This is a genomic window from Mucilaginibacter sp. P4_E8 (assembly GCF_056401495.1).
The window spans coordinates 57,672-115,342 of record NZ_JBFUJG010000010.1 but is presented as its reverse complement, the minus strand read 5'-3'; the positions used below and the strand labels follow the sequence as shown (position 1 = coordinate 115,342).

Annotated in this window: 55 protein-coding genes (2 of these 55 cut by a window edge); 25 read left to right on the top strand and 30 right to left on the bottom strand. The window is 41.5% G+C overall.

The genetic code is table 11. The features are described from left to right. Positions 1-274, top strand: partial view of an ABC transporter substrate-binding protein gene (locus AC1DRQ_RS06755; protein WP_477423099.1) — the 3' portion only. 971 nt of this gene lie to the left of the window's left edge; 274 of the gene's 1,245 nt are visible here — the last part of the coding sequence; the start codon falls outside the window, past its left edge; it ends in the stop codon at positions 272-274. Then, on the top strand, positions 271-1,440 hold the full coding sequence (locus AC1DRQ_RS06750; RefSeq protein ID WP_477423098.1) for an RsmB/NOP family class I SAM-dependent RNA methyltransferase: 1,170 nt from the start codon (positions 271-273) through the stop codon (positions 1,438-1,440). Before AC1DRQ_RS06755 ends, AC1DRQ_RS06750 begins: the two co-directional genes overlap by 4 nt. A 43-nt stretch (positions 1,441-1,483) precedes the next feature. On the opposite strand, the gene AC1DRQ_RS06745 is transcribed toward AC1DRQ_RS06750, so the two are convergent. The 4 genes from AC1DRQ_RS06745 to AC1DRQ_RS06730 all read right to left on the bottom strand — a co-directional run bounded on the left by AC1DRQ_RS06745 (position 1,484) and on the right by AC1DRQ_RS06730 (position 5,277). Then, on the bottom strand, positions 1,484-1,819 hold the full coding sequence (locus AC1DRQ_RS06745; protein WP_477423096.1) for a hypothetical protein: 336 nt from the start codon (positions 1,817-1,819) through the stop codon (positions 1,484-1,486). Between the two features lie 60 nt (positions 1,820-1,879). Further along, positions 1,880-2,449: a MarC family protein gene (locus tag AC1DRQ_RS06740; protein WP_477423094.1), complete on the bottom strand. Its 570-nt coding sequence runs from the start codon at positions 2,447-2,449 to the stop codon at positions 1,880-1,882. 13 nt (positions 2,450-2,462) lie between these two features. Continuing rightward, positions 2,463-3,626 carry an MFS transporter gene (locus AC1DRQ_RS06735; RefSeq protein ID WP_477423092.1) on the bottom strand — a complete coding sequence of 388 codons (1,164 nt, stop codon included), beginning with the start codon at positions 3,624-3,626 and terminating at the stop codon, positions 2,463-2,465. Positions 3,627-3,720: 94 nt separating this feature from the next. Next, a complete protein-coding gene (locus AC1DRQ_RS06730; protein WP_429398533.1) occupies positions 3,721-5,277 on the bottom strand; it encodes an amino acid permease in 1,557 nt (518 codons plus the stop codon). Positions 5,278-5,872: 595 nt separating this feature from the next. On the opposite strand from AC1DRQ_RS06730, the gene AC1DRQ_RS06725 reads away from it, so the two are divergent. Both AC1DRQ_RS06725 and AC1DRQ_RS06720 read left to right on the top strand, forming a co-directional pair. Next, positions 5,873-6,364 (top strand): CHRD domain-containing protein, encoded by a 492-nt coding sequence (locus AC1DRQ_RS06725; RefSeq protein WP_477423090.1) that lies wholly within the window; start codon positions 5,873-5,875, stop codon positions 6,362-6,364. Between the two features lie 90 nt (positions 6,365-6,454). Continuing rightward, positions 6,455-6,820, top strand: coding sequence for a hypothetical protein (locus AC1DRQ_RS06720; RefSeq protein WP_477423088.1), 366 nt, complete (start codon positions 6,455-6,457; stop codon positions 6,818-6,820). Positions 6,821-6,891: 71 nt separating this feature from the next. Here the strand turns inward: AC1DRQ_RS06720 and AC1DRQ_RS06715 are convergent, their stop codons facing one another. Further along, positions 6,892-9,132, bottom strand: coding sequence for a sodium-translocating pyrophosphatase (locus tag AC1DRQ_RS06715; RefSeq protein WP_477423086.1), 2,241 nt, complete (start codon positions 9,130-9,132; stop codon positions 6,892-6,894). 184 nt (positions 9,133-9,316) lie between these two features. Here AC1DRQ_RS06715 and AC1DRQ_RS06710 point away from each other — a divergent pair, with 184 nt between their 5' ends. From AC1DRQ_RS06710 to AC1DRQ_RS06700, 3 genes are all read left to right on the top strand, one after another. Then, positions 9,317-10,756, top strand: coding sequence for an APC family permease (locus AC1DRQ_RS06710; protein WP_477423085.1), 1,440 nt, complete (start codon positions 9,317-9,319; stop codon positions 10,754-10,756). Beyond that, a complete protein-coding gene (gene dacB / locus AC1DRQ_RS06705; protein ID WP_477423083.1) occupies positions 10,734-12,146 on the top strand; it encodes a D-alanyl-D-alanine carboxypeptidase/D-alanyl-D-alanine endopeptidase in 1,413 nt (470 codons plus the stop codon). The genes AC1DRQ_RS06710 and dacB overlap by 23 nt, the downstream gene beginning before the upstream one ends. 83 nt (positions 12,147-12,229) lie before the next feature. Next, a complete protein-coding gene (locus AC1DRQ_RS06700) occupies positions 12,230-12,637 on the top strand; it encodes a hypothetical protein (RefSeq protein WP_477423082.1) in 408 nt (135 codons plus the stop codon). Between the two features lie 323 nt (positions 12,638-12,960). On the opposite strand, the gene AC1DRQ_RS06695 is transcribed toward AC1DRQ_RS06700, so the two are convergent. The 3 genes from AC1DRQ_RS06695 to AC1DRQ_RS06685 form a co-directional block, all read right to left on the bottom strand. Further along, a complete protein-coding gene (locus tag AC1DRQ_RS06695) occupies positions 12,961-13,380 on the bottom strand; it encodes an OsmC family protein (protein ID WP_429398521.1) in 420 nt (139 codons plus the stop codon). A 123-nt stretch (positions 13,381-13,503) separates the two neighbouring features. After that, entirely contained in the window at positions 13,504-14,571 is a 1,068-nt protein-coding gene (namA, locus tag AC1DRQ_RS06690; RefSeq protein WP_477423081.1) for an NADPH dehydrogenase NamA, read from the bottom strand. A 184-nt stretch (positions 14,572-14,755) separates the two neighbouring features. Continuing rightward, entirely contained in the window at positions 14,756-17,173 is a 2,418-nt protein-coding gene (locus AC1DRQ_RS06685) for a TonB-dependent receptor (RefSeq protein WP_477423079.1), read from the bottom strand. Positions 17,174-17,416: 243 nt separating this feature from the next. Here AC1DRQ_RS06685 and AC1DRQ_RS06680 point away from each other — a divergent pair, with 243 nt between their 5' ends. From AC1DRQ_RS06680 to AC1DRQ_RS06660, 5 genes are all read left to right on the top strand, one after another. After that, entirely contained in the window at positions 17,417-18,619 is a 1,203-nt protein-coding gene (locus AC1DRQ_RS06680) for a cation:proton antiporter domain-containing protein (RefSeq protein ID WP_477423077.1), read from the top strand. 18 nt (positions 18,620-18,637) lie between these two features. Continuing rightward, entirely contained in the window at positions 18,638-19,171 is a 534-nt protein-coding gene (locus AC1DRQ_RS06675; RefSeq protein WP_477423075.1) for a GNAT family N-acetyltransferase, read from the top strand. 114 nt (positions 19,172-19,285) lie between these two features. Beyond that, positions 19,286-20,128 carry a bifunctional helix-turn-helix domain-containing protein/methylated-DNA--[protein]-cysteine S-methyltransferase gene (locus AC1DRQ_RS06670; protein ID WP_477423073.1) on the top strand — a complete coding sequence of 281 codons (843 nt, stop codon included), beginning with the start codon at positions 19,286-19,288 and terminating at the stop codon, positions 20,126-20,128. Between the two features lie 198 nt (positions 20,129-20,326). Continuing rightward, a complete protein-coding gene (locus AC1DRQ_RS06665; RefSeq protein ID WP_477423071.1) occupies positions 20,327-21,034 on the top strand; it encodes a 2OG-Fe(II) oxygenase in 708 nt (235 codons plus the stop codon). Between the two features lie 200 nt (positions 21,035-21,234). Then, complete coding sequence (locus AC1DRQ_RS06660) at positions 21,235-21,801, top strand: hypothetical protein (protein WP_477423070.1); 567 nt, start codon at positions 21,235-21,237, stop codon at positions 21,799-21,801. Positions 21,802-21,820: 19 nt separating this feature from the next. Here the strand turns inward: AC1DRQ_RS06660 and AC1DRQ_RS06655 are convergent, their stop codons facing one another. The 4 genes from AC1DRQ_RS06655 to AC1DRQ_RS06640 all read right to left on the bottom strand — a co-directional run bounded on the left by AC1DRQ_RS06655 (position 21,821) and on the right by AC1DRQ_RS06640 (position 26,207). Continuing rightward, positions 21,821-22,708 carry an alpha/beta hydrolase gene (locus AC1DRQ_RS06655; protein WP_477423068.1) on the bottom strand — a complete coding sequence of 296 codons (888 nt, stop codon included), beginning with the start codon at positions 22,706-22,708 and terminating at the stop codon, positions 21,821-21,823. 131 nt (positions 22,709-22,839) lie between these two features. Further along, positions 22,840-23,727 carry an alpha/beta hydrolase gene (locus AC1DRQ_RS06650; protein WP_477423066.1) on the bottom strand — a complete coding sequence of 296 codons (888 nt, stop codon included), beginning with the start codon at positions 23,725-23,727 and terminating at the stop codon, positions 22,840-22,842. A 65-nt stretch (positions 23,728-23,792) separates the two neighbouring features. Continuing rightward, complete coding sequence (locus tag AC1DRQ_RS06645; protein WP_477423064.1) at positions 23,793-24,752, bottom strand: MBL fold metallo-hydrolase; 960 nt, start codon at positions 24,750-24,752, stop codon at positions 23,793-23,795. Between the two features lie 360 nt (positions 24,753-25,112). Continuing rightward, complete coding sequence (locus tag AC1DRQ_RS06640) at positions 25,113-26,207, bottom strand: AI-2E family transporter (RefSeq protein WP_429398499.1); 1,095 nt, start codon at positions 26,205-26,207, stop codon at positions 25,113-25,115. Positions 26,208-26,434: 227 nt separating this feature from the next. Here AC1DRQ_RS06640 and AC1DRQ_RS06635 point away from each other — a divergent pair, with 227 nt between their 5' ends. After that, complete coding sequence (locus AC1DRQ_RS06635; RefSeq protein WP_429398497.1) at positions 26,435-26,611, top strand: DUF6496 domain-containing protein; 177 nt, start codon at positions 26,435-26,437, stop codon at positions 26,609-26,611. A 286-nt stretch (positions 26,612-26,897) separates the two neighbouring features. Here AC1DRQ_RS06635 and AC1DRQ_RS06630 read toward each other — a convergent pair whose 3' ends face one another. The 3 genes from AC1DRQ_RS06630 to AC1DRQ_RS06620 form a co-directional block, all read right to left on the bottom strand. Further along, on the bottom strand, positions 26,898-27,869 hold the full coding sequence (locus AC1DRQ_RS06630) for a Gfo/Idh/MocA family protein (RefSeq protein WP_477423062.1): 972 nt from the start codon (positions 27,867-27,869) through the stop codon (positions 26,898-26,900). A gap of 160 nt (positions 27,870-28,029) precedes the next feature. After that, the gene (gene mgrA / locus AC1DRQ_RS06625; RefSeq protein ID WP_429398493.1) at positions 28,030-29,022 is read right to left on the bottom strand and encodes an L-glyceraldehyde 3-phosphate reductase; all 993 of its coding nucleotides are present in this window, start codon (positions 29,020-29,022) and stop codon (positions 28,030-28,032) included. A gap of 92 nt (positions 29,023-29,114) precedes the next feature. Further along, positions 29,115-29,450 (bottom strand): winged helix-turn-helix transcriptional regulator, encoded by a 336-nt coding sequence (locus AC1DRQ_RS06620; protein WP_477423060.1) that lies wholly within the window; start codon positions 29,448-29,450, stop codon positions 29,115-29,117. Positions 29,451-29,568: 118 nt separating this feature from the next. On the opposite strand from AC1DRQ_RS06620, the gene AC1DRQ_RS06615 reads away from it, so the two are divergent. Then, the gene (locus tag AC1DRQ_RS06615; RefSeq protein ID WP_477423058.1) at positions 29,569-30,084 is read left to right on the top strand and encodes a lipocalin-like domain-containing protein; all 516 of its coding nucleotides are present in this window, start codon (positions 29,569-29,571) and stop codon (positions 30,082-30,084) included. An 89-nt stretch (positions 30,085-30,173) separates the two neighbouring features. On the opposite strand, the gene AC1DRQ_RS06610 is transcribed toward AC1DRQ_RS06615, so the two are convergent. The 8 genes from AC1DRQ_RS06610 to AC1DRQ_RS06575 all read right to left on the bottom strand — a co-directional run bounded on the left by AC1DRQ_RS06610 (position 30,174) and on the right by AC1DRQ_RS06575 (position 40,239). Then, the gene (locus AC1DRQ_RS06610) at positions 30,174-31,493 is read right to left on the bottom strand and encodes a bifunctional folylpolyglutamate synthase/dihydrofolate synthase (protein WP_477423056.1); all 1,320 of its coding nucleotides are present in this window, start codon (positions 31,491-31,493) and stop codon (positions 30,174-30,176) included. 131 nt (positions 31,494-31,624) lie between these two features. Then, positions 31,625-32,074, bottom strand: coding sequence for a helix-hairpin-helix domain-containing protein (locus tag AC1DRQ_RS06605; protein ID WP_477423054.1), 450 nt, complete (start codon positions 32,072-32,074; stop codon positions 31,625-31,627). Positions 32,075-32,097: 23 nt separating this feature from the next. Continuing rightward, positions 32,098-32,913 (bottom strand): energy transducer TonB, encoded by an 816-nt coding sequence (locus AC1DRQ_RS06600; protein WP_477423052.1) that lies wholly within the window; start codon positions 32,911-32,913, stop codon positions 32,098-32,100. Positions 32,914-33,015: 102 nt separating this feature from the next. Beyond that, on the bottom strand, positions 33,016-33,414 hold the full coding sequence (locus tag AC1DRQ_RS06595) for an ExbD/TolR family protein (protein WP_477423051.1): 399 nt from the start codon (positions 33,412-33,414) through the stop codon (positions 33,016-33,018). Then, the gene (locus AC1DRQ_RS06590; RefSeq protein WP_429398481.1) at positions 33,411-34,124 is read right to left on the bottom strand and encodes a MotA/TolQ/ExbB proton channel family protein; all 714 of its coding nucleotides are present in this window, start codon (positions 34,122-34,124) and stop codon (positions 33,411-33,413) included. Before AC1DRQ_RS06590 ends, AC1DRQ_RS06595 begins: the two co-directional genes overlap by 4 nt. Continuing rightward, the gene (locus tag AC1DRQ_RS06585; protein WP_477423049.1) at positions 34,121-35,173 is read right to left on the bottom strand and encodes an HU domain-containing protein; all 1,053 of its coding nucleotides are present in this window, start codon (positions 35,171-35,173) and stop codon (positions 34,121-34,123) included. The genes AC1DRQ_RS06590 and AC1DRQ_RS06585 overlap by 4 nt, the downstream gene beginning before the upstream one ends. Positions 35,174-35,210: 37 nt before the next feature. Next, the gene (locus AC1DRQ_RS06580) at positions 35,211-37,055 is read right to left on the bottom strand and encodes a porin family protein (RefSeq protein ID WP_477423047.1); all 1,845 of its coding nucleotides are present in this window, start codon (positions 37,053-37,055) and stop codon (positions 35,211-35,213) included. 34 nt (positions 37,056-37,089) lie between these two features. Then, positions 37,090-40,239, bottom strand: a complete 3,150-nt coding sequence (locus AC1DRQ_RS06575) for a tetratricopeptide repeat protein (RefSeq protein WP_477423046.1) — start codon at positions 40,237-40,239, stop codon at positions 37,090-37,092. 232 nt (positions 40,240-40,471) lie between these two features. Here AC1DRQ_RS06575 and AC1DRQ_RS06570 point away from each other — a divergent pair, with 232 nt between their 5' ends. Together AC1DRQ_RS06570 and AC1DRQ_RS06565 are read left to right on the top strand one after the other, a co-directional pair. Then, entirely contained in the window at positions 40,472-41,608 is a 1,137-nt protein-coding gene (locus tag AC1DRQ_RS06570) for a hypothetical protein (protein WP_477423044.1), read from the top strand. 227 nt (positions 41,609-41,835) lie between these two features. Then, positions 41,836-42,345 (top strand): GbsR/MarR family transcriptional regulator, encoded by a 510-nt coding sequence (locus AC1DRQ_RS06565; RefSeq protein ID WP_477423042.1) that lies wholly within the window; start codon positions 41,836-41,838, stop codon positions 42,343-42,345. A gap of 3 nt (positions 42,346-42,348) precedes the next feature. Here AC1DRQ_RS06565 and AC1DRQ_RS06560 read toward each other — a convergent pair whose 3' ends face one another. Both AC1DRQ_RS06560 and AC1DRQ_RS06555 read right to left on the bottom strand, forming a co-directional pair. Then, complete coding sequence (locus tag AC1DRQ_RS06560; RefSeq protein ID WP_477423040.1) at positions 42,349-42,717, bottom strand: response regulator; 369 nt, start codon at positions 42,715-42,717, stop codon at positions 42,349-42,351. Between the two features lie 1,100 nt (positions 42,718-43,817). Continuing rightward, complete coding sequence (locus tag AC1DRQ_RS06555) at positions 43,818-44,174, bottom strand: response regulator transcription factor (RefSeq protein ID WP_429398467.1); 357 nt, start codon at positions 44,172-44,174, stop codon at positions 43,818-43,820. 194 nt (positions 44,175-44,368) lie between these two features. Here AC1DRQ_RS06555 and AC1DRQ_RS06550 point away from each other — a divergent pair, with 194 nt between their 5' ends. From AC1DRQ_RS06550 to AC1DRQ_RS06525, 6 genes are all read left to right on the top strand, one after another. After that, the gene (locus AC1DRQ_RS06550) at positions 44,369-45,835 is read left to right on the top strand and encodes an ATP-binding protein (protein ID WP_477423038.1); all 1,467 of its coding nucleotides are present in this window, start codon (positions 44,369-44,371) and stop codon (positions 45,833-45,835) included. Between the two features lie 237 nt (positions 45,836-46,072). Then, positions 46,073-47,389, top strand: a complete 1,317-nt coding sequence (locus tag AC1DRQ_RS06545; RefSeq protein ID WP_477423036.1) for a gluconate:H+ symporter — start codon at positions 46,073-46,075, stop codon at positions 47,387-47,389. A 12-nt stretch (positions 47,390-47,401) separates the two neighbouring features. Then, positions 47,402-48,211 carry an alpha/beta fold hydrolase gene (locus AC1DRQ_RS06540; RefSeq protein ID WP_477423034.1) on the top strand — a complete coding sequence of 270 codons (810 nt, stop codon included), beginning with the start codon at positions 47,402-47,404 and terminating at the stop codon, positions 48,209-48,211. Positions 48,212-48,323: 112 nt separating this feature from the next. Next, a complete protein-coding gene (locus tag AC1DRQ_RS06535) occupies positions 48,324-48,662 on the top strand; it encodes a YMGG-like glycine zipper-containing protein (protein WP_477423032.1) in 339 nt (112 codons plus the stop codon). A 201-nt stretch (positions 48,663-48,863) separates the two neighbouring features. Continuing rightward, entirely contained in the window at positions 48,864-50,039 is a 1,176-nt protein-coding gene (locus AC1DRQ_RS06530) for a BamA/TamA family outer membrane protein (protein WP_477423030.1), read from the top strand. Between the two features lie 215 nt (positions 50,040-50,254). Then, entirely contained in the window at positions 50,255-51,481 is a 1,227-nt protein-coding gene (locus tag AC1DRQ_RS06525) for a multidrug effflux MFS transporter (protein ID WP_477423028.1), read from the top strand. A 132-nt stretch (positions 51,482-51,613) separates the two neighbouring features. Here the strand turns inward: AC1DRQ_RS06525 and AC1DRQ_RS06520 are convergent, their stop codons facing one another. From AC1DRQ_RS06520 to AC1DRQ_RS06500, 5 genes are all read right to left on the bottom strand, one after another. Next, positions 51,614-52,297: a ClpP family protease gene (locus AC1DRQ_RS06520; RefSeq protein WP_477423027.1), complete on the bottom strand. Its 684-nt coding sequence runs from the start codon at positions 52,295-52,297 to the stop codon at positions 51,614-51,616. A 32-nt stretch (positions 52,298-52,329) separates the two neighbouring features. Continuing rightward, positions 52,330-52,602: a hypothetical protein gene (locus AC1DRQ_RS06515; protein ID WP_477423025.1), complete on the bottom strand. Its 273-nt coding sequence runs from the start codon at positions 52,600-52,602 to the stop codon at positions 52,330-52,332. Then, positions 52,583-53,125, bottom strand: coding sequence for an RNA polymerase sigma factor (locus AC1DRQ_RS06510; protein ID WP_477423024.1), 543 nt, complete (start codon positions 53,123-53,125; stop codon positions 52,583-52,585). Before AC1DRQ_RS06510 ends, AC1DRQ_RS06515 begins: the two co-directional genes overlap by 20 nt. A gap of 182 nt (positions 53,126-53,307) precedes the next feature. Continuing rightward, entirely contained in the window at positions 53,308-53,715 is a 408-nt protein-coding gene (locus tag AC1DRQ_RS06505; RefSeq protein ID WP_477423022.1) for a hypothetical protein, read from the bottom strand. A 63-nt stretch (positions 53,716-53,778) separates the two neighbouring features. Continuing rightward, on the bottom strand, positions 53,779-53,946 hold the full coding sequence (locus tag AC1DRQ_RS06500) for a hypothetical protein (RefSeq protein ID WP_477423020.1): 168 nt from the start codon (positions 53,944-53,946) through the stop codon (positions 53,779-53,781). Between the two features lie 333 nt (positions 53,947-54,279). Between AC1DRQ_RS06500 and AC1DRQ_RS06495 the strand changes: the two genes are divergently transcribed. From AC1DRQ_RS06495 to AC1DRQ_RS06485, 3 genes are all read left to right on the top strand, one after another. Further along, positions 54,280-56,199, top strand: coding sequence for an SPFH domain-containing protein (locus AC1DRQ_RS06495; protein ID WP_477423018.1), 1,920 nt, complete (start codon positions 54,280-54,282; stop codon positions 56,197-56,199). A 160-nt stretch (positions 56,200-56,359) separates the two neighbouring features. Then, on the top strand, positions 56,360-57,055 hold the full coding sequence (locus AC1DRQ_RS06490) for a hypothetical protein (protein ID WP_477423016.1): 696 nt from the start codon (positions 56,360-56,362) through the stop codon (positions 57,053-57,055). Positions 57,056-57,153: 98 nt separating this feature from the next. Continuing rightward, positions 57,154-57,671: the start of an acyltransferase family protein gene (locus AC1DRQ_RS06485; RefSeq protein WP_477423014.1), read on the top strand. 649 nt of this gene lie beyond the right edge of the window; 518 of the gene's 1,167 nt are visible here — the first part of the coding sequence; its start codon is at positions 57,154-57,156; its stop codon lies beyond the right edge, outside the window.

Genomic DNA, 57,671 nt, shown 5'->3' with positions numbered 1-57,671 from the left:
TTACAAACACGGGGCTACAATTGCTTTTTTGCGTAACTATCGTAAAGCATATCACGTTGAACCTACCGATTTTGCCATAAAGGGCTTTGACGAAGGTTTATACTTTGGCAGGCAGCTTTTTGAGGGTGATGCCGGTATGGCGGAGCTTGATAAAACAGATTTTACAGGCATACATAACAGTTTTCACTTTGTAAAAAAGCCGGGACTGGGATGGGTTAACGCTCATGTAAATATATTAATGTACACTAATTTTGAGTTAAAACAGGTAGAATGAAGGCTATAAACCAGCTTAAAACGTTTCAGCGAATATTGGGTGAATACCCGGCCGATACGCCTCTAAGTAAGTTTTTACCCGGTTTTTACAGGCAAAACAAACAAATGGGCTCAACCGACAGGCGCATAGCTAACAGGTTGGTGTACAACTATTTTAGGATAGGCAGGGCTCTGCCTGATTTGCCGGCAGACGAGCGTTTGTTTGTAGCCGAATTTTTATGCAATACACAAACCAACTCCTTTTTACAGCATTTTAAGCCCGAATGGGCTGTATGTGTAGGCTTTAGTATAGAAGATAAGCTCGCCCTTGTAAAAACAGCTTACCCAGCCTTTAATTTAACTGATATATTCCCCTGGGGAGCGCAGCTATCGGCGGAGATTGATCAGGATGCCTTTTTAAAATCATTCTTTTTTCAGCCCGACCTTTTTATCAGGGTGCGCAATGGTTATGATCATTTGGTTAAAGCCGAATTAGGCAAGGCCCAGGTAGCATTTAAAGATGAAGGTAACGGATGCCTGTCATTGCCTAATGGTACCCGGCTCGAAACCATATTCCCTGTGCAGCATTGGTTTGAGGTACAGGACTTGTCATCGCAGCAAACCGGCGATTTCTTTAAACCACAGCGTTGGGATAGCTGGTGGGATGCCTGCGCGGCATCGGGCGGTAAGTCGCTGCTGCTGCATGAAGACGAGCCTAACATAAAACTCGTGGTATCAGATATCCGCGAGTCGGTACTGGCTAATCTGGATGAACGTTTTCACCTGGCCGGTCTCACCAAATATCAGAAAAAAGCGCTCGATCTAACTACCAACGTTGATCAAACGCTGCATGATTATGCTTTCGACGGTATTATTCTTGATGCTCCATGTAGCGGCTCGGGTACCTGGGGCCGAACGCCTGAAATGATAGCCCAATTTAATCCGCAGAAAATAGAATTTTTCCAGAAGCTACAGAAAAGCATCGCTCAAAACGTTGTAAAATATCTTAAATCCGGTAAACCGCTCATCTACATCACCTGCTCGGCCTTCAAAGCCGAGAACGAGGACGTAGTTGATTTTTTAATAAAAGAAGTTGGCCTAAAGCTGGAAGAAAGCAAAGTGCTGAAAGGCTACGAGCACAAAGCAGATACCATGTTTGTAGCGAGATTGAGCCCCCCGGCCCCCTAAAGGGGGAGTAGTTTGTGGTAGCTGCTTAGCATACATCATCGACTTATTCCTGCATTTTTGACTTTGCGATAACCGCATAAACTATGCCTCCACCAATCAAACCAATTGGGAGATAAATTTGCCCCGGAATTAATATAGCCGATATGATCGCCAAAAATACACCTATTCCAATTCGCAGAATAGCTATATTATAAAAAGGCTTTTGTTCTTTGATCGCATCAGCTTTTCCCTGGATATCTAAATTCTTTAATACCTGTCCAATTAATTCTTCAGGAATGCCTTGTTTTTCAAGCCGCGCAAAAATAACTTCGTTATCGTAACCAGCTTTTTTAAGTTTTGTACCCTCCAAATAGACCTTGTTTTTTAGTCCCTCATCCATTATTTAGTAATTATATTTTTCATGCTAATCAAAAACTCCCCCTTCAGGGGGCTGGGGGGCTTATAAATGCGTATTACTCCTGAATAATTTAATCGCGATGGCCAGCAAAATAATCCCAAAGGCTTTGCGCAATATACTAAGGCCTACCGGGCCCAATAACTTTTCGAGCCACTTTACATTTTTGAGTACGAGGTAAACTACAATGGTGTTGAGCACTATGCCAACCAGTATGTTTTGGGTTTGGTATTGTGATTTTAAAGAGAGCAGGGTGGTCATGGTTCCGGCGCCTGCAATCAGCGGGAAAGCGATGGGGACAATAGAGGCCGATTGTGGGATCTCTTCCTTAAAAAAATCTACACCCAATATCATTTCCATAGCTATGATAAAAATAACCAGCGAACCGGCTATGGCAAAGGAGGCTATATCCAGGCCGATGATGTCAAGCAGCTGATCGCCCACGAATAAAAACACGATCATGAGTGCCAGAACCGCAATGCTGGCCTTTTCAGATTCGATATGCCCTACGCGCTGCCTTACCTGGATAATTACGGGTATTGCCCCCAAAATATCAATAATGGCGAAAAGGATCATAGTAACGGATAGTACCTCTCTGAAAATTAGTGGATGCATGGTTGTAGGATTTTTATTCGCGTGATTTTAACCGGAAACTCAGCAAAAGTGCAATTAAAATATAGAAGGAAGATAGGAAAAAAACACCATGTACGGAAATCAAAGCTGCGAACCCAGCGGTTAAAGGGCCCAGGGTTTGCCCTATAGAAGCATAGGATTGGTTGATGCCTAATATTTTACCCTGTTCTTTGTGATCAATACGATCAGCAATGATGGCGTTGATCATGGGGTTGCGCAGGCCATTAAATAATCCATAAACACAAATACCCACTGTAAAGGTAATGAAGGCGTTGGTGAGCCCCGTAATGAACATAGCTGTCATACATAATATGGTTGACAGGAGCAGGATCATGGATTTTGATGAGCACCATTGCGTTAACAGCGGTACGCTCAACTGCATAATAATGCCGCTTACACCAAAACCTGCATACAAAATACCTATTTGGGTTGGGCTTATCTTTAATACATCAACACTAAAGGTTTGAAAGCCGATAAGCATGGTGAACTGCGCCATAGTAAGCAGAAATCCGGTAAATACCGCAGTGCCAATGACTGGGCGTTTTAAGGTGGTGATCAATGCCGAGAGTCTGAAATTAGTTTTGCTGTCATTCTTTTTCCTGGGATCTGGCAGGTTGGTTTCACGAAGAAAAAAGATAGTGCACAGCGTACCGATGAATGAAATGCCCGCTGCGAAAAAGAACGGTACCTGCGGCCCAAACCTGTTGAGCAAACCGCCTATAGCCGGGCCAATTACAAAGCCAAAACCAAATGCCGACCCCAGTATGCCAAATTTTTTCGCCCTGTTTTGAGGCGTTGCCGTATCAGATACCATGGCTTGTGCTACGGATACATTACCGCCTGTTAAGCCGTCTAAAATGCGGGCAGAAAACAGCATGAAAATACTGTTTGCCCAGGCAAACAGCAGGAAGGAGAGGCAGGTACCGGCAATGCTTATGATAAGTAATGGTTTACGGCCAAATTTATCAGACAGGGAGCCTAAAACCGGTGTTGCAAAAAACTGGGCGACTGAAAATGAGGCGGTAAGTATACCAAGTGTTTCGCCGGTTATGCCAAAAGTTTTACCATAGCTGTATAGTACCGGAACAATAATGCCGAAGCCCAGCGAGTTGATGATACAAACAAATACTAATACCCAAAGRTTTTTATCGGCCTGCATGAATTGGTTTTATCTGTAGGTAATAAAAGAGAAGGTAACAAAAAAGGTTCTGAATTTTCAGAACCTTTTTAATTGAAATAGCAATTTTATACTGTTATTCTATAAATTTTGGATTGATAGGGTCAACAGCCGGCTCAACAACACCCTTACGCACATGTGAGCGTTTTATGCTGTAGCTAAAGTAAATTATAAAACCGATCAATAACCAAACGATTAGCCTGGCCCAGTTTTCCCAGCCTTCACTGGCTATCATACATAAGCATATCGCTGCACCTAACGGACATACGATCATATAAAGTGGTGTCTGGAACGGACGTTTAATGGTTGGGTCAGTTCTGCGGAGGATAAATATACCTATACAAACCAGCACGAATGCGAACAATGTACCGATACTCACCATATCACCTACATATTTATCAGGAATAAAACCAGCAAATAAGGACACAAAAACAAAGAATAACCATTGTGACTTATACGGTGTACGATATTTAGGGTGTAATTTTGAAAATACTTTAGGTATCAAACCATCAGTGCTCATGGTATAAAACACGCGGGTTTGTCCCATCAGCATCACCAGGATAACCGAAGAGAAACCAGCCAGGATAGATACCGTAACAAATGATGCTAACCATCCGTAACCCGGCATCGCGGTTTTAATGGCATAGCTTACAGAAGCTTCTTTTCCCTGGATAAGGAAATCTTTGTAGGATACCAAACCTGTTAACACGTGTGAAAATAAGATGTAAAGTGCAGTACAGATAACCAATGATATCAGGATACCTTTTGGCATATCGCGTTGTGGGTTTTTAGCTTCCTGTGCAGCGGTTGATACAGCATCAAATCCAATAAAAGCAAAGAACACCACACTGGCGCCACGTAACACACCCAGCCAGCCGTGATTAAAGGTATCCGCATAATCAACAACACCTGTACTAACCTTAACGGTACCGGCATCAGCAGGGATCATATAAGGCGTATGGAATGCGGGATTAATAAAGTGCCAGCCTAAACCAATGATCATTAATACAATGGCCACTTTAACAATTACAATGACATTATTTACAACAGCTGATTCGGCCGTACCGCGGATAAGTAACAGAGTAAGCAGGAACAGGATCAGTATAGCTGGTAAGTTAACGACACCTCTTGTACCCAGCTCTGCCGCATACATACCGGCAGTGGTGTTAGATGTCTCGAAAAACGAGTGTGTCCATTGATAGGGTATATGATAGTCAAAAAAGGTGTGTAAAAACTCGTTAAAGTATTGCGACCAGCCTATGGATACAGTAGCTGCACCCAGTGCATATTCCAATACTAAGTCCCATCCTATGATCCAGGCTATGAACTCGCCCATGGTAGCATAAGAGTAGGTGTAAGCCGACCCGGCAATAGGTATCATACTGGCAAATTCTGCATAGCACAAACCGGCCAGGGCGCAGCCGGAAGCCGCTATAAGGAATGAAATAGTAACAGCCGGACCTGCATGTTCGCCGGCAGCAGCTGCTGTACGAACAAAAATACCAGCCCCGATAATAGCACCGATGCCAAGTGCTATAAGCGATCCAACGCCTAAAGTTCTTTTCAGCGATTTCTCTGTCTCTACCGAGGCAGCCATTAATTGCTGAATAGGTTTCTTAATAAATAACTTCATTTTAAAATAGTAAGATCAGTTGTAAAAATTTAAAAATTCACATTCCCCCAAACGTACTTAAATTTATTGAAAAGATAAAGAGCCGAATGTAACTAAGGAAGAGTAAGGAAAATCCAAATAATAGTTCGAAAAATCGAGTAAATCTATAGATAATTGGATTTTGATGTTTAACCACGTAAGTGTCTCATTTGTAGTATAAGCCGATAAAAAGCAGTGTTTGGGTAACACTATTGCTTTTAAGGTAATTATATACTGAAAAGGGTGGCAAAAACGGGAAGGTTGTTTTGCTTATAGCATCTGTTACCGCGTTTTTATAGCATCATAATTCTTGTTTGCCACATAAAAGGCAATAACCTTTATCAATTAACGGCCTGTCTGCTACTAATTTCAGTTATTCCCTATCCCCATCTTAGGTGATATCCCTCATGTGGATTGTTGCTTTACTTTGTTGCATGATTTTAAACACAATCAAAAAGCAATGAAAAGCATATTTAAAATTTCAGTTTTTATGTTAATGACCAATCTCAAAATAATGACTGTAATACATCAACTCCTATAACCTCATAATTATATACACTTTATTTATCATCTACCTATGAAAAACATCAATTTAAACAGAGTTTCTGCAGCAGCTGCAGCATTGCTTATGGTTCTTTTTTTATTCCCGGCCTGTAAAAAGGACAAGAATGAAACAGCTGAAACAGCGCCATTAAAAACAACTTCAATCACGTTTTCCGGAGCTAACGAGATCCCCGCAAACAACAGTACGGGTACCGGAACAGGTCAAATCTCATTTGATCCAACTGCAAAAACCATAACTTATAATGTTGCATGGCAGCTTGGATTACCCACCGCAACAACAACAGATATGCACTTTCATGGTGCCGAAGATGGTTCTGATACCAAGAGTTCGCCCATAGTTGTTGAACTGGAAGGTTTTTCAACAGGCAATTCCGGTAAGTTTTCTGGAACCACCCGCGCGCTTACTGATGCCGAAGTAAATCAGCTATTGGCCGGCAAATGGTATATGAACATCCATAGCACAACGGTAACAGGCGGAGAATTAAGAGCGAATATTAAGTTTTAGTTTTGTTAATAGTTAGTTAAGTAGCCTGTGGAAACACGGGCTTTTTTTGTTAACAGATTATAAGATATATTTATTGATAAATATTAGAGAATGGGAAAGTATTTAACTGAAGAGCAGCTTACTGCAAATTTACGATCGGGTAAATATATTGAACAATGGTTACCCTCTTTTAAACATCATGATTATGTGGTTTTAAGATGGATAAGAATTGATCAGGAGAAGGACTTAAGGTATAGTATCAGTTATTTCGAATCCTTTGATGAAGGAAGTGAAGATTTCTTTGATATATATGAGTTCTCTTTAGTAGATCCCGATGAACCTTTTGGAGTTATAAATACATTTGATACTATTGATGAGGTATTAAAATTTGCTGTAATTAAATACTTTGCCTCAATTCAAAGATTTGTTTCAGTTGGAATTATACAGGATGAGTATCTGAATTATCTTAGAAGTTAAAGTTGATGATTTATTCAAACATGAAAAAGCCGCCCTCATCAGGCGGCTTTTTCTTTATAAATTCAAATAAATTACACTTTCTTATCAGCCTTGATCACTACATGGGTGTTCATGGATTGCTTCTGCAATTGTCTTTGTATCCGTGGATTGTTTTGTACCTGATAATTCAGATGCGGTGCAATAACCAATGAAACGATTGACATCAGCTTGATCAAAATATTCATTGACGGGCCTGAGGTATCCTTGAACGGATCTCCCACAGTATCGCCGGTTACAGATGCTTTATGCGGGTCTGATTTTTTGTAATGCATTTCGCCATTTATTTCAACCCCTTTTTCAAATGATTTTTTGGCATTATCCCATGCACCACCAGCATTGCTCTGGAAAATTCCCATCAGCACGCCCGATACCGTAACACCGGCCAGCAAACCACCCAACACTTCGGGACCGAATGCAAAACCGATAATGATTGGGGTGATCAAAGCAATTAAGCCCGGAGCAACCATTTCGCGGATGGATGCTTTGGTTGATATGGCCACGCATTTTTCATACTCTGGTTTGGCTTTATATTCCATAATGCCCGGTATTTCGCGGAACTGGCGCCTTACTTCCTCAACCATGGCCATAGCCGCACGGCCCACTGCCGAGATACACAATGCCGAAAAGATAAAAGGGATCATCCCGCCCACAAATAAACCGGCTAAAACATCAGCCTTGTAAATATCAATATGCTCAATACCTGCCACACCCACAAATGCCGCGAATAAGGCCAATGAGGTCAACGCTGCCGAAGCAATAGCAAAACCCTTGCCTGTAGCAGCAGTAGTGTTACCTACGGCATCTAAATTGTCTGTACGGTGACGTACTTCCTCGGGCAGGCGGCTCATTTCAGCAATCCCACCTGCGTTATCGGCAATTGGTCCGAAAGCGTCAATGGCTAATTGCATAGCCGTAGTGGCCATCATACCAGCTGCCGCGATAGCAACCCCATATAACCCAGCAAAATGGTATGACCCATAAATGCCCGATGCTAAAACCAGGATAGGCAACACGGTTGATTCCATACCTACAGCCAGGCCGCCAATAATATTGGTAGCATGCCCGGTTGACGATTGGCGGATGATGCTCAGCACCGGGCGTTTACCCATTGCGGTATAGTACTCGGTAATGATAGACATTAAAGTACCTACTATCAGTCCTACAACTATCGACATGAAAACACCATTTTTTGTGAATGGAATTATACCAGCCTTTATGACATGGTTTGCATCCTCATCACGCACCATGTGGAAACTGTCATTTGGCAACATCCACTGTACTACAAAATAAGTAGCGATGGCAGTTAATATGATGGATGCCCAGTTACCTATGTTCAGCGCTTTTTGTACGCTGTCTGTCTCGTTTTTAATTTTTACGAATGATGTACCAACAATAGAAAATACCAGGCCTAAACCTGCAATAACCATAGGTAACAATATAGGTGCTATACCACCAAAATTGTCATGTGATACAATTTCGCGGCCCAGCACCATGGTAGCCAGCATAGTAGCCACGTACGATCCGAATAAATCGGCACCCATACCTGCAACATCACCAACATTATCGCCTACGTTATCGGCAATGGTTGCGGGGTTACGCACATCATCCTCTGGGATACCGGCTTCAACCTTGCCCACAAGGTCGGCGCCTACGTCGGCAGCTTTGGTATAAATACCACCGCCTACACGTGCAAATAATGCTATTGATTCGGCACCCAATGAAAATCCTGCTAAAACATCAAGCGCTTTGGCCATAGCCTCGCCATTTACGGTGCCTCCTGTATTTTTAACATAAACGGTGTAAAAAACAATGAATAACGAGCCTAAACCAATAATGGCCAAACCCGCAACGCCCAGTCCCATTACAGTACCACCGGTAAATGATACTTTTAGCGCTTGCGCCAAACTGGTACGTGCCGCCTGCGTGGTACGCACGTTGGCTTTGGTGGCAATACGCATGCCCAGGTAACCGGCAAAAGCCGATAAAAAAGCGCCTATTACAAACGATACCGCAATAATCGGGCTTGATGTGGCTACCGTAGTGCCACTCCAGGCCAGTAATAGTCCAGCTATAAATACAAATCCACCGAGTACCTTCCACTCAGCACGTAAAAAAGCCATTGCCCCATCGGCAATGTAACCGGCCAGCTTGACCATGTCGCCATCGCCGGGATCTTGTTTAGTAACCCAGGCGGCCTTAATAGCCATTACGGCTATTCCAATAAGGCCAAATACCGGGATCAGATAGATTAAGTAATCGTTCAAAAAATCCATGTTCACAAATTTGGTTTATAAAGTAGTTCAGTTCTATGTTATAAGGTAACAGATATAATAATTGGTGCTTGCAAAATAGTAATTTTATTTCTTTACAATAGCCTGCCAATTATAAAGTTTTTTGAATAGTTTAGGGGTTTAAACCCTGAATAACTTTATGGCAAAAAACTCCGGTCAACCAAAAATGAAACACGAGCTGGGCTTGCTCGATGGTACTATGTTGGTAGCAGGCTCTATGATAGGGTCGGGTATATTTATTGTAAGCGCAGATATTATACGTAATGTAGGCTCAGCAGGTTGGCTAATTGCCATTTGGGTAATAACCGGTTTCATGACCTTAACTGCTGCATTAAGCTACGGTGAGCTAAGCGGGATGTATCCCAAAGCAGGCGGACAGTATGTTTACTTAAAGGAAGCCTACAATAAGCTCATTGCTTTTTTATATGGCTGGAGTTTCTTCGCGGTGATCCAAACGGGAACTATCGCCGCTGTAGGGGTGGCATTCTCTAAATTTACAGCATATATAATACACCCTTTTAGTGAAGAAAATATACTGTTTAAGCTTAAAACCGGGCTTGACGCAGCCGGGCACGACAAGTTTTTTACCATCAGCGCGGCGCAGGTGGTATCAATCATTTTGATCATTATACTCACGTTTGTAAATACCCGTGGTGTTAAAGGCGGTAAGCTGATACAAACCACTTTCACCATGACCAAGCTGATTAGTCTTTTTGGATTGATAGGTTTTGGGTTTTTGGCCTTCAAAGGCGATATATGGCATGCCAACTGGACAAATGCCTGGGATTTACATAACCTGAACAAGGATGGTACTATCACTAACTTAACTGTAGGTACCGCTTTGGGAGCTATTGCTGCCGCTATGGTAGGCTCCATCTTCAGCAGCGATGCCTGGAACAGTGTAACCTTTGTTGCCGGCGAAATGAAGAACCCAAAACGCGATGTGGCGCTCAGCATGATGTTCGGTACCATCATTGTTACAATTATTTATGTGCTGGCCAACGTGGTTTATACAGGTGTGCTTTCATTACATGAAATTTCTGTTGCCGATAAGGATAGGGTAGCCGTTGCTGCTTCGCACGTTATTTTTGGTAATATAGGTACTTACGTTATAGCGGTTATGATCATGATATCAACTTTTGGCTGTAACAATGGATTGATACTATCAGGTGCACGTGTTTATTATACTATGGCTAAGGATGGCCTGTTTTTTAAACGTACCAGTACACTGAATAAGTTTGGCGTACCACAGTTTGGCTTGTGGATACAATGTTTGGTAGCTTCATTACTATGTTTAAGTGGTCGTTATGGCGATCTGTTAGATATGATATCATTTGTAGTGGTAGTATTTTATGTATTAACCATATTAGGCATATTCATTTTAAGGGCTAAACACCCTAACGCCGAGCGCCCTTACAGGGCTATTGGCTACCCCGTTTTACCCGCATTGTATATTTTGATGGGCGTAGCCTTTTGCATATTGCTGTTTGCCTATAAACGCGATTTTGCATTATATGGCTTATTAATTGTACTTATCGGTATCCCTATATATTATATATCGCAACGGAACGTAAAGCATGAGGATGAAACGGTTACTGATAGTTAGTTTATTTATAATTAGCGGGCAGGTTTATGCCCAGGATCTTCAGCAAAAATTATCAGCAGCTTTTAACAGGTTACAGGCCGATAGCCAGTGCAATTATGCATCAGTATCATTAACCGTGCTTGATGCTAAAACCGGCGAACAGGTGTTTGCCGCCAATCCTAACATGGGACTGGCTACTGCATCAACCTTAAAAACCATTACCAGCATCACCGCGTTTTATGTTTTAGGTGCCGATTTTAAATACCAGACGCAGCTTGGTTATGTTGGTGATATAGCAGCCGACGGCACCCTGAACGGCGACGTAATTATTAAGGGTGCCGGCGACCCCACCCTGGGCAGCTGGCGGTATGAGCAAACCAAAGAAGCCCATGTACTGGCCTTAATGACCGATGCGTTGCAAAAAGCCGGTATTAAAAAAATTAAAGGCCGTATTATTGGCGACGACAGCATTTTCGGCACACAATCTATCCCCGAAGGGTGGATATGGCAGGATATAGGTAACTACTATGGCGCCGGAACATCGGGCTTGTGCTGGCGCGAGAACCAGTTTGATATTAAGCTGCGTACCGGTGTAGTGGGTAACCCCATCGGCGTATCGCGCACTGTACCTTTAATGCCATACCTCAGTTTTAAAAGCGAGCTGGTGAACGGCCCAAGCAATAGCGGCGATCATGCTTATGCCTTTTTACCTGTTGGCAGTACAATGATGTACCTTCGGGGCAGCTACGCCATTGATCAGGATAAAAAAAGCATATCCGCCGCTGTACCCGATGCCGCTTATGACGCCGCCCTGCGTTTGGCTGATACTTTAAAAAAATTAGGGATTACCACCAGCAACGGTCCGGAATCTGCCGCTACTTTGACAGCTAAGGGATTGCCCTTGCCACAAGCCACAAAAAGTTTAACCAGCATTCAGTCGCCGCCATTGAGCAGGATCATTTACTGGCTTAACCAAAAGAGCGTAAACCTGTATGCCGAGCAATTGCTTAAAACCATAGCCTGGAAACAAGGCCGTAAACCTACCACTGTAAACGGTGTTGAGGAGGTTCAGAAATTTTGGAAGGCCCGCGGCATCGATCCCAATACCATTAATACTTATGACGGCAGCGGCCTTTCGCCAGGCGACAGAGTAACCACCAATACTATGGCCAGAATCCTGCAATCGGCAAAAAAGGAAAGCTGGTTTGCTGATTTTTATGAAAGCCTGCCGGTGTATAATAACATGAAAATGAAAAGCGGTAGCATCAACAATGTGCTTTGTTATGCCGGTTTCCAAACTCGCAACGGCAGGGAACTTTGCTTCTCTATCATGGTGAACAACTTTAGCGGATCAAGCAGGGGCATTAAGGAAAAAATGTTCAGGGTGCTGGATGTGCTGAAGGCCCCCTAACCCCCTGAAGGGGGAACTTTTGACTTCCTCTCACATATTCTGTAAAACTTTGTAAGTTTATATGCCAGTATAAGTAGTTGATCATGAAAAAATTAAGCGTTGTAATAATCCTGCTGATGACGTCGGCCTTGTTTGCCTGCAAAGGGAATAAAGCCGGCAACGGCGCCGAAGCTGTAAAAAGTGTAAAGTTAAAATTCACTGAACTGGGCCGTGAAACCATCATTAGTATTGACTGTGATAAATTTGATTACTATTTCCCCGAAAGTAAAGTTAAAATCTTAACCCAACCCAAAGCTATTGACAGCTTAATGCACATACTGAATAACATGAAGATGGCAGAAGACGGCTATAAACCCGATGTAAGAGGTAAAATATATATCACCCATATCAATAACACTATTGATACACTATGCGTAGGTGTTAAAGTGCTGAATTATAAAAGCATTACTTACCAAACCCCACAGGATCTGCTTAGGTTTATACAGAAATAAAGATAGAAAGAAACCCGCGGTCGCTCGACTCTGGGTCACAATTGTTCGGAAGATTGTAATCGCAGTATATATTCCCTCCCTTGGGAGGGGTGAGGTGGATTGTGTAATGGCAGGGAGGGGTTTATACAAGCGATACAAACTGGCATGCTTACTAAACCCCTTCCTCCCCTTCCCCAGGGAAGGAATCGCACCGAGCCTAAGCGCTTTCCTTTTATTCTTCAAACAGAGCCGTGCGAGAGACTATTTATCTTGTTGCATCACCCCAATAAAAAGGGACAAATCAATCGATCTGCCCCTTTTTACAATATTATAAAAGCTAAAATTTAAGCGTAAGTAACGTTCAAAGTAATAGGTACGCTCAACGCTTTTGATATAATGCAATTGGCTTTGGCGCCCTCGGCAATTTCTTTAAATTGAGCTTCGCTTACACCGTCGATGGTTGCTCCTTTAAGTTCCAGGTGGATGCCTGTAACACTAAGGGCTACCATATCCAGATCTAATATAGCATCAGTGGTTAAGTCATTAGGAGTAAAACCTGCCTGGGTTAAAGCAGCGCCAACGGCCATGGTAAAGCAACCTGCATGTGCTGCGGCAAGCAACTCTTCGGGGTTGGTACCTATGCCATCGGCAAAACGGGTTTTAAATGAATACTGTGTTTTGTTTAATACAGTGCTTTGGGTGGTTATTTCTCCCTGACCTGCTTGTAATGTGCCATTCCAATGGGCATTTGCTGTACGTTTCATAAGTTTGGTTTTTGTGATGTTATTTGTTATTGTTGGTTAATAGTAAAGTTAGTGGTTTATAACAGCTGATAATCTCTTTATCATTTGTCTTTTCTCTAACTGTCCTTTATCTTTTCTCTAAAATTACCACTTCGCCCGTTCATATTGTACAGGCCAATTTATTTCGTGGCCCAGTTCGTGCGCGGCGCGTAGCGGAAAATGCGGGTCGCGTAACATTTCGCGGGCTAAAAATACAACATCGGCTTCACCTTCCTGTATAATTTCATTGGCCTGAAACGCTGTTGTTATTAAGCCCACCGCACCTGTAAGTATACCACTTTCTTTTTTAACTTTCTCTGCAAATTCAACTTGATAACCTGGTTTTAACGGTATCTTAGCATTGGCAACATTTCCGCCGCTTGAGCAATCAAGCAGGTCAACCCCTTTATCTTTCAATATTTTTGCCAGCGCTACAGAATCATCGGCGGTCCATCCACCTTCTGTCCACTCTGTTGCCGAAATACGTACAAACAAGGGATTTTCCACTGGCCAAACTTCCCGTACAGCCGCAACAACCTCCAGCATAAAACGTATGCGGTTCTCAAATGAGCCGCCGTATTCATCGGTACGTTTATTACTTACCGGCGAAAGAAACTCATGCAGCAAATAACCATGGGCGCCATGCAGCTCAATCACTTTAAACCCGGCAGCTATGGCCCTTTTTGCAGCAGCCTTAAAATCGGCCTTTATTTTTTCAATACCAGCTTTATCCAGTTCAAGCGGTGCTTCCTCATTTTCTCCGAACGGAATAGCGCTTGGGGCTAATGCCTTCCACCCGTTCTTTTGATCAGATGGTATTTGTTTACCACCATTCCAGGGTTCGGCATGGCTGGCTTTGCGGCCGGCATGTGCCAGTTGTACACCCGCAATGGTTCCGTGCGAGTGAATAAAATCCGTGATCTGCTTTAATTTGGGGATATGTTCGTCATGATAAATACCCAGGTCAGCAAAGGAAATGCGACCCTCGGCTGATACCGCGGTAGCTTCGGTAATAATTAACCCAGCTCCGCCAACCGCTTTACTACCCAGGTGTACCAGGTGCCAGTCGTTAGCAAAGCCATCTTCACTGGAATACTCGCACATTGGCGATACAGCGATGCGGTTTTTTAATTCAATGTTCTTTATTTTTAAAGGCGAAAATAGATGTGCCATAGTTTATTCTTTTTGTAAATATGGTAACTAACAGCGTTAACTACCTCACTGTTTTGTAAAACTTAAAGAAGCAAAAAGAAGCTGAAAGTCGAAGGCTAAAAGCACTATAAGTTCATAATAAAAGCTGAAAGCTCTGTATGTGCGTAATAAAAAGCTTTAAGCCTAATGCTTTCAGCTTTAAGTTTTAATGTATTCGCCCACGTTCATCTTCGTTACCGGTGTCGCGTTTTTCGGTGCTGGTTTCTTTACCAAAGCGATAGCTTAAGCCCAGTTGTACAAACCTGTTGAGCTGAAAGTTGGTGAACTTGCCGTTGATGCCATTCACCGTGGTACTTACCGCCGATGCACTGCTCCTGAATGCATCATTGAGGTTTAGGGTGATGTTCAGTTTCTTTTTCATGGCCAGGGCGGTAAAACCAACATCTAATTTGTAATAAGCATTTGAGCGGCCAATATGATCAACCTCGGGAAACTGGTACCAGAAATTCACTGCTGCAGCAAATGTTTTATCCGCATTAAAATACATGGTATTGTTGGTGGCCACATATGCACCATAACCACTTATGCTTTTAATATACGGGATATTGGAATGTGCATCGGTATGATAAAAAGTAAACTGGTTATTATTATCCAACCAGGGAAACAGGTGGAGCGATAAATTCTCGGAAATACCCACCCGGTAAGTTTTGATAAAATTTAACGGGATAGTATAAACCAGGTTGGTATCGGCGCTGGCTACGGTCACATTGTAAAAGCCATTATCGGTAATGTTTAAGAACAAGGCCGAGGTAAGCATGTTTTTGTATGTATGCGATAGCTCAAAATTGCTGTTATATTCAGGTTGCAGGAAGGGGTTCCCCTCGCCATAGCTATAAGCCGTGAATAGTGATTTAAAGGGGTTCAGATTCCAGAAGGTAGGGCGGTTGATTCTGCGGCCAAAGCTAAACGCGAAACCGTTAGCCGTATCAGCCTGATAAGATATTTGCGCGGACGGGAACAGCTTTAGATATTTATTGGTATTGGTTTGATTTAAGGTATAGGAAGTACCTTTGGTTTCGGTGTATTCGGCGCGTAAACCGGCCTGGTATTTCCATTTATCCTTTTCTTTATTGAGGTTTATGTACAACGATTGGGTGTTTTCAATATACCTGAACTCATTGCTCAGGTTGGTATTGTAAGTGAGTTTATCGTTGATATTCTTATCATAATAAAAAGCGTTGCTATAATTATTGATAAAACTAAGCTTGCCCCCGAAAGAGAATTTAGCGAATGGAGTAGGGATCTCCGCATCGGCTTTAAAGGTGTATACTTTAATAAGTTGCTTATTGGTATCAAAAAATCGGGTATTATTTTCGGGGATAACCTGTCCGCTGGGTAAATAGCTATTACTTTCAAAATCAGACCGGTCGTTGCGGTTATAATTAAAATAGTCGGCATTCAGGATTAGTTTTTTGCCTGTTGTATCAAAGTTGATGATCGCATGTGCATTGCCCGAATTACTGATGGCCACCGGATGGTAAGTGGCATAAGTTCTTAATGTAGAATCAAGGCCGCCGTTGCTGTTATAGATGGGATTATTCACATGGTCCGATCCATCGTAAACATTATTTCCGCCTAAATAGGAAATGCCTATGGTGGTTTTTGGACTAACTTTATAATCAACCCCGGCTATGATGTTAAAATTATGAAGGCGGTAATTGCCCGTATCGGTTTGCAGCCAACTTTGTTTAGGGTAAAAAACATCGGTTTCAAAGCCTTCCAGTTCGTGATCATGATCAATATTTACGCTGCTGTAGGCCGACCATTTGCCTGCATTATAATTGAGGTTGGCGCTGCCGCTGGCCAGCCAGTAATTGCTGGTACCAAAAACGTTGGCCGGGCTGTGCAGCCACTGCTTGTCGCTCAATTGTACATTGCCCGAAAAACCTTGTTTACTGCTATGTTTGGTAGTGATGTTTATTAAGCCGGCATTCCCATCGGCATCGTAGTTGGCAGATGGGTTTTTGATCAGCTCTATTTTGGAGACCTGATTGGCCGACAGCGACTTTAAATACCTAACCAGATCAGTGCCCGCGAGCTGAACAATGCGGTCGTTAACCATCACCTTCACCGCGCCTTTGCCCACTATACTGATCTCGTCTCCATTTACCTTTATGCCCGGAACCTTGCTAATAGCTGTAAGGGCGTCACTGCCTGTAGCCGTAATGCTGGCAGATACGTTGTAGACCAGTTTTTCCTGGTTGTTTTCGATAGTGGCTTTATTTGCTGTAACCACTACCTCGTTCAATTGGGTGCTTGATGCCTGCAGGCTGATGTTTACGATAGTGTCTTTGGTAATGGAAAGCAGGGATTGGTATTTTTCGTAGCCGGTAAATGCAACTGTGAGTTGGTATTGGCCGCTATGCAGGTAATTAAAAGTAAAGCCACCCGCTTCATCAGTTTGCAGGGATTGATTTTTATTGTTGTTGATGTTGAGCAGACTTACCCCGGCATAAGCTAAAGCGTGTTTTGATGCATCATTTACCGTTCCGGTAAGTTTTATTTGCGCTGACAGGCCACTGTGAATTACAGCGAAAAGTATTAAGGTAGAAACAAATTTCAAATTATAACAGGCTTAAAAATTTGTTAATGATAAGTAAAGATATGGCAAATAGGAAATTGTGAAGAGAGATTATCTGATTTAGATGACCGAAACTATTCAGATGTTTTATTAAGCCATATTAAACCATCCTGTATACGTCAATATAATATCCTTTTACCTTTAAACCACATATAACTGTAAAACAATACTTAGATTCGGGATGTTAAGGCTGATTTGTAAATAACCCTTTAAACTAACCTTAATTTGACTACATACACAACCCTCATTATACTCAGCGGACTGGTGATTTTTTCATACCTGTTTGATCTGCTGGCTGGTAAAACTAAAATCCCTTCGGTTATTTTATTGTTGCTGCTGGGCATTGGCTTAAAGCAAGTGGTCGACTATTTTGGTATGCCCATGTTTAACGTTTCGTTAATACTGCCTACACTGGGTACACTTGGTTTAATACTCATCGTATTTGAAGGTGCGCTTGAGTTGCGGTATAACAGCAATAAAAACGCCGTTATTAAAAAGGCATTTTTATCGGCACTAAGCATCATGTTGATTAGCGCGTTTGCCATCACCTTTATTATATATTACCTCACCGGCGAGAGTTTTTACAAGTGTTTTGTAAACGCTATCCCTTACTGTGTGGTGAGTTCGGCCATAGCTATCCCATCAGCATCTAACCTGATCAAAAGTAAAAAGGAGTTTATTATTTATGAGTCTTCGTTTTCGGATATCCTTACGGTAGTGCTGTTTAATTTTATTGTGAGGAACCCGCAAATTGATGTGGTGTCATTTGCCAAGTTAGGGGGCGAGCTGGGCGGCATTATACTGGTAGCCATTATATCGTGTTTACTGCTGCTTTATGTAATAGGGCGCTTAAAACATCATATCAAATCATTCCTTATTATATCGTTGCTGATATTGGTTTATTCCATTGGCCAGTCATACCATTTATCGGCATTGATCATTGTGCTGGCGCTGGGACTATTCCTTAACAATGCCAACCAGATCCATTTGGCCTGGTTCAGGAAATGGTTTATATATCCAACCTTTCAGCATGATATTAAGCAGCTGCACCAGCTTTCGGCCGAAAGCGCTTTTTTAATGCGCACTTTCTTTTTTATTGTTTTTGGGTACACCATGAATATAGGTGAGCTTAATGATATCCCTGTTTTGTTAGGTGCCGGAGCCATTTTGCTATCTATTTATATAGTGCGGTTTTTATACATTAAACTGGCCTCAAAAACCGATCTGATGCCTGAGCTGGTTATTGTTCCTCGCGGATTGATCAATGTATTGCTATATTATAACCTGCCACCCAATTTAAGGATTCCCCAGGTTGGTGCCAGCTTACTGTTTGTAGTAGTGTTGGGGACAAGTATTATCATGAGCCTGGGTTTGTTAGTAACCAAACGACATGTAGCCAGCCACAATCAGGAATTTCAGGATGTTTGATAAATATATATTGCAACAATGACCATTACTACACGCCTCGCCACATTTAATGATATACCGGTATTACAGCAATTGATCGAATTATCGGTTCGTGGATTGAGTACTGATTATAATACACCTAACCAGATTGAAAGCGCCATCAAATATATTTTTGGTGTAGACACGCAGCTCCTTATTGACGGTACCTATTATGTAGCCGAGATTGACGGGATAATAGTTGGCTGCGGCGGTTGGAGCAAGCGCAATACCCTTTACGGCGGCGATCAGCATAAAGCGGTAGAAGACCCATTGCTTAACCCTGAACATGATGCCGCAAGGATCCGTGCTTTTTTTGTTCATCCTGATTATGCAAGGCGGGGCATAGGTCGGCACATTATTTCGGTATGTGAGAACGCGGCGCAAAGTAATGGATTTAAAAGCTTTCAGTTGGGTGCCACGCTACCCGGCGTACCACTTTACAAGGCTATGGGTTACCATGCGGTTGAGCATATAACCCAGCCTATGCCTAATGGCGAGATACTGCCTATTGTTAAGATGTACAAGGTTTTATAGTACAGCAATAAGCCTATATTTACGCATACAAACAGGCTAAACAGAGCAAGTTCCGGGTTTTATAGCGTGTGGTATCACCCTACATTTGTAGTGTAATAATTAATAAATAACATTATGAACACACAAGAAAAAATCAATTACAATCGTATTGCCGAGGCAATCAATTATATAAAGCTGAATTTTAAAAATCAACCTAATTTGGATGATGTGGCTGAAAAGGTGCATTTAAGCCCTTTCCACTTTCAGCGTTTATTTACCGACTGGGCAGGTATCAGTCCCAAAAAATTCTTACAATACCTGAGTCTTGATTACGCCAAAAGCATTTTGAAGGATAAACAAGCCACCTTGTTTGATACCGCTTTTGAAACAGGTCTGTCAGGTACCGGACGTTTACATGATCTGTTTATCAATATTGAGGGTATGACCCCTGCCGAATATAAGAACGGCGGTAAGGAGCTTGATATTAATTACAGCTTTGCCGAAACCCCTTTTGGAAACATCATTGTAGCATCAACCCCTAAAGGTATTTGCTACATGGCTTTTGCCGATGACAGGGAAGAGGCGTTTGATCAGTTGTTGCAACAATTCCCCAATGCATCTTATACACAGGTAGTGGATGTAACCCAGCAGGATGCCCTGTTTATATTTAAAAAGGATTGGTCGGAGTTATCAAACATCAAACTGCACTTAAAAGGCACTAACTTTCAGCTTAAAGTATGGGAAACCTTGTTGAAAATACCAATGGGTGGTTTAAGCACCTATTCAGATATTTCGCAGCAGATAAAATCACCGGGCGCCAGCAGGGCGGTGGGTAGCGCGGTAGGGGCCAACCCTGTAGCATTTTTGATCCCATGTCACCGGGTTATTAAATCAACAGGCGAAACTGGTCAGTACCACTGGGGTTCAACCCGTAAATCGGCTATGATTGGCTGGGAAGCGGCTATAGTAAATAATTAAGCTATTAAATTGCTCAATATATAACCATGTCATTTCGACGAACCAAAGAGCCATTTCGCGTTGCGTGAGGATAAATCTTGTACAATTGGCAAAACCGCCGTTCTCTTGTACAAGATTTCTCCTCGCCCCTTACGCTCAAACCCTGGCAGGTTCGTCGAAATGACATCATTTTAAATTCAATCCTTTAGCATCAGAATAATGGAGATCAAAGAAAGAATAAACCAGCTAAACTGGGCCGATATTTCGTCCGGTATGGATAGCAGGGGATATGCCCAAATTAAAAACGTATTAACAAACGATGAGTGCGATAGCCTGACAGTCCAATATACTAACGATCAGCTATACCGTAAAACCATAGTGATGGAGCGTCATCATTATGGCAAGGGGGAGTATAAATATTTTAAATACCCCCTGCCTGCACTCGTTCAGCAATTGCGCGAAAGTGTTTATCCCCGACTTGCACCAATTGCCAACAACTGGATGCAGCTTTTAAATAAAGAGCAGCGCTTTCCAGATACCCTGGATGAACTGTTGCAACATTGCCATGAGCAGGAACAATTAAGACCGACGCCTTTGATATTGCAATATGCCAAAGGTGGTTACAATGCCATGCATCAAGACCTTTATGGCGAAGTATTTTTCCCGATGCAGCTGGTGTTTGTTTTAGATGAACCGGGTGTTGATTATGATGGCGGTGAATTTATACTGATAGAGCAAAAACCGAGAGAGCAATCGAGGGCCATGGTATTAAAACCCGCAAAGGGCGATATGCTGTTGTTTACCACCAGTTACCGACCTGCAAAAGGCAGCAAGGGCTATCGCCGCGTGAACATGAAACACGGTATCGGTGAAATTACTGAGGGTAAACGCCGCAGTATGGGCATTATTTTTCACGACGCCAAATGATCTCGTCATTGTGAGGAACGAAGCAATTAGCCCCTCCCAACCCTCCCCGGAAGGGAGGGCTTAAAAATAAAAGTCTCCCCTACCGGGGGAGATTTAGAGGAGGCTTCCACAATGACGTGTTTTATATAAGCTGCTTCTTTAACATATTAAATCCTTTGCTTATTGCGTTATATCACAAGACCCGGATAACACTTATCATCATGCTTAAAAAAATAGCCTTAATAGTATTTATATTGATCGCAGGCAAGGTGGCTCATGCCCAAACAGCCAGTGAGGTGTATGATAAATACGCGGATTTTAATTTGGCGCTGTTACAAAACGAGCACGATAAAGCGCTTGATTTGGGCGAACAAATATTGCCAGATTCAGCCAAACTACCCCAAAAAGCACGCGTCAGTTTTTATAATGGTATAGCAAAACTTTATGAGGATGATAGTCAAAGCATAAAGGCCATAGCCTATTATAACCGGGTAGTTGCTGCCGAACCCAATTATTATGTGGCTCATCGTGCCCTGGGTTATTTATATATAAAAGACATTTCGGGTAAACCGGCTGATCAGGTTGTTGTTGATGCTGCCTATATCATTAAGATCAAAAAAGCCTTGCCACATTTAGAAAAAGCCCAGGCCTGCGACCCAAGTGATGATACACTGGCCCTGATCAAATTACTCTACAGAAACATCAAAGACGAAAGGGGCCTGAACACCTTGCCTGCCCGGCTTAATGAGTTAAAGAAAAATTGCATTGATATCCTGAGCGATCAATAGGTATCATTTGCATATCTGTCTATTTCTGCCTGAAACTATCGCCTATAAACTCCAATGCGTCGGTAATGCCGGTGCGCCAGTAGGTCCAGGTATGGGCGCCATCACGGATCCTGAATTCATGCGGTACCTTCTTTTCGGCAAGTGCAATGTGCAACAGGGAATTGCCTTTACTCAGGGCATCATCATCGCCACAGTCAATCCAGTAACGTACCGTTTTAAGTTCATCAGTAGTTTTGCTTTGTACCAGGCCAAGTATCGAATTGTTTTTCCAGGTGGCATTTAAACGTTCACTTCCTTTCAAATCAGGACCAAATACTTTGCTGTATACTTCGGCCCAACGAGTATCTGTTATCGCCATAAAATCATCATCACTACGTACAGCCGCGCTCAATGCCGCTGCTGCCGAGAACACCTCAGGATGTTTTAAGCTGTATACCAGTGTACCAAAACCACCCATGGAAAGCCCGGCTACCGCACGGTATTTCTTGCTGGCTTTGATACGGTATTCTCTTTCAACACCGGGCATAAACTCCTTAAAAAAGAAATCCTCGTAGTTTTGTTTACCATCATATGAATTGATGTAGAAGGTTGACCCCGCATCGGGCATAACGATGATCATGGGCGGGATCTTACCCTCGGCAATAGCTTTATCAGCATAGCGGTTAACTTCGCCAAACTGTAACCAGCCGGTGTGGTCATCACCATAGCCATGTAACAGGTACACCACCGGGTAACTGCGGTTTGATGTTTCATAATCAGCCGGCAGGTATATGGCGTATTTTACATTGCGTTTTAAAATATCACTTTTTATGTTTTGTTCTTCTATCACCTTACCGGCAGGTTGTGCAAAAGCAGTGCCAGCCGAAATAAGCAAACAAAACAGTATCAATTTTTTTAACGTATTCATAGGTTATAGGTATCAGTTGGTAGTATCAAAACAGCATATTTTATATCATCTGCACATCTGAAACGGCGTAGCCCTCTTGAACACCGTTGAAAACAAATAATGGTGAAAAATTTACACATCCGCACATCTATCTATTTTTGTCTGAAACTATCGCCAATAAATTGCAGGGCATCGGTGATGCCTGTGCGCCAGTAGGTCCAGGTGTGGGCACCATCACGCGTCCTGAACTCGTGGGGTACCTTTTTCTCGGTAAGGGCAATGTGCAGCAGGCAATTTCCTTTGGTTAAAAAATCATCGTCACCACAATCTATCCAGTAACGTACCCCGCTTAATTGTTCGGTGGTTTTATTCTGTACCAGATCCAAAACCGAATTGGCCTGCCATGCCTTGTTCAGGCGGTCCTTACCCTTAAGCCCGCGACCGTATAACTGACCAAATACATTTTCCCAATTGTCGTCCGCCATTCCAACCATTTGATCGTCAGGTAATACAGCCGCGCTTAAAGCTGCCGCTGCAGAAAACAATTGCGGGTATTTAATAGAATAAATCAGCGTACCATAACCACCCATGGATAGGCCGGCAACACCGCGGTATTTTTTCTCGGTTTTAACGCGATAGGCTTTTTCTATATGCGGCATAAATTCCTTGATAAAAAAATCCTCATATTTTTCCTTACCATCATAGGAGTTTATATACCAGCTCGAATCAGCGTTGGGCATTACAATGATCATAGGGGGAATGGTGCCATCGGCAATAGCCTTATCAGCATAGCGGTTTATCTCTCCAAATTGTAGCCATCCTGTATTATCATCAGTATATCCATGCAATAAGTAAACCACGGGATAGGTGCGGTTTGCTGTTTCATAATCGGCAGGCAGATAAATGGTAAACTTTACGTTGCGCTTTAAAACGCTGCTTTTAACGGTTTGTTCTTCTATCACTTTGCCTTGTTGTTGTGCAAATGCAGTACTAACACACAGCATAAAGCAAAACAGCAGAGATTTTTGAAGGATATTCATACAACAGGCGGTTTAGTTTTGGTTGATGGAAATTTAAGTAATTTTTGGTGTTACCCAAACATTTGCTAAAAATTAAGCGCTTTACCCTGTTCAGGATATAGGAGGTTTAATTGCAGTTTGTTAGCGGTTTTAAGCTGGGTTTTAATTTTAATAATGCTATTTACAGGTGGTTTAAGATGGGTAACTACTACATTTAAGCCTTTTAATTCATCCGCGCCGGTTAGGGTGGCCAGTTTATCCATCTCGGCCATGAGCCAGTGCGGTGTTAAATGGCCAAAAAGCGTTTTATCGGGCTGCTCATTTGGGAACGATACCTCAATTAAAACAGCCCTTAGCTTTTTGCTTTTTATTAATGGTGCAATAGCCTGCCACAAGTTTTGCAGGTTATTACTTTTTTCAATAGCATCTGGCCCGGTATCGCCTAAATACAAAATATAGTCACCATTGCTTTGCACTAAAAAAGCTGTGCTGGTGAGGTTAGAATGACTCAGTGGAAATGCCTGCACTTTAAGATCGGTATTTTCAATGGCGGTTTCGGTATCTGGTGCAAGTATTTGATAATGATATTTTTTTAAAGCGGGGGCCTCACCCTGGTCCGCAAAATTGGCCCAGCTTTCCCAGGTAAAATAGTGGGTTTTTATAGTCTCAATAGTACCCTGCAGGCCAAAGATGTTTTTGGTACTGTCTTCGGGCGAATTGATAATGAGTCCTGCGATATGATCAAGATGGGCATGTGATATAAAATAGCCCTTGATGTATTGTTTTAAAACTTTATCGCCAGGTATGCTAAATACCTTATTGGCTACTGCTTTTTGAATACCATAATGCAGGGTGCCGGCATCAAGGCATATATATTTATCGCTACCAGCAGGGGCAAGCATATAGGCCGATAAGTTACTTTCATCAATACCTCCCAGCACACCTAAAGGCACTAATCTGAAGGCATTACTATTTTTAGATTGAGCCAGTGCCAAAAAAGGCAATAAAATATATAAAATGATCAGGATGGCTTGTTTACGGTACATTTTCGGTAGATTTTCAATTGCCAGGCTTTGCAACCTATACGCTACTAAATTAATGATATACCTAACAATCAAGCAAACTAATCAGTACGATATTTTAAAAATGATAACGTGTTTTAAGACAACGGGCACAAAAGAATTTTTTCATTGGGAGCCAAAAGAATACTGTTTTGATAACTTTGCCTCGTTTACGCCGGATAGTTAGGATTTCTCTACATTTTTTACACCTGTAAACAGGGGGGGAAGGGGGAGTAACAAGTTGCATTAGTTTAGGGGGTATTAATACGATACAAACCTAAAAAGAAAAGCCCAAATTTTTAAGATCAACTTGTTACATGTTTGTAATTTTTTTGTTAAAAACTATCATTCTGTTTTCATTTCGGCTGCGGCAGCTTTCTTGTATTCGTAATCACCGCCCAGCAGGTATCCCCATGGTTTTAAGCTTTCAATCCGATCAAATATGATCTTGAAAATAGCAATAACCGGTATGGATAAAAACATGCCCGAAAGACCCCATATCATTTCGCCTAAAATAATGCCTATAAATGATATCAGCGCGTTAAGCCTTACTTTTGAACCTACTATAGTTGGCAACAAAAAGTTGGCATCAATGGCGTGTATGCCCACCACACTAATAATCACAATTACCGTATCCTTAACGTTGCCGGTTGCAAACGTTATAACTGCGCTAAGCAGCAGGGCGGTGAAAATACCTATGTAAGGGATAATGTTAAACAGACCCACAATAATGCCCAGCAATGCTGCATATTTTATGCCTATCAGTAAAAAAACACTGATCGCAACCGCGGCTACAATTACCATCTCTAAAAGTAAGCCCAGTATGTATTGCCTTAATATAGATTGAATATTCTCTACAATATCCATTACCACGTGCGAGTTTTCGTCGCGAAAAACCCAGATAATGAAACGCAGTAATAAACGCCTGTAAAGCAGGGTGAAAAAGGTAAATATCATGATGAACACATAGAAGAGCATCAATGATGAAATAGCCCCAAAGGTTGTACCTAAAACCTCCGTTCCGGATGCCATGATCTTATGCGCTGTTCTGTCAACATACGATAGTTGACTTTCGGCATTGATATGAAAAGTGCTTTGTATCCAATCCTGGAGATTTTGAAGCGACTGTTTTACCTGGGTTTGCAGCATTGGCCAATCATCGGTCACTTTTGATATTTGCGAACCTACCAGGTATAATATTCCAAAAACAACCCCCACCAGTAAAAGGATGGATACCAGTGATGACATGCTGCGTGGAAGACGGCATTTTTGTTCTAAAAAATCAGAAACCGGCAATAAAAGTATGGCAAATATAAATCCGAATATCATTGGATCGAGCAGTTCTTTACCAATAACGATCAGGTATCCAAGTGCCAAAAAACCTATTAATGTTAATGCAAGTCGTTCGTAAAAGGGAGCTATCAATTTTTTTGCAGACATATTTGATCTGGTTCAGCGTTTTTTTTAGTTGGTAACACTTATCAGTGTTGGATGTTTGAAGGTAAGCAATAATTGGGTACAATAATTTATCCTTTTATTTTTTTATTGTTTTGAAGTGTGCCTTATGCCGATCATGCTACAGTTATTGGGACATTGAAAAAGCCGCTCAGACCATATTTTGGCAGATATTTTGCATGAGTTAATATTATCTACTTAAAACTAAAACTATGGCAAAGTATTCAAAAAAAGCAGGTGAAAAAGTTGAAAAAACCATGCACGAAATGAAAGAGGGTAAACTTAAAAGCGGTAGTGGTAAAAAGGTAACCAGCAAAAAACAGGCTGTAGCTATTGGCTTATCAGAAGCTCGTAAAGAAGGTGCCAAAGTGCCTAAAAAGAAAGGTTAATAGTTTTAACACTTGTTTAAAATAATTTCTGTCATTCTGAGCATAGCGAAGAATCTATTTCGAGAGCAGATTTTTTACTTCGTTCAAGAGGGAGCTCTTCATTATGTTACCCATGATATGTTTCGATACACAATTAATAAATATGTCATTGCGAGCGTAGCGTGGCAATCTCATAGGACAAGTAGCAAACTTTGCTTATACAACCTGCATGATGAGATTGCAGCGCTACGCTCGCAATGACACCGTACTACAAGGATCAATTTTGTTGTTTGCTCTATAAATAAATTTATTTAGTAAACGCATCCATGATATCCATCAGCACTATAGCTTCTTCAATAGTGCAGGGATTGGGACCTTCGTTTTTAAAATAGGCAACTATTTTTTCGATCATCGGTTGCTGTATATGCTGGGGATGCTGAAAGGTTATCGTTTCCTCTTCAGTATCAGTTTTCCAACTTACATAATTACCAAAAAACGGAAACGTGATCTTTCCTTCGGCCCCGATGATTTCGCAGGTATCTGTTGTAAGGCTTTCGGCTACGTTAAAACACCAGGAGCCATTAACTACTACGTTGTTTTTAAACAATATTTGCCCGCAAACATGGTCGTCGGCAGGGGTGGCGTTTGATTGATTAAGGGAAAAACCATGATACTTTTCGGGTTCGCCAAAATAAAATAGCATTAAATCGAGCTGATGAGGGGCAAGGTCATGAAAATAACCTCCTCCTGATAGTTCGGGCTGTAGGCGCCAGTTAGTTTCTACCTTGGCTATCAGGGCCGGTTTACGGCTTTGCCACATCCTGATCTGCACCGTACGAATTTCACCGATCTTTTGTTTATCTATAAGGGCCTTAATAGCCAAAAACATAGGCACAGCACGGCGGTAATGGGCAACCGTTAGTTTGGAGCTGCCCTGTTTTACGGCTTCGGCCATGGCACGGGCCTCGGCAGCATTCCGGGTAACCGGTTTTTCTACATATACATTCAGCCCCTTTTTTAAAGCAGCCAAAGCATATTCCAGATGCGATGAGGGTGGTGTAGCGATGTAGATGGCGTTTACACCTGCTTCATCCATCAGTGTATCGGCGTCATTATACCATTTGCTTACCTGGTGCCTTTGGGCATAGTCGGCAGCTTTGGCTGCGTCGCGGCGCATCACTGCAATGAGGTCACTATCGGCTATTTTTTTGAATGCCGGACCGCTTTTATTTTCGGTTACATCGCCGCAACCAATTATGCCCCAATTGATGGTAGCCATTTTATTGAATTTTAAATTATTAAAAGTTCATGATCCAACTCACCCCGACATCGCTAAGCTTTTCTCCCCTCTCTTCGCCGAAGGCGAAGAGAGGGGAGAAAAGCTTTTCCAACTTGCAGTCATTAAAGAGGAGTGCAAGTTAGATTCCCCCTTTAGGGGGTTAGGGAGCCAATATCGTTTCAATCTGACCTAATTCATCAGCAGAGAATTTGATATTATCTAATGCTTTTAATGAATCGGCCAGTTGCTCGGTACGGCTTGCACCAATTAAAACAGAAGTTACCCTATCATCCTTAAGCAACCAGGCCAGCGCCATCTGGGCCAGTGTTTGGCCGCGTTTGATAGCCAGGTCATTCAGTTGTTTTATCTGGCTTAATGTTTCTTCGGTTATCTGGCTTTTTTGCAGGAAACCGGTTGATTTTGCAGCTCTTGAATCTTCAGGAATACCGTGCAGGTATTTATCGGTCAATAACCCTTGTGCCAATGGCGAAAACGGGATACAGCCTACACCTTCGTTACCCAGTACATCCATCAAGCCCTCTTCCGGATCGCGTACAAACATGGAGTATTTTGGTTGATGAATAAGGCAAGGTGTACCCAGCTCTTTTAAAATGGCGATAGCTTTCGCGGCTTCTTCGGCAGGGTAGTTGGAGATACCCGCGTATAAAGCTTTACCCTGACGAACAATTAAGTCAAGCGCAGCCATGGTTTCTTCCAGTGGTGTTTCAGGATCCGGCCGGTGGTGATAAAATATATCCACATAATCAAGGTCCATGCGTTTAAGGCTTTGATCTAAGCTGGCAACCAGGTATTTTTTGGATCCCCAATCGCCATAAGGCCCATCCCACATGGTATAACCGGCTTTGCTCGATATGATCATCTCATCACGGTAGCCACGAAAATCTTCCTTTAAAATACGACCAAAATTCTCTTCGGCCGAGCCTGGAGGCGGACCATAGTTGTTAGCAAGGTCAAAGTGTGTAATACCGCTGTCAAAAGCCAGATGTAAAATTTTCCGGTAATTTTCGGTAACATCCACATGCCCGAAATTGTGCCACAAACCCAGTGAAATAGCCGGAAGTTTAATGCCGCTATTGCCACAGCGGCGGTATTGCATTTTTTGATATCTGTCTGCTGAAGGTACGTAAGTCATAGAAAAATGTGAGGATTATGTTGTTTTTAAGAGAAGTAAAAATAGAATTTTATATAGATAACGTAAGTAAATATTTTGTTATGCAAAAAGCATTAGGGCATGGCTTCAACATGGTTTACCAGCATTTGCTCTTTAGCCCAATCCCTTAGTAATGATAAAAAGGGCAGCAGTTCTTTGCCCGTATCAGTAAGGGTGTATTCAACTTTAGGTGGTACTTCGATATAAACTTTGCGGCTTATCAACCCGTCATCTTCCAGTTCTCTTAATGCCTGGGTAAGCATTTTTGAGGTTACCCCGGTCACGGTTTTGCGCAGCTCTCCGTAGCGTAAAGTGCCGGCCCTGAGGCGCCATAGTATACGGCCCTTATATTTACCGCCAATACGCTGAAATGCATAGTCAATTCCGCATTTAGGTAGCTGTCTTTTCACTTTTTTATTCATTAATTAAAAATAAAACAACTGATTTACAGATTGGTAACTTATTTGTAAGCAGGCTACTTTTTTGTGCCTACTTGATAAAGGTACGCAGCAAATATAACTTTGATACATGAAAAGTACCCTGCTATTAATATTTTCTGTTTTTAACAGTTATTTTGCCTTCGCGCAAAAAAATGAAGTCAAAACATCAAATTCTACACCGGCAACCATTGCCGGAACGTTTTCGTTAGTTGCTGTAGATAATGTACTTGCAGATGGCAGCAGGGTACATCTTTATGGAGATGACCCTCAGGGGATACTTATTTTGGATATTAAAGGTCGTTATTCACTGCAGATATTTAGCCAGGGACGCCCCAGGTTTGCCGCCAGTGATAAAAGTAAAGGCACCGATGAAGAGAACCGTGCAGCAGTAAAGGGCAGCAATGCACATTTTGGAACCTATAGTATTGACAGATCAGCAGGTGCAATCACATTCTACATTGATCATGCTTCTTTCCCTAATTGGGAAGGTACACAGCAAAAGCGCCCCTTTACCTTTATTGGCAATGTTTTTAAATATACTGTACCGGCGCCAACTACCGGAGGAGCTGTAACCGGAGAAGTAGCATGGAAGCGGATGGATTGAAGTTATCTGAATCTGAATTTTCTGAATTTTAGAATTCACAGAATTGAAAAAGCTATTTTGATTAATAATTTGAATTCTAAAATTAAGGTTCAGATAGCTTCAGCCACAACAAAAGTGCTGCCCCCAACAAAAACGAGATCATTATTTCCAGCGTTTTGCTGTGCTGATTGTAAGGCTTGTTTTACGGATGGATAAGCACCACCATGCAGACCAAAGCTTTCGGCTTTAAGCTTTAAGCTTTCTGCATCCAGCCCTCTGGGGATATCTGGTTTGCAAAAATAATAGGTGGCATCATTTGGCAGCATGGTCAAAACTTTAGTAATATCCTTATCATTCACCATACCTATTACAAAATGCAAATGATGGTAATCAATAGCAGCAATATTTTTAACCACCTCCTGTAAACCATCCGGGTTGTGCCCGGTATCGCAAATGGTTAGCGGCTGGGTGCTTAATACTTCCCACCGGCCATGCAAGCCGGTCAGGTTTTTTACCTGTTGTAAAGCGGTTGCAATGTGATCATCAGTTATCGTAAAACCCTGAGTACGTAATTCCTCCACTGCAGCTAAAACTGTTTTCACATTTTTAAGCTGGTAAGTGCCGGTGAGGTCAAGTTTTAAGTTCAGTGGCGGGTTGTGAGTGGCGAGTAGTGAGTTTCTTTGAATACTTAAATCAACATGCTCAAATGTTTTTGACTTTTGACTTTCGACTTCTGACTTACCTTCAACGGTCCATTCGTCTGATGCAAATGTAATGTTGCTGTTTTCCTGTTGTGCTTTATCAACAAAAACCTGCGCAATTTCCGGCTGATGTTCGCCCACTATGACAGGGATGCCGGGTTTAATGATGCCGGCCTTTTCGCCCGCTATCAGTTGCAGGGTGTTGCCCAGCATATTCATGTGGTCCCAGCCTATGTTGGTAATTACCGAAAGGAGCGGGGTGATAACGTTGGTAGAATCAAGCCTGCCGCCCAGGCCTACTTCAACAATGGCTATATCAATCTTTTCCTTTGCAAAAACATCAAAGGCAAGGGCTACTGTCATTTCAAAAAAAGATGGGGCAATCTCATCAAAATCGGTATGGTGATCTGCCACAAAATCAATAACGGTTTGTTCGCTGATCATTTGCCCGTTTACACGGATGCGCTCCCTGAAATCTTTTAAATGCGGCGATGTGTATAGTCCGGTTTTATAACCTGCTGTTTGTAAAATGGCAGCCAGCATGTGCGAGGTAGAACCTTTGCCATTAGTACCCGCAATGTGTACGCTTTTAAATTGATATTGCGGATTGCCCAGGCGTTTGCAAAGTTCAAGCGTATTGGTCAAATCCTTTTTAAAAGCCGACGCGCCATCGCGCGTAAACATGGGGAGTTGGGTATACAGGTATTGGATGGTAGTGTTGTAGTCCATAGATCATTATTGATGGTTCATGGTAATAAAATGAACCATCCAGTTGACAAAGGTAGTATGGATGTGTTATAATGAAACACTGATGAATGTAATATTCTTTGGCGGGTTATTAATTATATGTACGTACCAATTCACGCCGGCCGGTCGGCAGGATAACCGTATTTATTCCGAAAAGACTTTCTTTCATTGGTGAAATCCCACCATTTTTGGGTACTACCAGGATGATTGGCATAATGTACCACCAGCCGGAATTGATCTTCTACACAGGGATCAATGCGGCAGCCTATCGCTTTTTCGTAATCATTCAGTAATTCTGATCCTGTTTTATCCTTGAGCGAAGTCAGGTTATAATATCCTAACAGCATCAAGTCATGAGCAAAGCGGATGCCTACAGATGGGATGCTTTGAAATTCAAACAGAGCTTGAAGTGTTTTTGCTCTCTGTGGACCGGCATTTAAAACGGTTGCTATTTCGTCGATGGCATAGTTTGCAACGCTTTTTTGCGTAGTACCTTTAGCCTTCAATAACTGTTTTTCAGCAGGAGTAAACTCAAAATCGATATTTTTTTTGACAGCTATCATTTCTGAAAACTAAAAATCAAGCACTAATTTACTTTGAATACAAATACTACTGTACCAACCTGTGTATCTGGCGCTGAGTCAAGGGCGTTAAGTTTGGAATGAAGTACGGCATCTTCGCATTTTTGCAATAAGGCTGCATCAGATATGGTAGTGCCACGGGCGCCTGCACGGGCGTAAACCACGTTGCCATTTTTGTCTACACGTATATCAACCATGATTTTACCGCTTTGCCTGTTATCATCAGTTACAGCCGGGCGACTCACAAAATTACGCTGATTCATGTTCAAATTACCACCATTGCCTGATCCCGTACCATTATAATTGTTGGTGAGCGTTGTTCCGGTTGGTTTACCCTGGTTACCTGGGGTATTTCCTGTTCCATCACCTTCGCCGGTGCCGGTAGTGGCCTTGCCCTTATACAGGGCATTTTGGTTCACTGTAGGTTTGGCCGGTGTTTTAGTGGGTTGTGCAGCGGCTACAGTGTTGGTTGGTTTTTTAGTAGGCGCAGCAACTTCGGCGGCATCCTCTGTGTTTTGAGTTACTACAGCTTTATCACTGCTTTCGGGTGTTGGTTTATCTTCGCTCGGCTTTTCGGGAGTTACCTTATCGGGTTTGGTTTTATTTGCTTTTTCGGCTACCGAGGGCTCTTCGGTACTCATGTAGTCGCTACCCATGCCCTCATCAACCGTTCCGTAATTTACCAGTATGCCCCCGGTTCCATCTTCGGTTTTAGGCGGATTTTTAAACACAATAAAATAACAAGCCGCTATTAACACAGCCATAATAATGGCTGTTGCCAAAAACGCTTTTGGATAGTTATTTTCTTCCCTGTAATCCATTTTTTGTTCCGCGGTTCGTGTTGTCAGGTTCGTGTTTCGCGATTGAAGTAATAATCATTTAATTACCGGAACCCCGAATCTCTCAACCCGCAACAAAAATATCTACTTCGGTTCCGTTGCCAAAACCAGTTTTATGTTTAATTTTTGTGCTATATCCATTACCTGTACCACATCCTGTATGGCTACTGTTTTATCAACATATAAAACTATCGTCAATTCTGTTGCCAAAGTTTTATAACCCGACAATGTGGCTTGCAGCGCATCTACCGGTACTTCCTTTTTATCAACGTAATACCGCAGATCTTTGGTTACTGATACCGTAATTGTTTTTTTTGATACCGATTGCCCGCTTGATGATTTGGGCAATACCAGTTTAATTACGTTTGGATTGGTAACCGTTGATGCGATGAGGAAAAACAAAAGCAGGAAGAACATAATATCGTTCATGGCCGATGTATGGACCTCTGCCGATGCACTTCTATGTCTTTTTCTTAAATTCATTTGCTTGGCTCCTCTAACAGGTCAATAAATTCAATGGCGTCAGTTTCCAGGCTCAATATCACTTTATCAACCATCATATTTAAAACATGGTAACATACATAGGCAACAAGACCCACCATTAAACCGGCGGCGGATGTTACCATTTTAACATATAAACCTCCTGATATAACACCCATACTGATGTTATCTGTTTTAGATATATCGTAAAATATTTTAATTACCCCGGCAATAGTACCCAAGAAACCAAACATGGGTGCAATACCGGCAACTATACCTAAAATACCAATGTTTTTTTCCAATTTAGATACTTCAAGCTTACCCACATTTTCAATGGCGCCTTCAATATCTTTTATAGGGCGACCAATACGTAACAAACCTTTCTGCAACATACGGCCAAGCGGCGAATTGTTATTGCGGCAAAGCGCTATAGCCGATTCCAGGTTACCGGAGTGGATACTTGCCCGTACCTGCACCATCAAATTCAATTCGTTTTTTGAAGCTTTACGGATAGTGAAATAACGCTCAAAAAATATCACCAAGCCTAAAACAGCCAAAATACCTATCGGCACCATTACCCAGCCCCCTTTTATCAACAGATCACCAAAGCGTAGTTCTTCGGGCTGCGTGGTTATTGGTTGAGTGATGTGACCTGCTGTGTCAGCGATGTGTTTTGCGGTATCTGCTATTTGCTGTATTAATAATAACGTCATTTCTTTTGGTTAATAATTTGGGTGTACGAGTCTTTTCTTAATTTTCCTGATTTTACTAATTTAAGTCTTAGGGCTTCGCCCTCCTTGTATGTCGCAAAACTACCAATAATTACTTTGATGAGTCTTCCTGAACCCGGACCGGTTAAAATGCGGGCATCAACGCCAATACTTTTATAATTTTTAATTGCCAGATCACTTGTAGCCACTTTTTTAAATGAACCTGCAAATATCACATACTGGGGTTTGGCCACCGTATCAGCGGCGTTTGCCACAGGTTTATTTAACGTTGTATCTGCCTTAGAAATTGCTTTTGATACGGTATCAATATGCGGTGGAGCAGTTTTATTAAAGTCGGTATCGGTACTATCTGTTTTTGTTGCAGGCGGTGTTTTGGGTTGCTCTGTAACAGGTTTCGCAGCTTGTTGATCAAAATTAAACAAGGCTGGGTTGTATTGATAAAGACCAAAAACCGCGGCAGCAATAACCACTATAATGATCAGTGCAATTACCCAAACACTTGCCGACCGTTTGGTTTCTTCCTGTTCGTCAGCTATATATTCCTCAGACTGATTGGCTGTTGACGCCTGTGCCGATAATGAAACAGGCAGCGGTGGCGGAAGCGGCCTTTCGGGTTCCTGATATAACTTTTTTATGGCAACAGGTGCATAGCCATAAAAATCGGCGCCATCACCACGCTGCTCATTGGGTTTAAAGGCAATTTGGCCCTCACTCATATAAAACCAGCCCAGGTTTGCAAAAGCTACCTCTTTAGTGGCAACCTCCTGCCTTAAACCTGTAATATATTTTTCAGTGAAATATTTGGATGATGCCAGCGAGATATTTTTCTTTTCGGCAATGTATTGTACTAAGGTATCATCATTTTCTACCGGTTCCGGATAAAACTGTATTTGATAACCCGGTGGATAAAACTGGCTTTCAGCATCATTGTAATAACCATTTACACGTACCTGCGTAAAGTGACCGAGGTCGGGCACACTTATTTTGCCATGCCGGCCTAACAGTTCGCTTAAATAATTGGCTATGTCCATTCGCTAAAAATAAGGTTAATTATAAAACATCAAAGGCTTAAAACGAATACCCGACGCCGCCAAAGATATTAAATCCGTAGTTAGGATAATATAACCAGTTTTGATAACCTGTGTTTAAAATGTTATTAGCTTGTACAAATACCGATATTTTGCTGGTGGCCTTATACTCCACACCACCGCTCAGATCTGCAAATGATGCGATAGGCTTTTTTGTTAATAATGGAGCACCTGCAGGGTCAGCGGTAAATATTCTGTCATTAGTTGCCCCACGGAACACTAATGAACCGGTAATGCTTACTTTATTATTAATATGGATAGCAGTCCCGGCGGTTAACAAAAACTTAGGCAGGTTCCATGGTTCTAATTCAGAAGCAAGTTGGTAGTCTTTAAACTCAACGCGTCCAAAAATATTCAGGTCATCGCTGGCTTTAAAGTCAAGCTCTCCGTTAAAGCCATTTATACGTGCTTTACCATTATCATAAATTACTTTAAACTTGTTTACTTCAGCATCAAAATTACTTACCAGTAATGGCATGTTTTTAACACTGTTGCGGAACACGGAAGCTTTAAAGCTAAGGCCCGGTGCCAGGGTACCTTTTAGTCCGGCGCTGATGTCTAACTGGTCAACCGAGTTTTTGATCTCAATATTTTGACCTATGAAGGGGTTGATGTTGGCAAAATCACGAATGGACGACCTGTTGATATCACCTTTGGCTTCGACAAACAAGCGAACATATTTCGGGATCACCTGTACCTCAAGCTTGGCAGCCGGGAAAATGTAAAATTTGCCAAAATCGCCAAATTCTTTTTCAATGTTTACACCCGCATCAATTTTATAATTGGTGCCCTGAAATTTGATGTATGGGTTAAGTCGTAATATATGGTTGTTGATCTTATAAAGACTGTCTTTCTGAGAATTTATGTCGATGGAGCCGCTTAACCCTGCGTAAAACTGTTTTACAGTTTGGTTTAAAAAGCCCGAAATAACAAAATTATTTTCCCTGGCCTGGTAAGCATTGCTAAACGCATAGCCCTTTACTTTCAGAGCATAGGTAAAATCGTTTTCTACATCCTTATAGTTTTTGGCCAGTTCAGCTTCGCCACCTATGGTATTAAAGTGCTGTTTGCCTGGTACAAAGGTTGCAACCGGAGCGGCCTGATCATAACCGTAAAAATTGGTACCCATACGGTTATAAGTGATACGGCCGCTTATGTTGTTATCGCCCAGTATGCTTTTGCCAAATACACTTACATCGTCTTTACTTTGGCTTTGTTTTTCTAATGATCCTGATTGTGAAAAATGTTTCAGGTATCCGCCAACCTGTAAAGCCTCATCGCGGCCATTGGCAAAATAAGCCTCGCCAAACAGTGTTTTTGAACTTCCGGCACCTACTTTAACATAGTTGTTAAGCAATACAGAATCCTGCTCAGGTGGCCTTTTCATGGCTTCCAACTGCCTGATCTCAGAATTTTGCTCTTGTCTTTTATCTATTGGCGCGTAAGCCAGCGGCGCTTTAAAAGGCACCTTATCTTCCAGATCGGGGTTACGGCGTATTTTTACGGCATCGGCCAGTACTGGTTTGTAAGCCGTAGTTACTACGATCTCTTCAGAAAGACTGCCACCATTTTGTGGGTTATTGGCATTAGCCCCACCTTTTTTGGTGGTATCCTGAGCAGCCTTTGCTGCAGCATCGCCTAAGTTTTTTGATGTATTGGTTGCTTTTTTAGGAGCCGGAGCTTTTGCCGCAGGTTTTTTCTTTGTTGTTTTAGCTGCTGTTTTTACTGTTGCCTTTTTTGCCGGTTTCTTTGTTTGTGCTTGTGCAGGAACAAAGTATAATGCTATTATTAAGGTAAGCAGCGTATATGTGTATTTTAAGTTCATTGCTTGTCTTTTTATATTATTCTTTGCCATCCTGTTAGTTTTGACCGGGTGTTTTGGTAGTATCAGCCGGGGCTTTTTTAGTGGTATCAGCCGGAGCCTGTTTAGTGGTATCCGTACTATCAGCCGGCGCTTGCTCCGGCTCTGTTATTTTAACAGGCTTACCAGTTATAACACCCATTTTTTGTTTGGCTGTTGATAGTATATCATCATTACCCTTATAGTTATCAATTATACTTTGCAGCGTAGCTTTAGCCTGGAAGTTATCTTTTAGCTTCACATAATTATCGGCCAATAAAATATAAGTTTTGGCTATCCAATAATCATAGTTTGGCATTTCTTTAGCCAGGTCAAAACACATTTTTTGTGATGTTTTGTAACGGCCTTTTAAATACTCAATGTTGGCAAGGTTATATTTAGCTTCGGCAGCGGCCACTGTTTTGGTATTGGTTACCGTGTAGGTAAACTCTTTAACAGCGGTTGTAGTATCACCTTTTTGCAAGTAGGCTTGTCCTGCGTATAAACCGGTTTTGAATTTATCTTCCTGTGCCGCTTTTTCATTACCACGCACCTGTTTAACGTAGTTTAACACGTCATCAGGCATTTGCATCTGCGCGTAGCACAGCATCAGGTTATTGATGGCAAAAGAATAATCCTCTTTAAACTCCGAATTAGTTTCCAGCTTTTTCAGGAATACTACAGCTTCGTTATATTTTTTCTGCGAGATGTACAACTTGGCCATACTAACCAATGATTTTTCAGTATAAGCACTTGTCCAATCGTTTAATATGATGTTATAATCAACAATAGCCTCGGCAGATCTGTTGAGGTTAACCAAACTTTGGGCCCTGATAAACCTTGCCTGTTTTTCATAGATCTGTTTACTTGGGAATTTATCAAAATAGGCGTTAACCGCACCCGCGGCACCCTGCCAATCGCCTTTTAAGTAAAGGTTGTTAGCCGCGGTGATCATGATATCTTCCTGTTGTGATGTGGTATAGTTACCAATAGGGGTGCTTGTTGCATAATTAATAAATGTTTGCGCATCACCTTTATCAGTATAAATTTTTTCAATTTGCTTAAGTGCCTGCTTAGCTTCGTCGGTTGATGAATAATCTGCAATTACCTTTTTAAATGACTCCACAGCCAGGTCGTCATTGCCAGCATTGTAATCAATCAAACCAATGGTAACTAATGCCCGCGGAACGTAACTGCTATGCGGATACTTCTGGATCATGGCGTTCAGATCGGTTTTTGCTTTTTCCCCATCAGTTTTAAGGAAATAGGTATAGGCTATTTCGAACGATGCATCATCAGCATAATCGGAATTAGGGAACGTATTTAAAACATCGTTCAGGGTGCTGATCTTAGTATCCAATGATCCCTGCAATCCCTGTATCATACCGCGTTGAAACAAGGCGTAATCTTCGCCCTGGTTGTGCATGGCAATAATGCGGTTATAATAATCAAGGGCTGTACCATAGCTTTTCAATACAAAATAGCTGTCGCCAAGCCTGGTTATGGCATCGTTTTGAGTGTTTTGATCTATTTGAGCGCCGCGTAAAAACTTCTCAAAATAATTAGCTGCCTTTTTGTATTGCTCGCCATAAAAGGCTGCATAAGCCAAAGCATAGTTGGCGTAGTTGGACAGATCGGTTTCCTTAGCTTCGGGCATACTTAAAAAGCGCTCAAAGTTATCAACCGATTCACCATATTTACGTACCTCGTACATTGACTCAGCCATCCAGTAGGTTGTAAGAGCTTCTGTTTTATTATCAATAGGGTTTTTTAATGAACGGAGGAAAATACCAATAGCGTTTTCAAAGGCTCTTTCATTGTAAAACTCCAAACCACGGTAATAAGTAACTTTTTGATAAGCCACCTGTGCGCTTTCTGATTTGTTGGGGATAGGTTCCAGTATTTCAACAGCTTCTTTGTAGTTGCGTGAATTTAATAGCTCCTCACCAAGTAATATCTTCACCTCGTCGTTACGACGCGAGCGTGGATAGTTTTTTAGATACAGGCGGGTAGCAGCCAATGCATCGGTGTTAAAATCAAGCTCGTATGATAGCTTGGCATATTCATATAAAGCATCCTCCTGTAACTGCTTGTCGTAGGTAAGTTTTGATGCCGCTAAGAACGCGTTACGGGCGCTTTGCTTGTTGTTCATTTTCAGAAAAACATCGCCCAGGGTATAATTACCGCTTTGGCTGTATACATCCCCCTGTTCAATCAGGCGTTCCAGTTCGATAGCTGCCTTGGCATAGTTACCTACTTTATAATAAGTGTAGCCAATTTGATAGCTATCCTGCGTATTCTGGGTTTTACCCTGGTCACGGGCCTGAAAACGGTCGTAGTATTTAACCGCGTTATCATAGTTGGCTTTGGCAAAGTATGAAGCGGCAATAATGCGCAGCATTTCGGTTTCGTGCTCCTGATGGGTGCTGTTTACAATAGGCACCGCGTAGCTCAGTACATCGTCATACCGTTTATCCAAAAAGTAAACCGCCGATATGTAGTAAGGGTAACTTTTTTCGTATTTTTTTGAATTTTTTAATTTTTCAAAATTTGCCAGCGCCAGGTGATAATCCTTGTTCAGGTAGGCTATATAGGCAAAGTAGTAGGTAGCATCCTCTGTAAATTCCGATCTTTTATTTTTTACCTCRGCAAAAAGCAACTGGGCATTTTTAAAATCGTTGGTGGAGAAATAAGCATAACCCTTGCGGAATTTATACTCGGTATTATCATGGCCGTTAAGCTCACCAGCCTGCACTTTATCAAACCAGCGCAGGGCGTCCTGGTACTTGCCCTGTTTAAAATATGATTTTCCTATCTGGAAGTAAGCAAGCTTGGTTAATGGGTTTTCGGGATGCTCTTTTATAAAGCGCAGAAACATGCTTTCGGCATCATCATTGCCCAGGTTAAGGGCACAATAGGCTTCATAATACTGACAGTTTTCTTTAACTAATGATAGTTCAGACTCAAATTGTGGTTGGGTGCTTGTTTTAAGCCGGGATGCTTCAACAATGCGAAATTGCTCAGCAGCGGCCACATATTTACCCTTATCCATCAGGTCAATTGCCGTATGATAAGTACGGTAAATTTGTGATGAAGGATTTTGCTGGGCACGGGCTGTTGAAACAATAAATACCGGGATTAACAGGGAGATGTATTTAATTTTGATCATAAAGCGCATACTAACGATGTTGCTAAAATAGCGAAACGAAAAAGAGTAGTTAACACAAGTAATTAACAAATGTGGAAAATACCTTTAATTGAACGAAGGTAATACTTAAGATAATATGTGTGTGGAAAACTTTAAAATTGTTGAACAATACCATAGTGCTGGTAACGGAGACCAAAAGTAATCAAATAGTACTTATGACCGCAATTTATTTAACAATAAAGCATTATATAGTATGGCATATTGTGCAATAGCGGTAGTGATGGTTTTAAGGGGCTGTTTTTTTAATCGGTTTAGGATATTAGGTAAAATGCTGATGATCATTGCTTTACTTTTACCGCAGCTTTTAAAAGCACAAAAAATAGCTGCCCCAATTGTTTTAAACAATGAGCAATTGCCTGTATTACCTAAAGAATTTTACGTGGCTGCAGTTACAGATGAACGGGATGACCGCAGTGCCGTTGCCTTGCTTTTGCCTACTATAGAAGCTACCTCAATAACACCCCAGTATAAAGTAGACTTTAAGTACGGCGCACAGGCTGCAATAAAACAGTTTGTTAATTATGCTATACCGCCTGATAAGGCATTACGCCCGGTCATCGTTAGGATAAAAAAACTTAAGCTTGCCGAAAGCTTGCTGGCAGGGGGACGTGTAGAAGGTAAAATGGAGGTAGCATTATCGTTCGATTTGAAACGGGCTTATGATAACGTTCACTTAGTAGATTATCGTACCAGCTCTACCTATAATCGCACTATAGGGCAGCAGTATGATGTGGAAACCCTGTTGCGGCATACGCTCGAAGCGGGTTTGATATATTTTAATACCTGGATAAATCGTGAGGCCGATAACAACATAAAACTAGCAAAAGGCGTAAAGCTCATATTTACTGACTATACCGAGCAACCCGAAGGTGATACCATTTATTATTCGGCCAAAAGACCTTTGCGATGGGACGATTTTAAAGCAGTACCAATAGGTGGAAAGTACGAAGCTTCGGTTTTGCCCAGTATTGGCTACAACGAGCGGGTGGAGATCATAAATGGAATAGTTAACATTCACCTGGCTATAAAGACTTATTTGCCCAAAAGCGCTTCATGGGTAAGAAATGGTAGCAGTACTGACTATAGTTTGAACCATGAACAACGGCATTTTGATATTGTGAAAATAATTGCAGAACGGTTTAAACAAAAGCTAATGTCTGAAAAGCTCCCTGTTGATAATTATGATGGTTATATTAATGTAGACTACCTGGAAGCGTTCCGCGAAATGAATATGATGCAGGATCAGTATGATAATGAAACCAGCCACGGTACTAACTCCTATGCGCAACAGCAGTGGAATGAAAAGATTGATAAAGAGCTGGGGAAGTGATGTGCAGATGTGCAGATGTGCAGATGTGCAGATGTGCAGATGTGCAGATGTGCAGATGTGCAGATGTTTTGAAATAAGGCAATCAATTTAGCCAAAATCCCTGGCAATCTCCTAATCACATAAATTAAGGGTCAAACAAAATCAACGGAATCATAATAATCATAATAAATCCGCGGTTAATGTTTCATTTATTTTTGAAAGTTTAAAAACTTGATTACATTTGTATCATGGAACTGGCAGAAGCGAAGTTGAAGTTTATTGAGGCCTGGGGTAAATTAGGGTCAGAGTGGGGTATAAACCGTACTATGGCACAGGTACATGCTTTGCTGTTGGTTTCGCCCGAGGCTTTAACTACTGAAGAGGTTATGGCCGAACTGAGTATATCGCGTGGTAATGCCAATATGACCCTGCGTGATCTGATTGACTGGGGCCTGGTTGAAAAGCAACACAAAACAGGGGAGCGTAAAGAATATTTTTATGCCGAAAAAGATACCTGGATCATTGCCAGGCGGGTAGCCGAGGAGCGTAAAAAACGCGAACTTGATCCGGTGATCAAAATATTGGGCCAACTGACAGAAGTTAAGGGTGATGAAAAGGATCCGGCTTTTAAAGCGTTTAATTCGTCGGTAACTAATATTAATAAGCTGGCCAATAACGTGAATAAAACGTTGGAAACCATGCTGAAAGCCGAAGAAAACTGGTTTTTTGGTTCGATATTCAAAATGTTTAAGAAATAAAGATTAGGCTGCAGTGTTCAGTTGCCTGCTTATGCTTCGGAGCAAATCATCAATATCAAAAGGTTTGGCTATATAATCATTTGGCCCGCCAATTTCATTTAATGTTCCCGAAACATCGTGACTGGCTGATATTAATATAACCGGTATGTCATGTGTTTCTTTCCTGGTTTTAACAATTCTGCACAAATCGCGGCCATCTAAATTGCCCAGCATAATGTCAAGTAATATAAGGTCAGGCTGCTTTTCTCTTATCTTATCAAAAAGGTAATGTCCGTCTGTAAGGGTTTCAACCTCATATCCTGAATCTTCAAGTATGTATTGTATGACCTCTAAAATGTCGCTGTCATCGTCTACCGCTAATATCCGTTTCATGTTTTACTTTTAGCTACTTCCATAAAAATTGCTTCTAAAATTGTAATAAAAGCATCCGGTACATGACTACACAATTCTTGTTCCAACTTTATGGTCAAAAGCTTAAAACTTGATTAAATATTTTAATTATACTTAACTCAGACGTAATTTTATACTGTTTTACCGTAAATATTTTATAACAAAAAGTGTATTTGATGTTTGTTTACTGCCTGTTTTAACGCACAGTTTTGGTGAAAATCTAAAATGTGACGTTTTACAGGTCATTAATCGCTATTGTACGAAATGATCAATGCGATTGATCAATAAAAACATAAGATGATTTTTTGCATTTTGCACAGAAGTATTTTCTGACAGGCAAAAAAAACAAAATTCTTTTTGTAAACCAGTTTCTTCGTAACTGGAAATGGAATGGTTCACCACATTTTGAGCAGTGATATTTTTTTCTTTTCTGGGTGTCTAAATTCAAATCGGTCACTACAAGTAAATAGAGTGGAACAAATTACAACACTTCCATAATAATGTGCAATAATGCGGGTATAAAAAGTCAAAACATACTAATAAGTAAGTGTGGGTTAATTCAAAAAAGAAAAAATAACTAATTAGTTAATCAATGTAATATATAACGCTTACGCTGGCATCTATAACAGATATAGCGTTTTAGGGGAAGAAAGAATAATACGGTTTTTACAAAAAAACTTCTGGGTATCCTGCTATCAAGTTCGGTTTTGCACCGTGGACACAAAGGCAATTTTTTATGCTCGGTCCTGATAGATTCGTTTGAATTTATTGGGATAACCATAATGCGATCCAGGGTTTAGGGTATTTATTATTTGTTTAAAACCTCATTATCACAAAGTTAAAACATTTGTCAATATTTCAACTATATCTGTTAATTATTAAGTAATTATCTATTTTTGATCAATAATCAGATACATATTGTAATTAATCCAGGTTTTAAGTGATATTTTTTAATCATTTATCAATTTTAACTAAAAACCATAGATTAAAGCCACTAATTTATAGCTGTTTTATTAACCGAATTACGAATATAATAATACTATTATTAGGAATATTGGAGTAGTAAAAGGTATATGTAAGGTTTATATCAAGTTGTTAACCTTTTCAACCAATTCAGACAGATCAAAGGGCTTATTAATAACACCATCGCAGCCGTAGTTAAGCAAATGGTCATCATTATTCAAATAAGCCGAAAATATAATAACAGGTATATTACAGAATTTAGGATGTAACTTGATGTTTTTACAAATTTCGCCACCAGTAGTGCCTGCTACGCGGTAATCTAATATAACAAGGTCTGGAATAAATTGTTCCATCAACGGTAGTACTTCAAGGCTGTTCGAAGTACTTCTTACCTCAAATTGCTCATAAGTAAGTGTTTCATGAACAATATCTAATATGTCCTGGTTGTCGTCCAATACTAAAATACGTTTTGACATAAAAAAAATTAAAAATGTGAAAAGGTCGAAAATGTACTAAGGAATGTTTGTAAAACTAATGTATTAGTATAAAGGCAACGGCTTGGCTAAGTTTTTTTATCGTATAAATTAACATGCAAACTTAATTATTTTTTTATATTATTGGATTGGAAAACAGATGATGTAAATTATATTTTTTTGTTTTAATTAAAATTTTGAAAAATAACGATCAGAATACATCAGCAGGGCAGCGTATTAATGATTTGATAACGCAGGCTCCGGTTGCGATCAGTTTTTTAAAAGGCCATGAACTCATTATTGAATCGGCCAATATTCATATACTTGAATTGTGGGGCAAACAGGACGATATTGTAGGCAAGTCGCTTGCCCTTGCCTTACCCGGGCCTGATGGGCTGGCTTATACTAAATTATTACAGGAGGTTTATAAAAATGGCCACGTACATTATGGTTACGAAACAAAAGTGTGGCTTTACCGCAATGGCCATAATAACTTGTTTTATTTTGATTTTGTTTATAACCCGGTTAAAGATGCTGGCAATAATATAATTGGTATTATGGTGGTTGCTACCGAAGTAACCAAACAGGTGATAGCAAGGCAACTTCTTGAAGATACAGAAGAACGACTGCGTTTGGCTATTGAAGCCACCGGTATAAGTAACTGGGACCTTGATATTGTGGAGAGGACTATCATTGCTTCGCCCCGGCTTGCCGAAATATTTGGCCTTGATCCCGAAGAAAAAGTTACCCACCCGCAGTTGCGCGATATGATTCACCCCGATGATAAACCTATGGTGCTTAATGCTTTTGAAAATGCAGTAAAAACCGGTGTTTATTTATATGAGGCACGTATTGTATGGACCGATGGCTCAATACACTGGATTAGGACCGGAGGAAAAGTTGTTTATAATGAACAGCATAAACCTTTACGGATGCTGGGTACAACCTATGATATTACTGAACGGAAGCATGATGAGATGATGAAAAATGATTTTATAGCCCTTGCAAGCCATGAATTAAAAACACCTCTCACTTCCCTTAAGGCCTATACGCAACTACTCGCGGTAAAAGCCAAAAAAACTGACGATACATTTTTTATAAATGCGCTTGAAAAATCTGAAAAACAGATCAATAAAATGACCAGGTTAATACATGGTTTTCTTGATATGTCGAAAATTGAATTGGGCAAATTGCAACTTAATCAACAACTTTTTGATATCGGCACACTAATTACCGAAGTGATAGCCGATAGTATTCCAAATGCTCCTGGTCATAATTTATTTTTTAAAGCAGGTAGCCCCATTCATATCATGGCTGATAAGGAAAAGATAGGGCAAGTACTTGGTAACCTTGTAAGTAATGCTATAAAATATTCGGCCAAAGGCAGTACTATAACTATTACTGCTAAAATGCAGGGTGAAAATTTGCAGGTAAGTGTAAAAGATCAGGGCATAGGGTTAAAACTAAAAGACCAGCAAAAAATATTTCAGCGCTTTTACCGGGTTGAGAACGAGAGTACTTACGGATTATCAGGTTTTGGCATAGGCCTTTATTTATCGGCCGAGATCATCAGGCTGCATCATGGCAAAATTGCTGTTGAAAGTGAAGAAGGCTATGGAGCCGAGTTTTACTTTTTGTTGCCAATGCAGACCACAAATAGTTAATTCTTTACCTTGTCTTCCTGAGCCTGCCGGCAGGCGGGGAGCGAAGGGTTTATCCGCCAATATGCAAGTCTTATAATATATGCTTCACTGCGTTCGGCACGATAAACCTTTTTAGTTGTGATTGTAACGCTTTTGTCTATAAAAATCCTAAACTCAAATATTGTTATTACTTTAGGCGGATAACACAAGGTTTAATTTTATAAGGTTATTTACCTATACATATAACAGTTTGATATCATGGCATTACTAACTATCCTGATCTGTATTATTCTGCTTGTTTTATTAGTGAGCTGGATTAAGGTCAATCCCTTTATCGCATTCCTCCTGGTATCAATTGCTGCAGGTCTCATGCTTGGTATCCCTATTAATAAAGTTACTGCTTCGGTACAAAAAGGCATGGGCGATATTTTGGGCCAGTTACTCATTATTATTTGCCTGGGCGCCATGCTGGGTAAGCTTGTAGCTGTAAGCGGGGCGGCCCAAAAAATTGCAGAGGTACTGGTTAACGCCGTTGGTAAAAAGCATATCCAATGGGCATTGGTAACCGCAGGTTTTATTATTGGGATCCCCCTGTTTTATGGTATTGGCTTTGTGCTGATGGTACCGCTTATATTTTCGGTAGTGTATAAATATAAGCTGCCTGCCGTATACATAGGTTTGCCCATGCTGGCATCCCTTTCTGTAACCCATGGTTTTTTACCGCCGCACCCTTCACCATCGGCATTGGTTGTATTGTTTCATGCAAACATGGCTACCACTTTTATTTATGGGTTAATAATAGCTATCCCTGCCATAATACTTGCCGGCCCTATATTTGCAAAATTCCTGAAAAAAATACCATCCGAACCACTGGCCACTTTTAGAGCCGAAGAGTTGCCTGCCGATAAATTACCCGGGGCCTTTAATAGCTTTTTTACCGCCCTGTTACCGGTAATGTTAATAATGCTCACCGCGTTTTTACCATATATGGGTATTAAAAATGCAGGGCTGTTAAAACTCGTTACTTTTTTAGGCGATCCATCCATTGTAATGCTAATTGCTCTTATTGTGGCAACCTTTACTTTGGGTGTAAAACAAGGCCTGAGCATGAGCCAACTGGCAGTTAATTATACCGATGCTACAAAAGATATAGCATTGATATTACTCATTATTGCAGGCTCGGGTGCTTTTAAGGAGGTATTAACTGCCAGCGGCGTAAGTAATGAAATAGCTGCCCAGTTGCAGCAGTTTAACCTGCCACCCCTTGTTTTAGGGTGGGTAATTGCGGCCATTATCCGTATTAGTTTGGGCTCGGCTACGGTTGCGGGTTTAACAGCCGCAGGCATAGTGGTTTCATTGGTGACACAAAACCATGTAAACCCCAACTTAATGGTATTATCAATAGGTGCCGGCAGCCTTGCATTTTCGCACGTGAACGATTCGGGTTTTTGGTTGTATAAAGAGTATTTTAACCTGAGCATAAAGGATACTATAAAATCATGGTCGGTAATGGAATCATTGGTTTCGGTTATCGGTTTAATAGGGGTATTGATCATTAATCAGTTTGTAAAATAAAGATCAACCGGTATGAAAAAAACTATTACCCATATAGCTGCATTAGCAATTATGTTGCTGATAAGTGGTGTTAGTTATGCGCAGCAGGCTGTAACTGGCAGTTATTATACCTCGTTTGATGGTGCAAAGATCTACTATGAGGTAAAAGGAGATGGTTTTCCGGTTTTGCTTATTCATGGCTTTTCAGGTACTGGCGAAGGTTGGAAGAAAGGACCGTTGTATAACGACCTGCTAAATGCCGGTTATAAGGTGATCATACTGGATCAGCGGGGCAATGGCCGGTCAGACAAACCGCATACCGATGCCGCATATGCCAATGATGCCGAGGCTAAAGATATCATGGGTTTGATAAGCAGCTTAAAGCTCAAAAAATATGATGTAGTAGGCTACTCCCGCGGCTCCATTATTGCATCACGGGTGCTGGTACTGGATAAACGTGTACAAAAACTGGTTATGGGTGGCATGGGCGATGCTTATACCAATCCGGAATGGCCAAGACGGGTGCATGCCTACAAAGCGCTGATGGGTGATACATCCTTTCATGATGTTGACGGTATGGTAAAATACATTCAAAGCAATCCCTTTGATGTGCAGGCATTGGCACTGCAGCAAAAATATCAGCCCTCAACAAGTAAACAAGAGCTGGCTAAAGTTAAAATACCAGTAATGATCATATGCGGTACCGAAGATAAAGACGGTGGATCAGAAGAAGGACTTCAGCAAGCTATCCCCGCATCAAAATTAACCTATATCCCCGGCGATCACAATATTGCAGGCAGAAGTGTACAGTTTTCGGCTACGGTGCTTGCATTTTTGAAGTAATTGCAGGTTAGCATGACTCATTTTTAAGGTTTTTCGAAGCTTTTTACATATACGGCTTATTATTTGCATAAGTGTTATCAGGAATAATTTATTAACACTTATCAGATACCTTATGAAAAAGTTAATGATATATGTTTGCCTGTTTGTTGCGTTCCTGCTAACATTAACCTTTAACGTGCAAGCGCAAACTAAAAAGAAGAAAGACATAAGTCCGCAGGGTAAGGGTGCCATTATTGGCGGTGCAGGCGGTGCCGTAGCAGGTGGTTTAATAGGTCATAATGTTAAGGGCGCATTAATTGGTGGTGCAATAGGTGCAGGTGGCGGTTATATTATAGGTAATGAAAAACGCCGCGCAGAAGAGAAAAGGAGACGGGCATGGCGCAGAGCTCATCCAAAACACCACCATCACTATACCAAAACAACAACTACTACTACAGTTACCACCAATTAACAATGTTAAAAATGGTTAAAAAGCCTGCAGCTGTTTTTTTACTGCAGGCTTTTTAAATTATATTTAAGATGTTACGAAATTGCTGTTTTATTCGTTATATATAACAGGTAATTTACAAACAGCATGCTTCAATATTTGGTTTAATATATAATGGGTAAGGCGCTTTTAGCATTATTTTTTTGTTTGCTCTCTTTTACGTTGATGGCACAAAGCCGTCTTGAAATTCCTGATACTATTAAAATTAGTGATGATACATTAGTAGCTCAAAGAGATCTTATTGATGTAGTAAGATCGGTATTCAATATAAAGCCGCGAAAAATATCGGCCAGGGAAAAAAAGAAAATTTACTTCTCTATTTTGCCTATTTCTTCATCTGACGGCCGAAGTGGCGGCAAGGCCTTGTTTACATCAACCACAGCCGCATTTTACCTTGGCGATCAGGGAACAACTAATCTTTCCAGCTTAACATTTACGCCCTATTTTAATTTAAAGGGCAGGTATGGTTTACCTATCAGGTCAAACATTTGGCTTGACAATAACCAGTGGAACATTGTAGGTGATACCCGCGTATTGGTTTACCCGCAGTACACGTGGGGATTGGGTGGCGGTCAGCCCGAGGACGACCGTTTTTTGGTAGATTATAAGTACCTGCGTTTTTATCAAACGGTACTTAAAAAGATAAAACCCTATTTTTATGCCGGCCTGGGGTATAATCTTGATTATTACATGGATATTGAGAGTAGTGGAGCAACTAATCTGCGTGATTTTACTGGATATAACTTTGGTACCGGAAGCGGTCAGGATGTGCTTGCATCAGGAATCACGCTTAATTTATTGTATGACACCCGTAAAAACTCCATAAATCCGTTACCCGGTGCATACGCAAATATAGTTTACAGAATTAACGGCAGGGCATTCGGCAGCCATAATAACTGGCAATCATTATATATTGATGTGCGCAAGTATATATCCTTAACGCATTCAGGACCTAAAAATGTGCTGGCTTTTTGGTCCTATTACTGGACATCACTTACACCCGGCACACCATATTTGAGCTTACCCAGCCTGGGGTGGGAGCCCTACCAGAGATCGGGCAGGGGATTTGTTCAAAATAGGTACCGCGGCCAGCGGTTGGCCTATTTTGAAACCGAATACCGGCGGGATATAACCCGTAACGGTTTACTGGGTTTTGTTTTGTTTGCTAATGTGAACTCCGTTACCGAAGCCACTAACCATAATTTTGTTTACTGGCACCCAGCGGGAGGTACAGGGTTACGGTTTAAGTTTAACAAAAAATCGGGCACAAACATCAGTCTTGATTATGGGGTAAGTAAAAATTTCTCATCCCTGAACCTTAACTTAGGCGAAACGTTTTAGGATAATGGTATAAGATGAAGACAGTGAGCTAAAAATGAACAAATGACAAATAAACAATAGGTGTTTATAATCTAAAACTTTATTTTTGGCCATGTTTTTATCCGGCCAATCGTAGTTAAGATTTCCCCGCACATAGCCGGTAATTTATCCTGTTAAGTTTATTCTGTAATAATATCCGTTGATCCTGGTCTGTTAGGCCATCTACCAAAAATCACATGACAAGAAAAAAATACATATCCCTTATCCTGATACTTGGTTCACTTACAGCATTAGGACCATTCTCTATTGATATGTACTTGCCCGGTTTTAAGGCCATAGCAAAATATTTGCATACCAGTACCGACCAGGTAGCCCTTTCATTATCCAGTTATTTTATAGGGATTTCTGCAGGGCAATTATTATATGGCCCTTTGCTTGACAGGTTTGGGCGTAAAAGACCGCTGTATTTTGGCTTAGCACTTTACATTGTAGCATCAATAGGATGTTTCTTTTCTACTTCGCTGGAAATGCTGATCATCATGCGATTTTTTCAGGCTGTAGGAAGTTGCGCGGCCAGTGTTGCGGCTATGGCCATGGTACGTGATCTTTTCCCGGTTGAGGAAAACGCCAAAGTATTTGCCTTGCTGATATTGGTGCTGGGCGCTTCGCCTATGTTAGCGCCAACCATTGGCAGTTATATAACCGCCGTATTTGAATGGCAGGTGATATTTTTGATACTGACCATCATAGCCGTATTGATATTGCTGGCAGTTATATTTTTATTGCCGGAAAGCTACCAGCCCGATCCGTCGTACTCCTTAAAACCCAAACCCATTATTGGTAACTTTTTGCAGGTATTAAAAGATCCTCAATTTCTTACTTATTCGTTGAGCGGGGCATTCGCATTCGCGGGTTTGTTTGCATATGTATCCTCGTCGCCTATTGTGTTTATTGACGTATTTAAGGTGAGCGAAAAATCATTCGGGTGGATCTTTGCCGGATTATCAGTTGGCTTTATTGGTTCGAGCCAGGTGAACAGCATCCTGATGAAAAGGTATAAAAGCGAGCAAATGATAAATGTTTCGCTTATATGGATGGTATTTATATCTATGGTGTTTTTAATAGGATCACTTAATAACTGGTTTAATATTGGCGGCACCATCGCTATGATATTTGGTGTTTTATGCGGAGTGGGTATTAGTTATCCCAACACGGCAGCATTGTCGCTGGCCCCCTTCACTAAAAACGCTGGTTCAGCATCGGCACTTTTAGGAGCATTTCAAATGGCCGTTGGCTCACTGGCATCAGTAGGTATCACACTCATAAAAAGCCATAGCCCGCTGCCAATGGCAGGGGTTATGGCGGCATCATCTGTAGTGGCCCTATTGATACTGTTGATAGGCAAACGCTTTATTAAAAACAAGGTAGAAGCGAGTGCGGATGCGGGGGTAATAGCTCACTAATATATAATCCAAATTCCCAATAAGTCATGCCGGATTTATTTCGGCATCCCATAAGCAAGGTCTCCGGCATAATGGCTGCATGTCCTGTGGGGTGCTGAAACAAGTTCAGCATGACGTATTTTGATGGGAGATCTACGCTAAGACCTCATCAATAATCCCAAACTCTTTGGCCTCGGTGGCTATCATCCAGTGGTCTCGGTCTGATACTTCATATACCTTTTCATATAGTTGCCCGCTATGTTTGGCAATGATCTCGTAAAGTTCCTGTTTTAATTTGAGCACCTGCCGCGCGGTTATTTCAATATCCGATGCCATTCCCTGTACACCACCCGATGGCTGATGAAGCATCACCCTGGAGTGGCTCAGCGCGGCGCGCTTGCCAGCCGCACCGCCACATAATAGTACAGCCCCCATTGACAGGGCCATGCCGGTACAAATAGTGGCCACATCAGGACTTATAAAGTGCATGGTATCATAAATACCCAGCCCTGCATATACAGAGCCGCCAGGCGAATTAATATACATCTGTATATCTTTCTTTGCATCTGTTGATTGCAGGAACAGTAATTGTGCCTGTATAATGTTGGCCACGTTATCATCAACCGCCTGACCAAGAAAAATAATGCGGTCCATCATGAGGCGCGAAAATACGTCCATCTGGGCTACGCGCATTTCGCGCTCTTCGGTTATGTAGGGCGTCATGGCCATAGGGAGGGCGCTTTTTTCGACCCCTGAAATAAAGCTATCTACCCGCGAACCGGCAATAGCATGCTGCATGACCGCATATTTGCGGAATTCCTGTTTATCGATATTCATAAAATTGTTGGTTTTTTAGGCGAGTTTTTTACTTACCTGTTTAAAAATATACGGGCTATTCTTTGCCGGAAACTCAGATGCTCGGGCTGGGTGAATAATTGCTGATGTACCGCTTCTATCTCCTGTTTTAATTGCTTGCGACCATATTGCTGCACCAGACTATAAACTTGCTGCTGCGATGAAACATTAACCCGCAGATCAGCATCAAGCAGCGTTTTAGCTTCAAACAAAAGTGCATCGCCGGGCATCTGCCTGTTAAGCAGATGGCTTTCTATTTGCGCTATCTCATTCAAGGAAGTCCTCATATGTTAATGCTTTTTGTTTAACCGTTTCCCTTACTTTTTCAATGCACTTATACTTTTGCACTGTTGCCGAGCGCACACCCGAAAAGCCAAATAGCTGTGCCACCCTGGTCATGGGTAAATTATCATAGTAAAAGGAGCGCAACAGTTCCATACAGCGTTTACCGGCTGTTTCTAAAAAATGTAGTAATTTATCTTCAGAAGGGGCTGCTTCAGTTTCCGCGATGATATTGGCAGCAGAGCTATCATCCAACTGGGTGGTTTGGCTACCCTGTTTGTACCGTTTGATCCATAAATAACGGGCGGTGCCATAAATATAAGCGCCCTCACTGCTGTTGATAGTCACATCGGCCGTATGGCTTTTTTCGTAATAGCTCACCAGCGCATCCTGAAATACATCTTTAGCTTCGTCAAATGATCCACCGCATTTGCTCACATACTTGGCTACGGCCGGGAAAACCTTTTGATATAATGTTGTAAAAAGCTGTTGCCTTGCAGCCTGCTCCTCCAAATTAACTGCATCCATTGTTTACTGTTTATTACTATGTGTAAATTATAACAGATATATCACCTTTTGGGATAAAAGATTTTTTGATTCTTTTTGTCATCCTGAGGAACGAAGGATCTTCTTCAACTAAACTAATCGTATAATAGATCTTCACTCCGTTCAGTATGACAAAATAATATCTCATCCTTCCTCACTACTACCTAAAATTTACTCATCCTTACCGCGGTAATTTTTGAACCATCGGCACCTATGGTTTCAAAAACGATGTTTGTTTCAGTAAGTTCAGATACGGTGAAAACAAAATCGCGCGTTTTACCATCAGGCAACTTTTCATTTACTTTTATGTTACCGCCATCAAGCGTATAGCTGCCATGTGATAAATATTTGCCGCCCCATACAATGTTCCATTTCATTTCGGGTGTAAACTGGATATAGGGAGAGGCTTCATCAAGTTCAGCTTTTTTCATGGTATCCGGCGGATTGGCATTGGGACGCTCTATTTTAACATATTTCCATTTTCCGGTAAGCGTGGTGCTGTTAACAGATGGCTTGCACGATGCCATGAAGCATAGCATGATAACGAATAATAAAAAGCTGTAATTTTTCATGATAGCATAAAAGTTCATCTAAGCTATACAATTACCGTTAAAAATAAAACTCAAACTAAAAGATCAGCTGTTACCTTTAATGTGTTTCCTTATTCTTTCTTCAGCTTTCTTTACTTCGTCTTTTTCGCTAAGCGGGCCTTCGGTTTTAAGTTCTTCGGTAGATGATTTATTGCCGGTACCATTTTTTGTTTTTTTAGTACCAGTTTTATTTGATTTTGCAGTAGTATTCATGATCACAGGAGTTAATGATAGATGTATCTGTTTAACTACAGGCGAATTGAAATTGTTTTATGAGTGCGTGTTAATGAGGCAAACGAGACAGGCAAAATCGCGGGAATCTTTTAATCCGATGAATCCAGGTTCAGATAAAAAAATCAACGTAATCGGATCATTATCAGTCGCCAAAAATATTTTTGAAAAAAGTTGTAACAAGTAAAAAGCACAACCGTCATAATGACACTATATAGCCAAGGTACTCCAATCCAGTTAAGCTATAAGTTATTGTGAGGGCCCGCACCTTAAGGGTTCCGTTAAAAAATCAAATACTTAAATCTTTTAAAAAAAATGAACAATCTAATCATGATGTTTTGGTGGGCTGTGCCTGTCATTCTGCTTTTGCTGATGTACAAATTTGTTTTACGCGTGTTTTTCGGTATGGTCATCGTGCCGGATAACCGTATTGGTCTGGTGGTCAAAAAATTCACCTTGTCGGGCAAATCGCGTCTGCCCGATGGTCGTATTATTGCCATTAACGGCGAAGCCGGTATGCAGGCCAAGGCACTGGCGCCGGGTTTATACTGGGGCATGTGGCCCTGGCAGTATGGCATCACCATGGAACCATTTACAATTATCGAACAAAATAAGCTGGGGCTGGTAAAGGCAAAAGATGGTGCACCGTTTGATACCGGCCGTGTATTGGGTAAACCTGTCGACTGTGATAAATTTCAGGATGCTATCGCGTTTCTGGATAATAACGGACAAAAAGGTCCACAGGCCGCGTTCCTTACCCCGGGTAGTTACCGTATCAATACCTTTTTGTTTGAGATTGAGATGGTGCCCATTACCCAGATCCATGAAAACAAGGTAGGGATAGTTACCACACTTGATGGTGAGCCGCTGGATAAGGGCGAAATTGCCGGCGAATCAGTAGCGGGGCATAAAAACTACCAGGATCCTATCGCATTTATTAATGCAGGTGGCCGCAAGGGTTTGCAGGAGGATGTGATACTGGCCGGTACTTATTACCTTAATCCCTGGTTTGTAATTGTGGAGCAGGTTGATATGACCTATATCCCTATCGGTTATGTAGGTGTGGTAAACTCCTTTGTTGGTCCCGAGGGTAAAGATACCAGCGGTGATGCTTTTAAACACGGTAATATTGTTCATCGTGGTCAAAAAGGTGTTTGGGAAGACCCGCTTGACCCGGGTAAGCACCCTATTAACATTTACACCCACGCGGTGGAGATTGTACCTACCACCAATATTGTGCTTAACTGGGCCGATAGCCGTACCGAAGCACATGAACTGGATAAAAACCTGTGTACTATTACGGTAAGGTCAAGCGATGGTTTTACATTTAACCTCGATGTTTCACAGATCATCCACGTGCCACGTAACGAAGCACCAAAAGTAATAGCCCGCTTTGGTAAAATGAAAAACCTGGTATCACAAGTGCTTGAGCCTACCATTGCCAACTACTTCCGTAACTCGGCACAAAGGAGTGATGTGATCGGCTTTTTGGCCAACCGTATCCAAAGGCAAAGTGACGCCCGCGATCATATAGGCGCTGTGTTAACAACCTATAACGTAATTGGGGTTGATACACTGATAGGCGATATAGTACCGCCTGCTGCACTGATGAAAACCCTTACCGACCGTAAACTGGCCGAAGAAGAAAAAGTAACTTATGAGATACAACGCCATGCACAAATTGAGCGTAAGGAATTTGAAAGTGCCAGGGCCGGCGCCGATATGCAGCCAGAGGTTGTAAAATCAACCCGCCAGGTGGAGATCAATACCCAGATGGCCGCTTCAAAAGTTGCTGCATCACGTGGTGAAGCCGAGGCCAAAACCATTAACGCCAAAGCTGATGCCGAGGTAAGGATCACGATAGCTAAAGCCGATGCTGAAGCCAAAACAGTGAACGCTAAAGCCGATGCCAATGCTACTGAGGTAAATGGTACTGCAGAAGGTGCTAAGATCAAGGCCATAGGTTTGGCCGAAGCCGAAGTAACCAAACAAAAAACCGAGGCCATGGGTACCGAACAATACGCTATTGTGCGTGTAGCCGAAGCCCTGGCCAGTAATGGTATCAGGTTGGTGCCAGAAATATTGGTTAGTGGAAAAGATGGCGGCGGTAATGGTATGATAGACGCTTTGATAGGCAGCGAAATGCTTAAAAAACTACAGAACGAAGCTGTAAAAGGAAAGGAAACTGCGCATAAAAAAGAGGGTGGTAACGATAAGAGAATGGATATTGAATAACCTTAATGCCTAATACCTATCAGCCGGGTGCCCCTCATTGGGGGCACCCTTTTACTTGATATCAAATGTTAATTTTAGTTAAAAAAATATGATAGACAATTGAAGAACCGCATCTTCTGATTATTTTTACCTGATGCTCCGTTACCTGCTTTTAGTTTTTATGGGTTGTTTTATCACGTCTGTTGCTTGTGCGCAGGGTGTTCAAAATGGTACTGTGTTAGAAAACAAGACCCGAATAGTGTTACAAGGCATTCAGGTTGAAAATAAGACTACCACTAAAGTGGTGGTAACCGATAGAGCCGGAAGGTTTAGTATTCCGGCAAAAACAGGTGATCTGCTCGTATTTACAGGTGCCTTTTACCGGCCGGATACCATATTGCTGACTAACCTACTGGGGCGGGAAGTGTTTTTAACACCAAAGCAAACTACGCTTGGTGAGGTAAAGGTAAATGGTACAGAGATCAAACCGCCTGCAAGCGGCTATAAAGCTCCCGACTTTCACGGGCAAACGATGGTTTATCAGCGCGATGACAAAAATCACGATTATTTCAAGGGTGGGGTTGCACTCAGGCTGCACTATTGGACAAAAGATGATAAGAAACGTAAAAAGGAAGGGGAATTTATACAGAATCAACAAGTGCAGGATGAAATAACCGAGGTTTTCAGCCCTGAAAATATTGCCAAATACGTACCCTTAACTGGCGACGATATGAATAATTTCATATTGCTCTATATCCCATCGGTTAAAACCTATACTAATACAGATTTTAACCTTACCACCTATCTGGATACCAGTTACAAAAAATTCCTGAAACTAACCCCCGAGGAACGAAAAGCCGGTCAGCTGATTAAATAATTACTAACAGGTGTAACTTTTACTTAAATAATGCATCCTTTAGTTGTATTCATTTTGAGTATAAAGTACTATAAGTAACTATCGCTTAACCTGTAATAATGGAAACTCAAACCGTTGTATCACCCCCTACCAATGGCAGCAGCACACAGGCTGGTAAAATATTATATATTGATAACCTGAAGGTAGTACTTACTATTTTAGTGGTATTGCACCATGCTTTTATTACTTATGGCGCGCCGGGGGGCTGGTACTACAGCGAAAAAACAACGCTCACGGCAGCATCTATTCCCATGACCTTGTTTGTAGCCATCAACCAATCGTTTTTCATGGGTTTCTTCTTTTTTATATCTGCATACTTTACAGAGTCATCCTATCAAAAAAAAGGCGCAGCCCGTTTTATAGCCGATAGGCTAAAACGACTGGGCATCCCGCTTATATTTTATTCTTTCCTATTCTCGCCCGTGTTGAGTTACCTGGTTTACCGTTTTGGTAAGGGTAATGATATTACCTATCTGCAATACCTGGGCGGCTTTCATTCCTGGATTGATTTTGGGGTACTGTGGTTTGTAGCCGCTTTGTTGTTGTTCAGTTTGCTGTATGCAGGCATTATGTTGTT

Coding starts and splice junctions, on each gene's coding strand:
- AC1DRQ_RS06630 (WP_477423062.1), bottom strand. CDS start 27,869: ATGGCTACCATCAATTGGGGCATAATTGGTTGCGGCGATGTAACCGAA.
- AC1DRQ_RS06490 (WP_477423016.1), top strand. CDS start 56,360: ATGGGTTGTTTTATCACGTCTGTTGCTTGTGCGCAGGGTGTTCAAAAT.
- AC1DRQ_RS06500 (WP_477423020.1), bottom strand. CDS start 53,946: ATGAATACTACTGCAAAATCAAATAAAACTGGTACTAAAAAAACAAAA.
- AC1DRQ_RS06710 (WP_477423085.1), top strand. CDS start 9,317: ATGAAACACGAGCTGGGCTTGCTCGATGGTACTATGTTGGTAGCAGGC.
- AC1DRQ_RS06740 (WP_477423094.1), bottom strand. CDS start 2,449: ATGCATCCACTAATTTTCAGAGAGGTACTATCCGTTACTATGATCCTT.
- AC1DRQ_RS06600 (WP_477423052.1), bottom strand. CDS start 32,913: ATGGATTACAGGGAAGAAAATAACTATCCAAAAGCGTTTTTGGCAACA.
- AC1DRQ_RS06670 (WP_477423073.1), top strand. CDS start 19,286: ATGAACACACAAGAAAAAATCAATTACAATCGTATTGCCGAGGCAATC.
- AC1DRQ_RS06615 (WP_477423058.1), top strand. CDS start 29,569: ATGAAAAGTACCCTGCTATTAATATTTTCTGTTTTTAACAGTTATTTT.
- AC1DRQ_RS06725 (WP_477423090.1), top strand. CDS start 5,873: ATGAAAAACATCAATTTAAACAGAGTTTCTGCAGCAGCTGCAGCATTG.
- AC1DRQ_RS06570 (WP_477423044.1), top strand. CDS start 40,472: ATGGCATATTGTGCAATAGCGGTAGTGATGGTTTTAAGGGGCTGTTTT.
- AC1DRQ_RS06580 (WP_477423047.1), bottom strand. CDS start 37,055: ATGAACTTAAAATACACATATACGCTGCTTACCTTAATAATAGCATTA.
- AC1DRQ_RS06510 (WP_477423024.1), bottom strand. CDS start 53,125: ATGGATGCAGTTAATTTGGAGGAGCAGGCTGCAAGGCAACAGCTTTTT.
- AC1DRQ_RS06535 (WP_477423032.1), top strand. CDS start 48,324: ATGAAAAAGTTAATGATATATGTTTGCCTGTTTGTTGCGTTCCTGCTA.
- AC1DRQ_RS06650 (WP_477423066.1), bottom strand. CDS start 23,727: ATGAATATCCTTCAAAAATCTCTGCTGTTTTGCTTTATGCTGTGTGTT.
- AC1DRQ_RS06595 (WP_477423051.1), bottom strand. CDS start 33,414: ATGAATTTAAGAAAAAGACATAGAAGTGCATCGGCAGAGGTCCATACA.
- AC1DRQ_RS06585 (WP_477423049.1), bottom strand. CDS start 35,173: ATGGACATAGCCAATTATTTAAGCGAACTGTTAGGCCGGCATGGCAAA.
- mgrA (WP_429398493.1), bottom strand. CDS start 29,022: ATGACTTACGTACCTTCAGCAGACAGATATCAAAAAATGCAATACCGC.
- AC1DRQ_RS06750 (WP_477423098.1), top strand. CDS start 271: ATGAAGGCTATAAACCAGCTTAAAACGTTTCAGCGAATATTGGGTGAA.
- AC1DRQ_RS06515 (WP_477423025.1), bottom strand. CDS start 52,602: ATGAGGACTTCCTTGAATGAGATAGCGCAAATAGAAAGCCATCTGCTT.
- AC1DRQ_RS06555 (WP_429398467.1), bottom strand. CDS start 44,174: ATGTCAAAACGTATTTTAGTATTGGACGACAACCAGGACATATTAGAT.
- AC1DRQ_RS06610 (WP_477423056.1), bottom strand. CDS start 31,493: ATGGACTACAACACTACCATCCAATACCTGTATACCCAACTCCCCATG.
- AC1DRQ_RS06675 (WP_477423075.1), top strand. CDS start 18,638: ATGACCATTACTACACGCCTCGCCACATTTAATGATATACCGGTATTA.
- AC1DRQ_RS06655 (WP_477423068.1), bottom strand. CDS start 22,708: ATGAATACGTTAAAAAAATTGATACTGTTTTGTTTGCTTATTTCGGCT.
- AC1DRQ_RS06700 (WP_477423082.1), top strand. CDS start 12,230: ATGAAAAAATTAAGCGTTGTAATAATCCTGCTGATGACGTCGGCCTTG.
- AC1DRQ_RS06565 (WP_477423042.1), top strand. CDS start 41,836: ATGGAACTGGCAGAAGCGAAGTTGAAGTTTATTGAGGCCTGGGGTAAA.
- AC1DRQ_RS06525 (WP_477423028.1), top strand. CDS start 50,255: ATGACAAGAAAAAAATACATATCCCTTATCCTGATACTTGGTTCACTT.
- dacB (WP_477423083.1), top strand. CDS start 10,734: ATGAAACGGTTACTGATAGTTAGTTTATTTATAATTAGCGGGCAGGTT.
- AC1DRQ_RS06505 (WP_477423022.1), bottom strand. CDS start 53,715: ATGAAAAATTACAGCTTTTTATTATTCGTTATCATGCTATGCTTCATG.
- AC1DRQ_RS06635 (WP_429398497.1), top strand. CDS start 26,435: ATGGCAAAGTATTCAAAAAAAGCAGGTGAAAAAGTTGAAAAAACCATG.
- AC1DRQ_RS06720 (WP_477423088.1), top strand. CDS start 6,455: ATGGGAAAGTATTTAACTGAAGAGCAGCTTACTGCAAATTTACGATCG.
- AC1DRQ_RS06590 (WP_429398481.1), bottom strand. CDS start 34,124: ATGACGTTATTATTAATACAGCAAATAGCAGATACCGCAAAACACATC.
- AC1DRQ_RS06640 (WP_429398499.1), bottom strand. CDS start 26,207: ATGTCTGCAAAAAAATTGATAGCTCCCTTTTACGAACGACTTGCATTA.
- AC1DRQ_RS06730 (WP_429398533.1), bottom strand. CDS start 5,277: ATGAAGTTATTTATTAAGAAACCTATTCAGCAATTAATGGCTGCCTCG.
- AC1DRQ_RS06520 (WP_477423027.1), bottom strand. CDS start 52,297: ATGAATATCGATAAACAGGAATTCCGCAAATATGCGGTCATGCAGCAT.
- AC1DRQ_RS06745 (WP_477423096.1), bottom strand. CDS start 1,819: ATGGATGAGGGACTAAAAAACAAGGTCTATTTGGAGGGTACAAAACTT.
- AC1DRQ_RS06695 (WP_429398521.1), bottom strand. CDS start 13,380: ATGAAACGTACAGCAAATGCCCATTGGAATGGCACATTACAAGCAGGT.
- AC1DRQ_RS06530 (WP_477423030.1), top strand. CDS start 48,864: ATGGCACAAAGCCGTCTTGAAATTCCTGATACTATTAAAATTAGTGAT.
- AC1DRQ_RS06545 (WP_477423036.1), top strand. CDS start 46,073: ATGGCATTACTAACTATCCTGATCTGTATTATTCTGCTTGTTTTATTA.
- AC1DRQ_RS06645 (WP_477423064.1), bottom strand. CDS start 24,752: ATGTACCGTAAACAAGCCATCCTGATCATTTTATATATTTTATTGCCT.
- AC1DRQ_RS06660 (WP_477423070.1), top strand. CDS start 21,235: ATGCTTAAAAAAATAGCCTTAATAGTATTTATATTGATCGCAGGCAAG.
- AC1DRQ_RS06495 (WP_477423018.1), top strand. CDS start 54,280: ATGAACAATCTAATCATGATGTTTTGGTGGGCTGTGCCTGTCATTCTG.
- namA (WP_477423081.1), bottom strand. CDS start 14,571: ATGGCACATCTATTTTCGCCTTTAAAAATAAAGAACATTGAATTAAAA.
- AC1DRQ_RS06560 (WP_477423040.1), bottom strand. CDS start 42,717: ATGAAACGGATATTAGCGGTAGACGATGACAGCGACATTTTAGAGGTC.
- AC1DRQ_RS06665 (WP_477423071.1), top strand. CDS start 20,327: ATGGAGATCAAAGAAAGAATAAACCAGCTAAACTGGGCCGATATTTCG.
- AC1DRQ_RS06715 (WP_477423086.1), bottom strand. CDS start 9,132: ATGGATTTTTTGAACGATTACTTAATCTATCTGATCCCGGTATTTGGC.
- AC1DRQ_RS06540 (WP_477423034.1), top strand. CDS start 47,402: ATGAAAAAAACTATTACCCATATAGCTGCATTAGCAATTATGTTGCTG.
- AC1DRQ_RS06605 (WP_477423054.1), bottom strand. CDS start 32,074: ATGATAGCTGTCAAAAAAAATATCGATTTTGAGTTTACTCCTGCTGAA.